Here is a 56,562-nt window from a genome sequence, read left to right as displayed (position 1 = left end):
CAGCAGTGGGTCCACCAGATAGTCCCAATAGTTTTCCGACGCCTTGAGCCGCAGCGCGAACGCCAGCGTGCCCAGCGCCAACATCCATACCGCCAGCGCATTGCGCAGCCACAGCATCACCAGCGCCGCAATCGCCACCAGCACAATCATCGGACGAGGGTTGAACCCCCAGCGATACGGATCGAAGTACGTCAGCCCCAACGTGGCCGGGTACAGCACCAGGCTCAGCAGCCCGAACACCACCAGCATCTGCACCTGATGGCGGCGATTGAGTGCCTGCACCAAGCCCAGTCGGCACAACCCCACCCACGCCAAAAACACCAAGGTGCTGATCGCCAGGTCATCGGTAAAGCTGCGCACATACGCCGCCAGCGGCAGTTGGTTGATCGGGATGAAACTCACGGCCACCAGCACCGGCAGCAACCACGGCCGCCACGGAGCGGTAAAACGCAGCGCGCACAACGCCACAAACCCCAGCAATACAAAACTCAAATGGGCCTGCCACACCGAAACCATCACAGACGCTCCGCCAGCCAGGCTTCGTTGAAGCTGACATGTTTGATAAAGGTGTTATTCCACGAATAAACCAAGTGGTAGGTGCCGTCTGGGCTACGGCTGAAATACGGGTATTCGTATTCGAAATCGCAGCCGACGGGCTTGCACACGCGGTAGTCCAGGCTGCTGAGAAAGCGTTGTTCCAGGGGCAGGCGTTTCGCGCCGCTGGAGGCGCGGAAACCTTCACCGATGATTGCCTTGTAGGCCTCGGGGGAGAAGGGCTGGCCCAGCGGGTCCGGCGATTGGTCCAACTGCACCACGGTGCGCCACTGGCTGAGCTGGGCGTCTGTGCCGTAAAGGCTGAGTTTGAAGCGGCCGTCTTGCAGGTCGTTGAGTGCCACCAGCAATCCGTCATCTTGCGTGCCCACGGCGGCCAACGACGAATTGGGGTTGGCCGGCTCCAGTGGGTACGGTTCGCTCCAGGTTTTGCCGGCATCAACGGTGCGGCTGGCCAATACGCGGTGATGGGTGTCGCCCGCGTACCGCAACATCGCCACGGCGCGTTGGCCGTCCAGCGGCACGATGGTCGGTTGCAGGGAATGCTTGCCGCGGCTGATGCGGAATTTATCGATCACCGCCCCGTCGGCGCTCAAGTACAGGTACTCGGCAAACTTGCCCATGAATTCGTGATACACCGGCAGGCCGATGGAGCCGTCGGCATGAAACACCGGCGCGGCGCGTACCAGGGTGCTGATATTGAAGAACGGCGAGGTCACCAATTGCCTCGGTGCTGACCAGGTGACGCCAAGGTCATCCGACACCATCACATTGATCGCACTGGCCGCCCAGCCACCGACGGACACCGACACGTAAAACATCCACAGGCGTTTATCTGGCGCCAGCGCAATCACCGGGTTGCCGAGCTTGCGGATATAACGTCGGGTGCCGTCGCGAGTGCTTTCCCGCGTCGCCAGTACGTGCTCGGCGCCCCATTCGCCGCTGCTGGCATCGAAGCGTGCGGTGCGCACCTGCACATCGGCGGCGCCTTCGCGCGAACCGGCAAACCACACCGCCATCAAGTCGCCGCCGGGCAGGGCGGTGACGGACGAAGAGTGCACAAAATCGGTGAGCTGGGTGGACACAAACCGGCTGGTGTAATGCGGGGCCGCCGCCACTTTCGCGGTATTCGGGTTCGCCTGGGCAAATGGCGCCAACACATGGGGCGGATGGCTTTGCCAGGCGGCAAAAAACACCGCCAACAGGCTGCAAATCAATAAGGCGGAGCGCATAGGAGACCTGTGGATAAAGGATTACGGCGCACGTTCATCCGGCAGGCGCTTCCTGCGACCGGTGAGCATGGATAACGGCAGGTTGTCGCGCACCTGGACACTTTCAAACAGCGCGGCCAGCACGTGGAGACACACCAGGCCCAGCAGCGCATTGGCGGCGGTTTCATGGACGTGCAGCGGCCAGTCGGCGCCCCACAGGGCATCGACTTCCTGCATGAGGAAGCCGCTGAATCCGATGGTGAGCAGCGCGAGTAACATCAACAGCATCACCAGCGCGCCAATCGGCGAATGGCCCAGCCGATGTTGCGGCCGGCCATTGAGCAATGAGCGCACGTGGGCATTCAGGCGTTTGGGAGTCGGCCAGAAATCCGCCCAACGCGCACTGCGTGGTCCGACAAATCCCCACACCAAACGCACCAGCAGCCAGGCCATGGCGTAATAGCCCAGCCAGACGTGCCAGTCGTCGCCCGCTTCGTTAAAGAAGTAGTTGGCGACAAAGACCCCGGCGATAGACAGGTGAAACAGCCTCACCAACGGGTCCCACAGGCGCAGGGATTCGCCTGGCATCAGCCTTTGATCTCAGTCTTCACGGCTTTGCCGGTGACGGGGTCGTGGTAGATCTCGACCTTGCGTTTGTCCTTGTCGAAGCCGTAGATCTCGTAGCAGTTGCCGTCGGTGACCTTGAACTTGCTGATGGTATAGCCTTCGGCCTTGAGCTTGTCCTGGAAGGCTTTTTCGTCTTGCCATTGCGAGCGCTCGGCGGTGGTGCACTGCGGGCCGGCAATGGCCAGTGGGCTGGCGAGAATCAGGGACAACAGGAGAATTTTGCGCATGGAAAAGCTCTCAGCAGATGTGGGAGGTTTCACAGTGCAAAACCAACCTTAGTGCAACCTTAGTTGGCAACGAGCCGTAACATCTTTGTAGGAATTTTCCTGGCTATAACCCGGCATGATGCCGCCGTTTCCCACAGAGATTTCGTGATGCGCCTACTCCTTGTCGAAGATGACCGCGCCCTCGGCCAAGGGATTCGCGTGGCCTTGGCGGCCGAAGGCTATACCCTCGATTGGCTGCACGACGGCGTCGCTGCCTTGCATGCGTTGCGTACGGAAGCCTTCGATTTGCTGCTGCTTGATCTGGGCCTGCCACGTCTTGATGGTCTCGACCTGTTGCAGCAACTGCGCGCCGAGCAGCATGACCTGCCGGTGCTGATCCTCACCGCTCGCGACGGCACCGCGGAACGCATCGCTGGCCTGGATGCGGGCGCTGACGACTATCTGGTCAAGCCTTTCGACGTCGAGGAACTCAAGGCTCGCGTGCGTGCCCTGTTGCGCCGCAGCCAGGGCCGCGCGCAACCGATGCTGGAGCACGCCGGCATCAGCCTCGACCCGGCGACCCAGCAAGTGCGTTTTCAGGATGGGGAAATCATCGTGACGCCGATGGAGTACCAACTGTTGCATCAACTGATGGTGCGCCCCGGCAAAGTCGTGACCCGCGAGCGCTTGTCCCGTGCGCTGTACGGCTGGCAGGACCGGGTCGAGAGCAACACCTTGGAAGTGTTGATCCACAACCTGCGCAAAAAGTTATCCACCGAGCTGATCCGCACCGTGCGTGGTGTTGGCTATGTGCTGGTGCTCACGCCATGAACTCGGTGCGGGGGCGCATCCTCGTTCCGGTGCTGGTGCTGATCCTGTTGGGCGATGCCCTGATCAGTTGGCTGGTATTACGCGACAGCCACCACGAAATCGAAGAAGTCTACGACGCCCAACTCGCCCAAAGCGCCCGCCTGCTGCAAGGTGTACTGCGCCAACGCGACCCCGGCGACGCCGATTGGGACCGGTTGCATGAGGCGTTTGATCAGGCCATGAGTCGTGTGGGCGAGGAGGGCGTTGCCCATCCCTATGAAACACGCCTGACGTTCCAGATATGGCGCACGGACGGCCAACTGTTGGTGCGCTCCGCTGAAGCGCCAATCCTCAGTGTGCCGCCTGCGACGCTCGGCTCCCATGACCTGATGGACAATGGCCACGACTGGTGCGCTTTCCTCCTCGCCGACCCGCAGCAAGGCTTGCTCATTTGGGTGGGCGAACGCGATGACATTCGCCAGGACGTGATCCAGCGCATCATGCGTCACACCCTCTGGCCCACGTTGATTGGCGTGCCGCTGCTGACGCTGTTGATCTGGCTGGTCATCGGCTGGGGCCTCAAGCCCTTGCGCGCCATGGCCCTGTCGATTCGCGGGCGTAACACCGACACTCTGCAGCCGCTGCACCTCAAGCCTTTGCCCAACGACCTGGAACCGATGCAGACCGCGTTGAACCGATTGCTGGTCCAGGTAGACGATTTACTCGAACGTGAACGCCGCTTCATCGCCGACGCCGCCCATGAGTTGCGCACGCCCTTGGCGATTTTGCGCATCCATGCACAGAACGCCCAAAGCGCCGAGACACCCGAGCAACGCCGCGAGGCCTTGGACTTTTTGGTCAACGGCGTCGACCGCGCCACGCGCATCGGCAGCCAGTTGCTGACCATGGCCCGTATCGAGCCGCAACTGCACAACCCCAAGTGCATCCCTGTGCAACTCACCGAGCTGGTGCGCGAAGAACTGGCGGAATTGACCCCGCTGGCCATGGAAAAAGGCGTGGAACTGGTGCTGGAAGGCAATGAGGAGTGCTGGGTTGAAACCGAACCGGTGGCCTTGGCCATTGCGCTGCAAAACCTGGTGACCAATGCCCTCAACTTCTCCCCTGCCGGCAGCGAAGTGAAGGTGGTGATTGGCGCCAACGGCCTCAGTGTGGAAGACCAGGGGCCGGGCATTGACGAGGCAGAAATGGGGCGCCTGTTCGAACGCTTCTACAGTCGAGGCAATGCCAATGGCGCGGGGCTGGGCTTGGCGATTGTCGAAATGATCGTGGGTAAGATCGGCTGTCGGTTGGCGCTTTATAACCGGGAGCAAGGTGGGTTGCGCGCGCAGTTGGTGTTTAACGAATCGGCATAGGTGGAGGAACATTCTGTTTAAACGCGGGTCCAGTCAATACTCACTCTCACCCCGATAAGGACATCCCCCGTGAAGCGAATCGCGCTGCTCTCCATCGCCCTGGCCCTGGGCGCCTGCCAATCCAACCAACGCGACTCGTCGCCCAGCCTGTTCAAGGACGGCATCCAACTGCGCCAGAAAACCGTGGCCGTGGATGCGGAGCACGCCAAGGTCATCATGAAGGCCACCGGCGGCACCAACCCCGTCGAATTCGCCATCCGCCGCGAAGGCGACCCCGACCAACGCCTGGAAACCCTCGGCACTGTGATGGATACCGGTGAAGGGAAAGTCTTCAACTGGATTGCCAAGGTCAACCAGACGGTGGCGAGTGCGGGGTTCAAGCGGTTTCCACAATTGGAGATTCAGGCGGACCCTGGCAAGAAACTCACCGTGTCCAGCTCGGCGAGAAGCCAAGGCAATGGGGTTTACTACAGCTGCGGGCCGGTGATGAGCACGTTCAGCCCGGAGAAGGCGAAGGTGTATTTGGTGGAGTTCCAGTTCCGGCTCAACCGTGCGGCGTGTGCGCTGCAGGTGTTTGATATTACGGATCCGGAGAATCGGGTGTTGGTTGGGGGAGAGGGGAGTGAGGTGAAGGAGGGGTAAGGGGCGAGGGGGACGACCAACCCTCATTCGCAAGCTCTGAGATGAATCGCTCCGGGTTCTCTAGACACCTTATGTCGGCATAAATCGGTGATTGGTGTGCGAAAAGTGGACAAGGGCTTCGGTCGGTAGCTATGTTTCGAATATTGCGATTTTCGTTTGTTTCGTTTAGCTTTGGTCGTAACTGAGTTATGTGTCGCCGGAGTTGCATCATGATCACCAACCACCTTCCCAAAACGATCCTTCCGCTGGAAAAGGAAGTCGAAGCGGCCGTACAAGGTCAGCGCGAATTGGCGTCTCTGTTGTCGACCAAATTCGAAACCCAGCGAATCGATATCTTCGACAAAGAAGACAAGCCCCACACCCTCGTACTCCCAACCTCAGCACTGCGCTTGTTGGTGGATATCCTGGGCGAGTTGGCTATCGGCAATGCCGTCAAGGTAGTCCCTGTGCATGCCGAACTCACCTCGCAGGAGGCCGCCGACCTACTTAACGTTTCACGGCCGCACTTGGTCAAGATGCTGGAAGAAGGTGCCATTCCCTTTACAAAAACCGGTCGGCATCGGCGAATCCGGTTTTCGGATTTGATGGCGTTCAAGCAGAGGCGAACTGAGGAAAGCCAGAGAGCAATGGAGGCGCTTGCTCAACAGGCCCAGGAGTTGGGAATGGGGTATGACGGATGAGGTGTTCGCCTTTTACCGCTGTATATGATGCTTGTGTTCTCTACCCGGCGGCGCTTAGGGATTTGCTGATGTGGCTTGGCTTGTCAGGGTTGTACCGAGCGAGATGGACTAGCCAGATCCATGAGGAGTGGAAGCGCAACGTACTCAAAAACCGGCCCGACCTCACGGCTGAGCAAGTGAATTGCACGTCTGAGTTGATGGACAAGGCCATACCTGACGCTTTGGTTACGGCGTACGAGGACTTGTGTTCGAGTTTGGATTTGCCTGACCCTGACGATCGTCACGTGCTGGCCGCTGCGATACGAAGCAAGGCTGAGGTGATCGTAACCTTCAACTTGAAAGACTTTCCACCGCACATCCTGGCAGCTTATGACATTGAGCCGATGCATCCGGATGACTTTATTTCGGATCTTTGGGATCTGGATCAGGCGGCGGTGTTGGGTGCGGCGCAGAAACAAAGGCGGGCGTTGAGGCGACCTCCGATGGAGGCGGGGAATTATCTTGAGATGTTGATGCGGCAGGGGTTGGTGCAGACGAGTAAGGTACTGGGGCCTTATGAAATGATGTTGTAGTTCTGGAAATATTCATAGTCTTTTTTTCACCGATCAGCCCAACAGGTGCTTGGAAATCAACCGTGAAATTTTGACGATCGAGGTCTTCCCCGTAAACTCGAATTTCACCTTACCCAGCGACGAAAAGTAAATCTCCAACTCCGAATCCAGATCAAACGTCCCGGACGTCTCCACCGAATACGCGACGATGTTCTTGTACGGCAGCGACGTGAAATCCTTCTTGCTACCGGTAATCCCCTGCACATTCACCGCAATAATCCGCTTGGTGGTAAACACCACCCCATCACGCATGGCTTTATACGCATCCACCACTTCTTCGCCCTCCAGCAGCAGGTCGGCGACGCGCTCGGCGTATTCGTTGTTTTGCTTGAGTTTGAAGAAACCTTTGTTGTTGAAGTCGATCATGGGCCTGCCTCTTGGGTGTATGCCGTTTTGCTCGCGGATCTGTATCTAACGCGGGGATTTTGAACGCCCTACCATGGCGGCCAACCTTACAACCTTGGCCAGATGTTTCAAAAAGCGGAGCCCCATCATGCCTGAACTGTCCAACTGGCTGGCCTATGCGCTGATCTCACTCGGCATGGTGCTCACGCCCGGCCCGAATATGATCTACCTCATTTCCCGCTCGATCTGCCAGGGGCGCACGGCCGGATTGATTTCACTGGGCGGCGTGGCGTTGGGTTTTCTGGTTTATATGTTGTGCGCGGCATTGGGGATCACCGCTTTGGTGATGGCGGTGCCCTTCGCCTACGACGCGTTGCGCTTCGGCGGGGCGATGTACCTGGCGTATATGGCTTGGCAGGCGATCCGTCCGGGGGGACGCTCACCGTTCCAGGTGCGGGACCTGCCCAAGGACAGCCCGCGCAAGCTGTTCACCATGGGTCTGGTGACCAATCTGCTAAACCCCAAGGTGGCGGTGATGTACTTGTCGTTGCTGCCCCAATTTATCGACCTGAACGGTCACGGCAGTGTGCTGGTGCAATCGCTGGTGCTGGGTTTCACGCAGATTTTTATCAGTGTGAGCGTCAATGCGGTGATTGCCACGATGGCGGGCTCCATCGCGGTGTTTTTTGTCACCCGGCCGGGGTGGCAGGTGGTGCAGCGTTGGTTGATGGGGTCGGTGTTGATGGGGTTGGCGGTGCGGATGGCGGTGGAAGGGCGGCGGTGAGTTGTGCTTTATAGGACGGCTTTCAGATAGTCCTTGAGTGCGCCGAGCGGGGCGTTGAGTTCATCCAATGTCGACGCTTGGTGTGCATCCACCGCCAGCCGTTGCAGTTCGCGGCCCATCACGGTCTCGGGGCCACCCAGGGAATCGAGCGCCAGCGTCAGGCATTCATTGAGCTTCATCTGAATCCCAACCCAATCCCCCTGCCGCACCAACAACCCAAACACCTCGCGGTCATATCCCTCCATCACCGGATCATCCCGTAAAACCGGGCTGCCGCCGTCCGTCTCGTGCACCAGCTTCAGTGCAAAGAGCGCAACCGCTTCCAGCGTCAATTCCATGGTTTCGGTTCCTCGGCGTCTTTGGGGATAGTAGGGGAGCGCGATGATCCCTGTTCTGTGGCGGAAAAAAAAGACCTGGGGTTACTTGCCTGCTGCAGCAGTGGGGTCGCTTTTGCTCGTTGTAGTGGCCAGTTTTTCTCATTACCATTGGGAACAATTCTTATTCGTAGGGCTTTGTATGCCCCCGCTTCCCGAGCCCGTCGCCGCACCTTTCAGCGTCGGCCGCCTGTATTCGGCCCATCACGGTTGGATTCAACGCTGGCTGGCCCGAAAACTCGGCAATGTCAGTGATGCCGCCGAGCTGGCTCACGATGTCTTCGTCAGGCTGTTGAGCCATCCGCGTGAATTCGGCAGCGAAGGGCATGCGCGTGCGTATCTCAGCACTTTGTCGCGCAATGTGTGCGTGGATTTTTTCCGACGCAAGCAGGTGGAGCAGGCCTGGCTTGAGGTGTTGGCGAGCCGGCCTGAAGACTGTGCGCCTTCGGAGGAGCATCGCGCATTGGTGCTGGAGGCCCTGGTGCATTTGCAGGCGATGCTTGATCGCTTGCCGGTCAAGGTGTCCGAGGCATTCTGCCTGGCTCAGATCGAGGGCTTAAGCTATCGCGAGATCGCGCTGCGTATTGGTGTGAGCGAGCGCACTGTCACCAAATATATTGGCCAGGCCATGTTCCAGTGCATGGTGCTGGAGGCTGAGTTGGACGGTGCCTTGTTATGAGCACTAACCCCGGTGGTCTCGATCACGCCACCTTGCAGCAAGCCGCCGACTGGTTTGCCCGCCTGAGTGCCGAGCCCAATGCCCTGCCGTTGCAGGAGGCCTGGCGCCAATGGCATGCCTACAGTGAGGTCAACCGGCTGGCCTGGAGCTATGTCGCACGTGTAGGACAACGCTTTGCGCCGTTGCAGGACGATGCCGTGGGAGCCACCAAGACGCTGGAGAGTCTGCGACATTCTCAGCGTTCGCGGCGCCAGGTGTTGCGCGGGTTGTCGGTGGTCATGGGCGGTACGCTGTTGGGGTGGGCCGGTTGGCAACAGCGCTGGTTATCGGGGGGCTGGAACACGGATTTCCATACGAGCACCACTGTGTCGGGCGAGCAACTGTTGGCCGACGGGACGCGCATCTGGCTTAACAGCGGTACGGCGTTGGATGTGAATTTCAGCGCCAGCCAGCGCGAGTTGAAACTCTACAGCGGCGAAATCCTGATCAACACCGGCAAGGACGGGCGACCGTTCGTGGTGCAAACACCCCAAGGCCGTTTGCGTCCGTTGGGGACGCGCTTCAGTGTGCGTGAACAGGACGGGCACACGTTGCTCAATGTGTTCGAGGGCAGTGTGGAGGCTGCCTGTGGGGACACTGATCAACGCCGCATCCTATCGGCGGGGCAGGGCGTCCTATTTGATCGACAGCGTCTGGCCGCAACGCAACGTGCTCTACCTGGGCGCGAGGCTTGGTCAAAAGGCGTGCTGATGGCGAACGATATGCGGCTGGGGGACTTCATTGGTGAACTCGCCAGCTACCGACATGGCCATCTGGGCGTCGACCCCCAGGTCGCGAATCTTCGGGTGATGGGCACTTATCCACTGCAAGACACCGATCAGGTACTGGCAATGCTTGAGCAGGTCTTGCCCGTGCGCATCGAGCGGCGCTTCGCCTGGTGGACCACGGTGGTTGCGCGCTGAAATTTTTTTGCATCTTGTGCTTCCGGTTTTAATTGCTCATACGAATTAGAGAAGGACAACGGCTTGACGCCTCCTTCGACCGGAACTGTTTTATGTCCTCATTCCTGCGTAACTCACCACAACCTTTGGCGCTGGCTATCGCGTTTGCCTTGGTCATCCCCGCCAGCCTGGGCATGGCGCCATTCGTGGCAGCCGCTGAGCAGTCGAGCGTACAGACCTACGATCTGCCCGGCGGTGCCTTGGCCGACCAACTCAACCAGCTCGCCGCCCAAGCCGGCATCTACCTGGCGGGCAATGCCGCGCTCACCGCCGGCAAGACCGGTCCGACGCTGCGCGGCAGTTACACGATTGACCAGGCGCTGCAAACGCTATTGGTGGGGAGTGACCTCACGGTAGTGCAGACCGGCGAGGGGCGCTATCAACTACAGCCGGGTGCAGGCGGCGCGTTGCAACTGGGTACGGTGTCGATCTCCGGCATGGCACCGGGTTCGACGACCGAAGGCACCGGTTTGTACACCACGTACTCGTCCAGCAGTTCGACGCGGTTGAACCTCACGCAGAAAGAAACCCCGCAATCGCTCACGGTGATCACCCGCCAGCGCCTTGATGACCAGAAACTCACCAACCTTACCGAAGTGCTGGAAGCCACGCCGGGCATCACTGTGCTGCGCGTCGGCGTGGGCGCGGAGAACGATACTTACTGGTCCCGTGGTTTTCAGATCAACAACTTCGAAATCGATGGCGTCCCCACCTCGGCGCGGTTGGACAACACCACGCAGAACACTGCGATGTACGATCGTGTTGAAGTGGTGCGCGGCGCCACCGGGTTGATCAGCGGTTCGGGTACGCCCTCAGCGACTATTAACCTGATCCGCAAGCGCCCGACCGCCGAAACCCAGGCCAGCATCACTGGCGAGGCGGGCAGTTGGGACCGGTATGGCACCGGTTTTGATGTATCCGGGCCCTTGAACGACAGCGGCAATCTTCGCGGGCGCCTGGTGGTGGACTATAAGAAGCAGAACTCCTGGGTCGACCGCGTCAACACCGACTCGCAACTGGTGTACGGCATTTCCGAGTTTGACCTGAGCGACGCCACCATGCTCACGTTGGGTTTCAGCTATATCAACAATCAGGTCAACGACCCGCTGCGCACCGGCTTCCAGATGTTCTACAGCAATGGCAATCGCACAAACTTCAGCCGCTCCGCCAACAGTGCACCGGACTGGGCTTACAACGATCGCAAGCAGACCAACGTCTTCACTTCTATAGAGCACCAGTTCGATAACGGCTGGAGTGGCAAGGTGGAAGTCAGTCACACCCAGAATGAATTCGACGAACTGATCAACTATATGAATGGTGATATCGACCAGGTCACGGGACAGGGCGCCTATCTATATCCCAACCGCTGGTCCGGCACGCCGCGCCAGAACAACCTTGATGCTTACCTTACCGGCCCTTTCAGCCTGTTTGGGCGCGAGCATGAGTTGATCGCTGGCGTCACGATGTCGCGCTATAACGAAAATACCCCGAGCCACGGCGGTTGGTTTGGTTCCTGGACCGGCTACGACGGTACTGTGCCTAACATTTTCAACTGGAACGGCAGCGGCGCCAACCGCCCGGATACCACGCCCGTTGGTAAGACGCATATTGAAGAAAACCAATACGCCGCCTACCTGACCTCGCGCTTTCATGTCACCGACAGTACTGCCGTCATCCTCGGCAGTCGCGTCACCGACTGGAAGCGCAATAACGAAGTCAGCGTGTACGCTGATCCGACCCAGAACACCGAAAGCAAGGAAACCCGCAACGGGGTCTTCCTGCCGTACGCCGGTATTGTCTATGACCTGAGCGACACTTGGGCGGTGTACGCCAGCTACACCAAAATATTCAACCCGCAGGCCTATGGCGTTCACGACGAAAACAACAAAGCCCTCGACCCGCAGGAAGGCACCGGCTACGAGGTCGGGATAAAAGGCAGTTTCAACGACGACAAACTCAATGCCAGCCTGGCGCTGTTCAAGATCGACCAGGACAACCTGGCGGTATACGTGCGTGCGCCGGATATCTACCGCCTGGAACAGGGCACTACCACCAAAGGCGTCGAGTTGGAGCTTAACGGTGAGTTGAACGAAGGCTGGCAGGCGTCGGCGGGGTATGCGTACAGCGTGAGCACCAATCAGGACGATCAGCGCATTGTCACGACCAGCCCGCGGCATAGTCTCAAGACGTTCACCACTTACCGGCTGCCGGGAGTGTTCGACAAGCTCACTGTGGGCGGCGGCGTGAACTGGCAGAGCAAGACGGGGATGGACCTGCACACGTTTGAGCAGGGGAGTTATGCGCTGACCAATGTGATGGCGCGGTACGACATCAGCAAGAACCTGAGTGCCACGCTGAATGTGAATAACGTATTTGATCGCAGCTACTATGCGTATGCGGACAGCTGGAGTGTTTATGGCGCGCCGCGCAATTTCATGACGAGTTTCAAGTACACCTTCTGACGGTGCCGCCTGGACGGGCTCTTCGGTTAGGAAAAGAATTTCTATGCAGGGGTTGACCACGAATTTTAAAGCTGTATTATTCGCCTCCCGCTGACGAGAGATCTGAAGCGCAAGTGGTTGAAGTTGTTGAAGAAATCTTCGAAAGCTTCTAAAAATAATCACTTGACAGCAAATGAGGCTGCTGTAGAATGCGCGCCTCGGTTGAGACGAAAGATCTTAACCACCCGCTCTTTAACAACTGAATCAAGCAATTCGTGTGGGTGCTTGTGGAGTCAGACTGATAGTCAGCAAGATTATCAGCATCACAAGTTACTCCGCGAGAAATCAAAGATGTAACCAACGATTGCTGAGCCAAGTTTAGGGTTTCTTAAAAACCCAAAGATGTTTGAACTGAAGAGTTTGATCATGGCTCAGATTGAACGCTGGCGGCAGGCCTAACACATGCAAGTCGAGCGGTAGAGAGAAGCTTGCTTCTCTTGAGAGCGGCGGACGGGTGAGTAATGCCTAGGAATCTGCCTGGTAGTGGGGGATAACGTTCGGAAACGGACGCTAATACCGCATACGTCCTACGGGAGAAAGCAGGGGACCTTCGGGCCTTGCGCTATCAGATGAGCCTAGGTCGGATTAGCTAGTTGGTGAGGTAATGGCTCACCAAGGCGACGATCCGTAACTGGTCTGAGAGGATGATCAGTCACACTGGAACTGAGACACGGTCCAGACTCCTACGGGAGGCAGCAGTGGGGAATATTGGACAATGGGCGAAAGCCTGATCCAGCCATGCCGCGTGTGTGAAGAAGGTCTTCGGATTGTAAAGCACTTTAAGTTGGGAGGAAGGGTTGTAGATTAATACTCTGCAATTTTGACGTTACCGACAGAATAAGCACCGGCTAACTCTGTGCCAGCAGCCGCGGTAATACAGAGGGTGCAAGCGTTAATCGGAATTACTGGGCGTAAAGCGCGCGTAGGTGGTTTGTTAAGTTGGATGTGAAATCCCCGGGCTCAACCTGGGAACTGCATTCAAAACTGACTGACTAGAGTATGGTAGAGGGTGGTGGAATTTCCTGTGTAGCGGTGAAATGCGTAGATATAGGAAGGAACACCAGTGGCGAAGGCGACCACCTGGACTAATACTGACACTGAGGTGCGAAAGCGTGGGGAGCAAACAGGATTAGATACCCTGGTAGTCCACGCCGTAAACGATGTCAACTAGCCGTTGGAAGCCTTGAGCTTTTAGTGGCGCAGCTAACGCATTAAGTTGACCGCCTGGGGAGTACCGCACAAGGTTAAAACTCAAATGAATTGACGGGGGCCCGCACAAGCGGTGGAGCATGTGGTTTAATTCGAAGCAACGCGAAGAACCTTACCAGGCCTTGACATCCAATGAACTTTCTAGAGATAGATTGGTGCCTTCGGGAACATTGAGACAGGTGCTGCATGGCTGTCGTCAGCTCGTGTCGTGAGATGTTGGGTTAAGTCCCGTAACGAGCGCAACCCTTGTCCTTAGTTACCAGCACGTTATGGTGGGCACTCTAAGGAGACTGCCGGTGACAAACCGGAGGAAGGTGGGGATGACGTCAAGTCATCATGGCCCTTACGGCCTGGGCTACACACGTGCTACAATGGTCGGTACAGAGGGTTGCCAAGCCGCGAGGTGGAGCTAATCCCATAAAACCGATCGTAGTCCGGATCGCAGTCTGCAACTCGACTGCGTGAAGTCGGAATCGCTAGTAATCGCGAATCAGAATGTCGCGGTGAATACGTTCCCGGGCCTTGTACACACCGCCCGTCACACCATGGGAGTGGGTTGCACCAGAAGTAGCTAGTCTAACCTTCGGGAGGACGGTTACCACGGTGTGATTCATGACTGGGGTGAAGTCGTAACAAGGTAGCCGTAGGGGAACCTGCGGCTGGATCACCTCCTTAATCGACGACATCAGCTGCTCCATAAGCTCCCACACGAATTGCTTGATTCATTGAAGAAGACGATAAGAAGCAGCCCGAAATTGGGTCTGTAGCTCAGTTGGTTAGAGCGCACCCCTGATAAGGGTGAGGTCGGCAGTTCGAATCTGCCCAGACCCACCAATTTTGTGTGGGAAACGCCTGTAGAAATACGGGGCCATAGCTCAGCTGGGAGAGCGCCTGCCTTGCACGCAGGAGGTCAACGGTTCGATCCCGTTTGGCTCCACCACTACTGCTTCTGAAGTTTGAAAGCTTAGAAATGAGCATTCCATCCAGGTGATGGTGAATGTTGATTTCTAGTCTTTGATTAGATCGTTCTTTAAAAATTTGGGTATGTGATAGAAAGATAGACTGAACGTTACTTTCACTGGTAACGGATCAGGCTAAGGTAAAATTTGTGAGTTACTCAGTTTTGAGTATTATCGAATTTTCGGCGAATGTTGTCTTCACAGTATAACCAGATTGCTTGGGGTTATATGGTCAAGTGAAGAAGCGCATACGGTGGATGCCTTGGCAGTCAGAGGCGATGAAAGACGTGGTAGCCTGCGAAAAGCTTCGGGGAGTCGGCAAACAGACTTTGATCCGGAGATGTCTGAATGGGGGAACCCAGCCATCATAAGATGGTTATCTTACACTGAATACATAGGTGTAAGAGGCGAACCAGGGGAACTGAAACATCTAAGTACCCTGAGGAAAAGAAATCAACCGAGATTCCCTTAGTAGTGGCGAGCGAACGGGGACTAGCCCTTAAGTGGCTTTGAGATTAGCGGAACGCTCTGGAAAGTGCGGCCATAGTGGGTGATAGCCCTGTACGCGAAAATCTCTTAGTCATGAAATCGAGTAGGACGGAGCACGAGAAACTTTGTCTGAATATGGGGGGACCATCCTCCAAGGCTAAATACTACTGACTGACCGATAGTGAACTAGTACCGTGAGGGAAAGGCGAAAAGAACCCCGGAGAGGGGAGTGAAATAGATCCTGAAACCGTATGCGTACAAGCAGTGGGAGCCCACTTTGTTGGGTGACTGCGTACCTTTTGTATAATGGGTCAGCGACTTATTTTCAGTGGCGAGCTTAACCGAATAGGGGAGGCGTAGCGAAAGCGAGTCTTAATAGGGCGTCTAGTCGCTGGGAATAGACCCGAAACCGGGCGATCTATCCATGGGCAGGTTGAAGGTTGGGTAACACTAACTGGAGGACCGAACCGACTACCGTTGAAAAGTTAGCGGATGACCTGTGGATCGGAGTGAAAGGCTAATCAAGCTCGGAGATAGCTGGTTCTCCTCGAAAGCTATTTAGGTAGCGCCTCATGTATCACTGTAGGGGGTAGAGCACTGTTTCGGCTAGGGGGTCATCCCGACTTACCAAACCGATGCAAACTCCGAATACCTACAAGTGCCGAGCATGGGAGACACACGGCGGGTGCTAACGTCCGTCGTGAAAAGGGAAACAACCCAGACCGTCAGCTAAGGTCCCAAAGTTATGGTTAAGTGGGAAACGATGTGGGAAGGCTTAGACAGCTAGGAGGTTGGCTTAGAAGCAGCCACCCTTTAAAGAAAGCGTAATAGCTCACTAGTCGAGTCGGCCTGCGCGGAAGATGTAACGGGGCTCAAACCATACACCGAAGCTACGGGTATCACGTAAGTGATGCGGTAGAGGAGCGTTCTGTAAGCCTGTGAAGGTGAGTTGAGAAGCTTGCTGGAGGTATCAGAAGTGCGAATGCTGACATGAGTAACGACAATGGGTGTGAAAAACACCCACGCCGAAAGACCAAGGTTTCCTGCGCAACGTTAATCGACGCAGGGTTAGTCGGTCCCTAAGGCGAGGCTGAAAAGCGTAGTCGATGGAAAACAGGTTAATATTCCTGTACTTCTGGTTATTGCGATGGAGGGACGGAGAAGGCTAGGCCAGCTTGGCGTTGGTTGTCCAAGTTTAAGGTGGTAGGCTGGAATCTTAGGTAAATCCGGGATTCTAAGGCCGAGAGCTGATGACGAGTTAACTTTTAGTTAACGAAGTGGTTGATGCCATGCTTCCAAGAAAAGCTTCTAAGCTTCAGGTAACCAGGAACCGTACCCCAAACCGACACAGGTGGTTGGGTAGAGAATACCAAGGCGCTTGAGAGAACTCGGGTGAAGGAACTAGGCAAAATGGCACCGTAACTTCGGGAGAAGGTGCGCCGGTGAGGGTGAAGGACTTGCTCCGTAAGCTCATGCCGGTCGAAGATACCAGGCCGCTGCGACTGTTTATTAAAAACACAGCACTCTGCAAACACGAAAGTGGACGTATAGGGTGTGACGCCTGCCCGGTGCCGGAAGGTTAATTGATGGGGTTAGCTAACGCGAAGCTCTTGATCGAAGCCCCGGTAAACGGCGGCCGTAACTATAACGGTCCTAAGGTAGCGAAATTCCTTGTCGGGTAAGTTCCGACCTGCACGAATGGCGTAACGATGGCGGCGCTGTCTCCACCCGAGACTCAGTGAAATTGAAATCGCTGTGAAGATGCAGTGTATCCGCGGCTAGACGGAAAGACCCCGTGAACCTTTACTATAGCTTTGCACTGGACTTTGAATTTGCTTGTGTAGGATAGGTGGGAGGCTTTGAAGCGTGGACGCCAGTCTGCGTGGAGCCAACCTTGAAATACCACCCTGGCAACTTTGAGGTTCTAACTCAGGTCCGTTATCCGGATCGAGGACAGTGTATGGTGGGTAGTTTGACTGGGGCGGTCTCCTCCTAAAGAGTAACGGAGGAGTACGAAGGTGCGCTCAGACCGGTCGGAAATCGGTCGTAGAGTATAAAGGCAAAAGCGCGCTTGACTGCGAGACAGACACGTCGAGCAGGTACGAAAGTAGGTCTTAGTGATCCGGTGGTTCTGTATGGAAGGGCCATCGCTCAACGGATAAAAGGTACTCCGGGGATAACAGGCTGATACCGCCCAAGAGTTCATATCGACGGCGGTGTTTGGCACCTCGATGTCGGCTCATCACATCCTGGGGCTGAAGCCGGTCCCAAGGGTATGGCTGTTCGCCATTTAAAGTGGTACGCGAGCTGGGTTTAGAACGTCGTGAGACAGTTCGGTCCCTATCTGCCGTGGACGTTTGAGATTTGAGAGGGGCTGCTCCTAGTACGAGAGGACCGGAGTGGACGAACCTCTGGTGTTCCGGTTGTCACGCCAGTGGCATTGCCGGGTAGCTATGTTCGGAATAGATAACCGCTGAAAGCATCTAAGCGGGAAACTAGCCTCAAGATGAGATCTCACTGGAACCTTGAGTTCCCTGAAGGGCCGTCGAAGACTACGACGTTGATAGGTTGGGTGTGTAAGCGCTGTGAGGCGTTGAGCTAACCAATACTAATTGCCCGTGAGGCTTGACCATATAACACCCAAGCAATTTGACTACTCTAACGAGCATCAGATTGCGGTGTGTGAAGACGATAGAACCGAAAGTTCGATCTCACAAAACACCGAAAGCTGTCACATACCCAATTTGCTGAAGCGAGGCATCTGCCACGACTCAGTACCCGAATTTCTTGACGACCATAGAGCATTGGAACCACCTGATCCCATCCCGAACTCAGCAGTGAAACGATGCATCGCCGATGGTAGTGTGGGGTTTCCCCATGTGAGAGTAGGTCATCGTCAAGATTAAATTCCGAAACCCCATTTGCGAAAGCAGATGGGGTTTTGTTTTGGGCGGTCGAAAAGTCCCGAAGAGCCCGGAGTGACCGCTTCTATAGGTTTTTTCAGCTCTGCATTAGTAAGGGTTTTTTATAAGGGGCCGCAGCGCTGGCACCCAAATACACTGAGCACTCTCCAGTAGCTGCTAGAGGCACATGGGCGCGCGATGAATGGTAGGTGCGCGTTGCGCTGACAGGACGTGTCAGAGCGCGCCTGGAGAGGGGCTTGGAATGGTGCACCGCTCACAAAAGAACAACTTTGCAAGTGATGCACTTTTCTACAGACGAAAAAAAAGACCTTGAATTTCAAGGTCTTTTTTTAAGATGGTGCCCCGAGGGAGACTCGAACTCCCACTCCTTTCGAAAACGGATTTTGAATCCGCCGCGTCTACCAATTCCGCCATCAGGGCTCAATGGCGGCGAAGTATAGAGATGAGATTACCGTTGGTCAATCACCTTTCATGGTCTATTTTCACTATTTCCGCTAGACTTCCCGGCCCTGCTAGACGAACTCCATCATGCGCGTTGCTGACTTTACTTTTGAACTCCCTGATTCGCTGATCGCTCGCCATCCTTTGGCCGAGCGTCGCGCCAGTCGACTGCTGACCCTGGACGGGGTGAGTGGCGCCCTCGCACACCGTCAATTCACTGATTTGCTTGAGCATTTGCGCCCAGGCGATCTGATGGTGTTCAACAATACCCGGGTGATTCCGGCGCGGCTGTTTGGCCAGAAAGCTTCCGGTGGCAAGCTGGAAATTCTGGTGGAACGGGTGCTGGACAGTCATCGCGTACTGGCTCACGTGCGCTCCAGCAAGTCGCCGAAACCAGGTTCAAGCATCCTGATCGATGGCGGTGGCGAAGCCGAGATGGTGGCGCGTCATGATGCGCTGTTCGAACTCAAGTTTGCCGAAGAAGTACTGCCGCTGCTGGAGCGCGTCGGCCATATGCCGCTGCCGCCCTATATAGACCGCCCCGACGAAGACTCGGACCGCGAACGCTATCAGACGGTGTACTCCCAGCGCCTCGGCGCCGTTGCCGCGCCGACTGCGGGCCTGCACTTCGATCAGCCGCTGCTGGATGCGATTGCCGCCAAGGGCGTCGAGACCGCCTATGTGACCCTGCACGTGGGGGCCGGCACCTTTCAGCCGGTACGTGTGGATAACATCGAAGACCACCATATGCACAGCGAGTGGTTGGAGGTCAGCCAGGACGTCGTGGACGCTGTCGCGGCGTGCAAGGCGCGTGGCGGGCGAGTCGTCGCCGTGGGAACCACCAGCGTGCGTTCGTTGGAAAGCGCGGCCCGTGATGGCGTGCTCAAACCGTTCAGCGGCGACACCGATATCTTTATCTTCCCAGGCCGGCCTTTCCATGTGGTCGACTGCCTGGTGACCAACTTCCATTTGCCCGAATCCACGCTGTTGATGCTGGTGTCGGCATTTGCCGGTTATCCGGAAACGATGGCCGCTTATCAAGCCGCCATCGCCAACGAGTACCGTTTTTTCAGCTACGGTGATGCGATGTTTATCACCCGTAACCCGGCGCCACGCGGCCCAGAGGGAACCTTATGAGTCGTATGTCGTTTGAACTGCTTGCCACTGACGGCAAGGCCCGACGCGGTCGCCTGACCTTTCCGCGCGGCACCGTCGAGACCCCGGCTTTCATGCCGGTCGGCACCTACGGCACCGTCAAGGGCATGCTGCCGCGTGACATCGTTGCCACCGGTGCAGAGATCATCCTCGGCAACACCTTCCACCTGTGGCTGCGCCCGGGCACGGAAGTGATCAAGAAGCACGGCGACCTGCATGACTTCATGAAGTGGCAAGGCCCGATCCTGACCGATTCGGGTGGTTTCCAGGTGTTCAGCCTGGGCGCCATGCGCAAGATCAAGGAGGAGGGCGTGACCTTCGCCTCGCCGGTGGACGGTTCCAAGGTGTTCATGGGCCCGGAAGAGTCGATGCAGGTGCAGCGCGACCTGGGTTCCGACATCGTGATGATTTTCGACGAGTGCACGCCGTACCCGGCTGACGAAGACGTCGCGCGGATTTCGATGGAGTTGTCCCTGCGTTGGGCCCAGCGTTCGAAGAATGCCCACGGCGACAACACCGCTGCGCTGTTCGGTATTGTCCAGGGCGGCATGCACGAAAGCCTGCGCAAACGCTCGCTGGAAGGCCTCGACAAGATCGGCTTTGACGGCCTGGCCATCGGCGGTTTGTCGGTGGGTGAGCCCAAGCACGAGATGATCAAGGTACTGGATTACCTGCCGGGCCTGATGCCAGCTGACAAACCTCGTTACCTTATGGGCGTTGGCAAACCGGAAGATCTCGTAGAGGGTGTGCGCCGCGGTGTGGACATGTTCGATTGCGTGATGCCAACCCGTAATGCCCGCAATGGGCATCTGTTCATCGATACAGGCGTGCTGAAGATCCGTAACGCGTTCCATCGCCATGATGATTCGCCGCTGGATCCCACCTGTGATTGCTACACCTGCCAGAACTTCTCCCGTGCTTATCTGCACCATCTGGACAAGTGTGGGGAAATGCTGGGTAGCATGTTGAATACCATCCACAATTTGCGTCACTACCAAGTCCTGATGGCTGGTTTGCGCGAGGCTATTCAACAGGGTACATTGGCCGCCTTCGTCGATGCCTTCTATGCCAAGCGCGGGCTTCCTGTGCCGCCCTTGGACTGAGTTTTCCGACCCTAAGATTCACTATTTGCAACTGGAGTGCTAAATGAGCTTTTTTATCTCTAACGCCATGGCTGATGCCGCTGCGCCTGCTGCTGCCGGCCCTATGGGCGGTGGTTTCGAGTGGATTTTCCTGGTCGGCTTCCTGGTCATCTTCTACCTGATGATCTGGCGCCCACAGGCCAAGCGCGCCAAAGAGCAGAAAAACCTGCTGGGCAGCCTGCAGAAAGGTGACGAAGTTGTGACCACCGGCGGCATCGCTGGCAAGATCACCAAGGTTTCCGACGCTTTCGTGGTTCTGGAAGTTTCCGACACCGTAGAAATGAAGTTCCAGAAGGGCGCCATCGCCGCCACGCTGCCAAAAGGCACGCTCAAAGCGATCTGAGTAACAACCTTTACCAATCGACGGGGCGCGCAAGGCGCCCCGCGTTATAAGCGGGCGGCGTGATGCTGAACAAATACCCTCTGTGGAAATACGTACTGATCCTGGCGGTGCTGGCGATCGGTTTTATTTATTCCGCTCCCAATCTCTATCCTGATGACCCGGCGATCCAGATCACTGGCGCCAGCACTTCGCTGCAGGTCAATCAGGCCGATCTGGAACGCGCGAGCAAAGCGCTCGTTGACGCGGGTATCCAGGTCAAGGCGGCAACCTTGGCGGCTGATGCGAAGGGCGGTTTGCTGCGCCTGACCAAGGCAGAAGACCAATTGCCGGCCAAAGATGTCGTGCGCAAGGCCATGGGTGACGACTATGTGGTCGCGCTCAACCTGGCACAGACCACGCCAACCTGGCTGCGCAAGATCGGCGCGCACCCAATGAAGCTGGGTCTGGACTTGTCCGGTGGTGTGCACTTCCTGCTGGAAGTCGACATGGACAAGGCCCTCGACGCGCGCCTGAAGGTCTACGAAGGCGACGTGAAGAGCCTGCTGCGTAAAGAGCGCCTGCGTTATCGCAGCCTGCCGCAGCTCAACGGTGCCATCCAGCTGGGCTTCTCTGACGAAGCATCCCGCGAACAGGCTCGTGCGCTGATCCGCAAGAACTTCAACGATTTCGACATCGTACCGGCCGACCTCAACGGTCAACCTGTACTGCGTCTGGCGATGACCCCGGCCAAGCTGGCGGAAATCCGCGAATACTCCATCAAGCAGAACTTGACCACGGTCCGTAACCGCGTCAACGAACTGGGCGTGGCCGAGCCGATTGTTCAACGCCAGGGTGCCAACCGCATCGTGGTTGAGCTGCCGGGCGTACAGGACACCGCTGAAGCCAAGCGTATCCTGGGTAAAACCGCCAACCTGGAATTCCGTCTGGCGGCTGAGCCGGGTGCTACCCGCGCCACTGCCGAAGAGTTCGAGTTCCGCGAAGGTAACCGTCCGCCTGCGTTGATTGAGCGTGGCCTGATCATCACCGGTGACCAGGTGACTGACGCCAAGGCTGGTTTCGGCGAGCACGGTACCCCTGAAGTGAACATCCGCCTGGATGGCCATGGTGGCGAACTGATGAGCCGCGCCACGCGCAGCAACGTCGGTCGCAGCATGGCGGTGATCTTCATCGAGCAACGCCCGGTGACCACCTACACCAAGCAGATGGTCAACGGCGTCGAGAAAGACGTGCCGGTACAGACCTTCAAGGAAGAGAAGAAGATCATCAGCCTGGCGACCATCCAGTCGCCGCTGGGTGCTCAATTCCGTATCACCGGCCTGAACGGCCAGGGCGAATCCTCGGAACTGGCGCTGCTGCTGCGTGCCGGTGGCCTGGCTGCCCCGATGTACTTCGCTGAAGAACGTACCATCGGTCCGAGCCTGGGTGCCGACAACATCACCAAGGGTATCGACGCGGCCTTGTGGGGCATGCTGTTCGTGTCCCTGTTCATCATCGCCATCTACCGCTTCTTCGGCATCATCGCCACCGTGGCCCTGGCGGGCAACATGGTGATGCTGCTGGCACTGATGTCGCTGCTGGGCGCTACACTGACCCTGCCAGGTATCGCTGGTATCGTACTCACCATGGGTATGGCGGTAGACGCCAACGTACTGATTTTCTCGCGGATCCGTGAAGAGATCGCTGCGGGCATGACCGTACAGCGTGCAATCAACGAAGGCTTCGGCCGGGCATTTACCGCGATTCTCGACTCCAACCTGACCACACTGTTGGTCGGCGGGATTCTCTTTGCCATGGGCACCGGCCCGGTCAAAGGTTTTGCGGTGACCATGTCCCTCGGTATCTTTACCTCGATGTTCACGGCCATCATGGTGACCCGCGCAATGGTCAACCTGATCTTTGGCGGGCGTGACTTCAAGAAGTTGTGGATTTAAGGGGCTGCCATGTTACGTACAATCAACTTCATGGGCGTTCGCAACGTTGCGTTCGGCGTCACCGTGCTCCTTACCGTTCTGGCGTTGTTCAGCTGGTTCCATAAGGGCCTGAACTACGGTCTGGACTTCACCGGCGGTACGCTCATCGAGCTGACCTACGAGAAGCCGGCCGATGTGACCCTGGTGCGCAACGAGCTGGTCAAGGCCGGCTATCACGAAGCCATCGTGCAGAGTTTTGGTGCGACCACCGACCTGCTGGTGCGTATGCCTGGCGAAGACCCGCAACTGGGTCACCAGGTAGCCGAGGCCTTGCAGAAGGTCGGCGGCGACAACCCGGCGTCGGTTAAGCGTGTTGAATTCGTGGGTCCGCAGGTCGGTGAAGAGCTGCGCGACCAGGGCGGCCTCGGCATGCTGATGGCGCTGGTCGGCATCATGATCTACCTGGCCTTCCGCTTTCAGTGGAAGTTCGGTGTCGGCGCCATTGTGTCGCTGATTCACGACGTGATCGTGACCGTGGGTATCCTGGCGTACTTCCAGATCACGTTCGACCTGACAGTACTGGCGGCCGTGCTGGCGATCATTGGTTACTCCCTCAACGACACCATCGTGGTATTTGACCGGGTTCGTGAGAACTTCCGTGTACTGCGCAAGGCGTCGCTGATCGAGAACATCAACGTCTCGACCACCCAGACCCTGCTGCGGACCATGGCGACGTCGATCTCCACCTTGCTGGCGATCGCTGCGTTGATGATCTTCGGTGGCGACAACCTGTGGGGCTTCTCCCTCGCCCTGTTCATCGGCGTTCTGGCGGGCACCTACTCGTCGATCTACATCGCCAACGTGGTGCTGATCTGGCTGAACCTCAACAGTGAAGACCTGATCCCTCCGGCCAGCACTGGCAAGGAGGTTGACGACCGTCCTTGATGGGCGCTTGTTGATCGGCTGTGACAAGAAAGGCGTGAGTATTGAACTCGCGCCTTTTTTTTTGCTCCAAGGCTGGGTATAGCGCGGACGTTTTGTCCGCTTGTGATGGTCAGGAGGTTCAACGTGAACAAGTCGTTACTGGTTGGTGCGGTATTGGGTGCTGTCGGTGTGACTGCCGGGGGTGCTGTTGCCACCTACAGCCTGGTAAAAAGCGGCCCTGAGTATGCGCAAGTGCTGGCGGTGCAGCCGGTTAAAACCCAGATTAAAACTCCCCGTGAGGTCTGCAAGGACGTCACCGTGACCCGGCAGCGTCCGGTGCAGGATCAGCATCAAATCGCCGGTACGGTCGTAGGTGCCCTGGCGGGTGGCTTGCTGGGCAACCAGATCGGTGGTGGTAATGGCAAGAAGCTGGCGACTGTAGCCGGCGCGGTGGGTGGCGGTTACGCCGGTAATAAGGTTCAGGAAGGCATGCAGAACCGTGATACCTACACCACCACGCAAACCCGTTGTAACACTGTTAACGACATCAGTGACAAGGTGGTCGGGTATGACGTGCGTTACAACCTGGATGGCAAGGAAGGTTCGGTGCGTATGGAGCGCGACCCAGGCAGCCAGATTCCAGTCGACAAAGAAGGTCGTCTGATCCTGGGTCAGAACCAGCAGTAACCGGTTCTACAGGCATAAAAAAAGCACCCCTTGGGGTGCTTTTTTGTGCTCGCTCGCTTAGCGCTTCAGCGAAGCCGGCAGGTGCGGCTGGATCGCCGTCAGGACTGCCTTGAAGCATTTGGTGTTGCCGGCAACCACGTGGCCTTTCTCAAGGAAATCGTGACCACCGGTGAAGTCGCTCACCAAGCCGCCCGCTTCCTGGATCAGCAGGGCGCCCGCAGCCATGTCCCACTCGGACAGACCCGACTCCCAGAACGCATCGAAGCGACCAGCGGCAACGTAAGCCAGGTCCAGGCTCGCTGCGCCCGCGCGACGGATGCCAGCAGTCTGGCCAACCAGGGCGCGGAACATGCCCAGGTAGTTTTCCAGGTTGTCCATCTGGTCATCGCGGAACGGGAAGCCGGTGCCCAGCAGGGCGCCGTCCAGGCTGGTGCGACCGCTGACGCGCAGGCGGCGACCATTCAGCTGGGCGCCACGGCCACGGCTGGCGGTGAATTCTTCCTGGCGAACTGGGTCCAGAACCACGGCGTGTTCCAGGCGACCACGGTATTTGCACGCAATACTCACGGCAAAGTGCGGGATGCCGCGCAGGAAGTTGGTGGTGCCATCCAGTGGGTCGATGATCCACAGGTAGTCTTCGCCTTCACCGCTGCCTTTGTGCAGGCCGGTTTCTTCGCCGAGGATGCCGTGGGTCGGGTAGGCCTTGCGCAGCGCGTCGATGATTTTCTGTTCGGCGGCGCGATCCACCTCGGATACATAATCCTTGGCGTCTTTTTCGTCGACCTTGATGGTATCCAGGCGCTCGATGGAGCGGAAGATCAATTCACTGGCGCTGCGGGCGGCGCGCAGCGCGATATTCAGCATGGGCTGCATGGATGTGTCACCTAAGGTTGTTAAAGAAAGCCGAGCATTCTAGCAGAAACTTTCTTCAGGTGAAGGACGACGTGAGCTTTCATGGCATAACCTTAGGCTGTTCTGTAAGATTTGCTCCCCTTTCCCGTGTCCGAGAGCGCCTCCCTTGCTGCAAAACATTCGTGTCGTATTGGTCAATACCAGTCATCCCGGCAACATCGGCGGGGTGGCGCGAGCCATGAAAAATATGGGGCTGACGCGTCTGGTGCTGGTTGACCCGCGCGTGTTCCCGCACCACGAGGCCGATGCCCGCGCATCCGGCGCCAATGACCTCCTTGAAAAAGCCCAGGTCGTCGCCACCCTGGAAGATGCCTTGGTCGGCTGCAACCTGGTGCTCGGCACCAGTGCCCGCGACCGTCGTATCCCCTGGCCCTTGCTGGATCCGCGTGAGTGCGGCACCAAAGTGGTCGAGGAGGCTGCCGGCGGCGCTGAAATCGCCTTGGTATTTGGCCGTGAAGACTCCGGCCTGACCAATGAAGAGCTGCAGCGATGTCATTACCACGTGCATATCCCGTCAGACCCTGAATTCAGCTCGCTGAACCTCGGGGCGGCGGTGCAGGTGTTGACTTACGAAGTGCGCATGGCTTGGCTGGCCGCTGCTGGTCAGCCGAGCAAGGTAGAGAAGGACGAGGTCGCGTCGACCAAAAGTGGCGAGTTGGCCACCATGGACGAGCTGGAGCGGTTTTATGAGCACCTGGAGCAAACCCTGGTGGCCATTGAGTTCCTCGATCCGGAAAAACCACGGCACTTGATGGCACGCCTGCGTCGTCTTTACGGGCGTAGCTCGGTCAGCCGGGCGGAAATGAATATATTGCGGGGCATCCTCACGGAAACCCAGAAAGCGGCCCGTGGCGAGCTTCTTAAGCGGAAGGATTAAAAATGTTCGAGCGTTTGCGAGAAGATATCCAGAGTGTTTTCCACCGCGACCCGGCGGCGCGCAATGCCTTTGAAGTGCTGACCTGCTACCCAGGCATGCACGCCATCTGGATCCATCGCCTGTCCGGTGCCTTGTGGGGCATGGGCTGGAAATGGCTGGCGCGGTTGGTGTCGAACTTCGGGCGCTGGCTGACCGGGATCGAGATTCATCCGGGCGCCAAGGTCGGCCGTCGCTTCTTCATCGATCATGGCATGGGCATCGTGATTGGCGAGACTGCCGAGATCGGCGATGACGTGACCCTTTACCAGGGCGTGACGCTTGGCGGCACCAGTTGGAACAAGGGCAAGCGCCACCCAACCTTGGGTGATGGCGTGGTGGTAGGGGCGGGTGCCAAGGTGCTTGGCCCGTTCACCGTGGGCGCGGGCGCCAAGGTCGGCTCCAATGCGGTGGTGACCAAAGCTGTGCCGCCGGGTGCAACCGTTGTGGGTATTCCTGGGCGGATCATCGTCAAGCCGGAAGTTGGCGACGAGCAGGAAGCCAAGCGCAAGGCCATGGCTGAGAAGATTGGCTTCGATGCCTATGGCGTCAGCGAAGACATGCCCGACCCGGTGGCGCGCGCCATTGGCCAGTTGCTGGATCACCTTCAGGCGGTAGATGGCAAGCTGGACGGCATGTGCGGCGCGTTGAAGGACTTGGGCAGCCCCTACTGTGCGAAAGATCTGCCGGAGCTTCGCGAAGAAGACTTCGCCGAAATCAAGGACGAAGCCTCCACCAAGGCAGGCTAAGTGTTTGCTGTTGATCGGCGCAGCCCCGGTTGCGCTGGTCGATCCCGCCCCATCCTGCTATGATTCGCGCGCCCTTTTTACGGGTAATCCTGACTAAAGTACTAGGTCTTATAGTTGACTTAAATACTCGGGAATCGCATACTTGCCCCCATTCTGAAACACCTTGGTACTTGTCCATGAGACTGACTACAAAAGGCCGATACGCGGTGACTGCCATGCTCGACCTGGCTTTGCATGCGCAAACTGGGCCGGTGTCCCTGGCCGATATCTCCGAGCGCCAAGGCATTTCCCTGTCCTATCTCGAGCAACTGTTCGCCAAATTGCGCCGTAGCAACCTGGTTTCCAGTGTTCGCGGCCCAGGCGGCGGCTATCAGTTGTCCCGCGACATGCAGGGTATCCAAGTGGCTCAGGTGATCGACGCGGTCAACGAATCCGTCGACGCTACCAAATGCCAGGGCCTGGGTGACTGCCACGCCGGCGACACCTGCCTCACACACCACCTGTGGTGTGACTTGAGCCTGCAGATCCATGAGTTTTTGAGTGGTATCAGCTTGGCTGATCTTGTGACTCGCCGTGAGGTGCAAGAAGTGGCCCAGCGTCAGGACCAGCGCCGTTGCAACACCAAGGCGCCGCGTCTGGACAAGATCGAAGCGTCCGCCGTCGAGTGACAGCCGAAGAGCTAACGGCACGCCAGCCAGCCTGATTTAGGAGAAAGTCCATGAAATTGCCGATTTACCTTGATTACTCAGCGACCACCCCGGTTGATCCGCGTGTCGCGCAAAAGATGAGCGAATGCCTGCTGGTTGACGGAAACTTCGGTAACCCGGCCTCCCGTTCCCACGTATTCGGCTGGAAAGCCGAGGAAGCGGTCGAGAACGCTCGTCGCCAGGTTGCTGACCTGGTTGGCGCAGACCCGCGTGAAATCGTCTGGACCTCCGGTGCTACCGAGTCTGACAACCTGGCTATCAAGGGCGCGGCGCATTTCTACGCGACCAAGGGCAAGCACCTGATCACCACCAAGATTGAGCACAAGGCTGTCCTCGACACCATGCGCCAACTGGAACGTGAAGGTTTCGAGGTCACCTACCTCGAGCCAACCACCGACGGTATCGTCACCCCGGCCATGATCGAAGCGGCCCTGCGTGAAGACACCATCCTGGTTTCCGTGATCCACGTGAACAACGAAATCGGCACCATCAACGACATCTCGGCCATCGGCGAGCTGACTCGCTCGAAGGGCATCCTGCTGCACGTCGACGCTGCTCAGTCCACCGGCAAGGTCGACATTGACCTGTCGAAGCTGAAAGTCGACCTGATGTCGTTCTCTGCCCACAAGACCTACGGCCCTAAAGGCATCGGCGCCCTGTACGTGAGCCGCAAGCCTCGCGTGCGCATCGAAGCCACCATGCACGGCGGCGGTCACGAGCGCGGCATGCGTTCGGGCACCCTGGCGACCCACCAGATCGTCGGCATGGGCGAAGCCTTCCGCGTAGCCAAGGAAGACATGGCTGCCGAAAACATCCGCATCAAAGCCCTGAGCGACCGCTTCTACAAGCAGGTCGAAGGTCTTGAAGAGCTGTACATCAACGGCAGCATGACCGCCCGTGTACCGCACAACCTGAATTTGAGCTTCAACTACGTTGAAGGCGAGTCGCTGATCATGGCGCTCAAGGACCTGGCGGTTTCGTCCGGTTCGGCCTGCACCTCGGCGTCCCTTGAGCCTTCGTACGTACTGCGCGCCCTGGGCCGCAACGACGAACTGGCACACAGCTCGATCCGCTTTACGTTCGGCCGCTTCACCACCGAAGAACAAGTCGACTACGCCGCGCAGAAAGTCTGCGAAGCCGTCAACAAGCTGCGCGTTCTGTCGCCGCTGTGGGACATGTACAAAGACGGCGTCGATATTTCCAAGATCGAGTGGGCGGCACACTAACTATAGAAGCCGCCACCCCAGCTCTGTAGCAACGTGGCGGAAAACGCAGGCGTTTCTACAGGGTTCCAGAGCGGCCCTGATGAGTGAGGATTCAGTACCATGGCTTACAGCGAAAAGGTCATCGACCACTACGAAAACCCGCGTAACGTCGGCAAGATGGACGCGGAAGACCCAGATGTCGGCACCGGCATGGTCGGCGCCCCGGCGTGCGGCGATGTGATGCGCCTGCAGATCAAGGTCAACGACGCTGGCGTTATCGAAGACGCCAAATTCAAGACCTATGGCTGCGGTTCGGCCATCGCCTCCAGCTCCCTGGCGACCGAATGGATGAAAGGCAAGACCCTGGATGAGGCTGTCACCATCAGCAACACCCAGCTGGCCGAAGAACTGGCCCTGCCGCCAGTGAAAATCCACTGTTCGGTACTCGCAGAAGACGCCATCAAGGCGGCCGTTCGCGACTACAAGCAGAAGAAAGGCTTGATCTAAGCATTTGGCGACGAGTAAGGGGTCAACGATGGCTATCAGCATGACAGAAGCGGCTGCACAGCACATTCGCCGCTCCCTGAATGGGCGCGGTAAAGGTGAGGGGATTCGTCTGGGTGTTCGCACCACAGGCTGCTCCGGCCTTGCCTACGTGCTGGAGTTTGTCGACGAGGTGGTTGCGGAAGACCAGGTGTTCGAAAGTCACGGCGAGAAAGTGATCATCGACCCTAAAAGCCTGACCTATCTGGACGGCACCGAACTCGATTTCGTCAAGGAAGGGTTGAACGAAGGCTTCAAGTTCAACAACCCCAACGTGCGCGGTGAATGTGGCTGCGGCGAAAGCTTCAACATCTGAGGCTATTCGTGGGTACTCCTTGTCATTTCGCTTTATTCGAGCTGCAGCCGAGTTTTCGCCTGGACCTTGAGCAGCTTGCCACGCGCTACCGAGAATTGGCGCGTGGGGTGCATCCAGACCGTTTTGCTGACGCTTCCGAGCGTGAGCAACGCGTTGCTCTGGAGAAGTCGGCCAGCCTCAACGAGGCCTATCAGACCCTGAAAAATCCGCCCAAGCGCGCGCGTTATCTGCTCGCGATGAACGGTGGAGAGTTGCCGCTGGAAGTCACGGTTCACGATCCCGACTTCCTGATGCAACAGATGCAGTGGCGCGAAGAACTTGAAGACTTGCAGGACGAAGCCGATCTTGCTGGCGTCGCGGTCTTCAAGCGTCGTCTGAAAACGGCCCAGGATGAGCTCAACGAAAGCTTCGCAGCCTGTTGGGATGATGCAGCGCAACGTGAACAGGCCGAACGCCTGATGCGGCGCATGCAGTTTCTCGACAAGCTCACCTACGAAGTGCGCCAGCTAGAAGAGCGCCTCGACGATTAACCCAGTGTGCTGCCCGTGATGCACGCCTGATAGACAGATAAGACCTGATTACCATGGCCCTACTGCAAATCGCCGAACCCGGCCAAAGCCCTCAACCGCACCAGCGTCGCCTGGCGGTCGGGATTGACCTGGGCACCACCAATTCTCTGGTTGCTGCCTTGCGCAGCGGCCTGTCCGAGCCGTTGCCCGACGCTGACGGGCAGGTGATCCTGCCGTCTGCCGTGCGCTACCACGCTGATCGCACTGAAGTCGGTGAATCGGCCAAGTTGGCGGCGTCTACCGATCCTCTGAATACCGTGTTGTCGGTCAAGCGCTTGATGGGTCGTGGTCTGTCCGACGTCAAGCAATTGGGCGACCAGCTGCCGTATCGCTTTGTCGGCGGTGAATCCCACATGCCGTTCATCGACACCATTCAGGGCCCGAAAAGCCCGGTGGAAGTGTCGGCCGATATCCTCAAGGTACTGCGCCAGCGCGCGGAAAAAACCCTGGGTGGCGAACTGGTTGGTGCGGTGATCACCGTTCCGGCTTATTTCGATGATGCACAGCGCCAAGCCACCAAGGACGCGGCAAAACTCGCCGGCCTCAACGTACTGCGCCTGCTCAACGAACCGACTGCGGCGGCTGTGGCCTATGGCCTCGACCAGCACGCAGAAGGTCTGGTCGCTATTTACGACCTCGGCGGCGGCACCTTTGATATTTCGATCCTGCGCCTGACCGGCGGCGTCTTCGAAGTGCTGGCCACCGGTGGTGACAGCGCCCTGGGCGGCGATGACTTCGACCACGCCATTGCGGGCTGGATCATCAGCAGCGCCGGCTTGTCGGCCGATCTGGATCCGGGCGCGCAGCGTAACCTGCTGCAAACCGCCTGCGCCGCCAAAGAAGCGCTGACTGACGCCGCATCCGTTGAAGTTTCCTACGGCACCTGGTCGGCCCAACTGACGCGCGAAGCCTTCGATGCGTTGATCGAGCCGATGGTTGCCCGCAGCCTGAAAGCTTGCCGCCGTGCCGTGCGTGACTCCGGTATCGAGCTGGAAGATGTCGGCGCCGTGGTCATGGTCGGTGGTTCCACCCGTGTGCCGCGCGTGCGTGAAGCCGTCGCCGAAGCCTTCGGTCGTCAGCCGCTGACGGAAATCGACCCGGATCAAGTGGTCGCCATTGGCGCTGCGATCCAGGCCGATACCCTGGCCGGCAACAAGCGCGATGGCGGCGAATTGCTGCTGCTCGACGTGATTCCGCTGTCCCTAGGGCTGGAAACCATGGGTGGCTTGATGGAGAAGGTGATTCCACGCAACACCACGATCCCCGTCGCCCGCGCCCAGGACTTCACTACGTACAAAGATGGCCAGACGGCCATGATGATCCACGTGCTGCAAGGTGAGCGCGAGCTGATCAGCGACTGCCGCTCCCTGGCGCGTTTTGAACTGCGCGGTATCCCGGCGATGGTCGCGGGTGCGGCGAAGATCCGCGTGACCTTCCAGGTCGACGCCGACGGCCTATTGAATGTGGCTGCGCGTGAGCTGGGTTCAGGCGTTGAGGCGAGCATCCAGGTCAAGCCGTCCTACGGTCTCACAGACGGTGAAATCGCCAAGATGCTCAAAGACTCGTTCCAATATGCCGGTGACGACAAGGTCGCCCGTGTATTGCGTGAGCAGCAAGTCGACGCCCAGCGCCTGCTCGAAGCGGTGCAGGGCGCCCTGGATGCAGACGGCGAGCGCCTGTTGGATGCCGAAGAGCGCATGGTCATCGACCTGCAGATGCAGGAACTGGCCGAACTGATGAAAGGCGACGATGGTTATGCCATCGAGCAACAGACCAAGCGTCTGTCGCAAGTGACCGATGCTTTTGCCGCCCGTCGTATGGATCAGACGGTCAAAGCCGCCCTGGCGGGACGCAACCTGAATGAAATCGAGGAATAATTAATGCCGCAGGTCATTTTTCTGCCACACGCCGAGCATTGCCCGGACGGTATGGTCGTGGAGGCTGAGACCGGCAAGTCCATCCTCGAAGTTGCCCATGACAACCACATCGAGATCGAAAGCGCCTGCGGCGGTGTGTGCGCTTGCACCACGTGCCACTGCGTCATCCGCGAGGGGTTCAATAGCCTTGAAGAGGCTGATGAGCTGGAAGAGGACTTTCTCGACCGCGCATGGGGCCTGGAGGCGACTTCGCGTCTAAGCTGTCAGGCAAAGGTCGGCACGGAAGACATCACTGTCGAAATTCCGAAATATTCCCTCAACCACGCCGCCGAAGCGCCGCATTGATTCAAGGAAGTGTCATGAGTCTTAAATGGGTTGATGTGCAAGAGATCGCTATCCTGTTGGCGGATGCCAACCCGGATCTGGATCCTTACTCCCTGAACTTTGTAGCTTTGCGTGACATGGTCATGGCGTTGCCGGGGTTCGACGATGAGCGTGATCGCGGCGGTGAGAAGGTTCTGGAAGCTATCCAGACTGCCTGGAAAGAAGAACAGGACTGACGCCTCCCTTTACGCAGTTAGGCAATACCCAATAACCCGCGTATAATTCGCGGGTTTAATTTTTCGTAAATTACCGTTTCTGGAGTTACACCATGGCTGTTCAACGTACTTTCTCCATCATCAAGCCTGACGCTGTTGCAAAAAACGTCATCGGCGAGATCACCACTCGTTTCGAAAAAGCCGGCCTGAAGGTTGTAGCTTCGAAACTCAAGCAACTGTCCAAGGCTGAAGCTGAAGGCTTCTACGCTGAGCACAGCGCTCGTGGTTTCTTCGGCGACCTGGTTGCCTTCATGATCTCCGGTCCTGTTGTTGTTCAGGTTCTGGAAGGCGAAAACGCTATCGCTCTGAACCGTGAGCTGATGGGCGCTACCAACCCTAAAGAAGCGGCTGCTGGCACCATCCGTGCTGACTTCGCTGAATCCATCGACGCCAACGCTGTACACGGCTCGGACTCCGAAGCTGCCGCTGCTCGCGAAATCTCGTACTTTTTCGCTGCTACTGAAGTAACCGCTCGCTAAGCATTGGCTTAAAGAGTGAGGGTGAATCCATGACTACATCGACTGTTAAAACCAACCTGCTGGGTCTGACTCAGCCGGAAATGGAGAAATTCTTCGACTCAATCGGGGAGAAGCGTTTCCGTGCCGGTCAGGTAATGAAATGGATTCACCACTTTGGCGTCGATGATTTCGACGCCATGACGAACGTCAGCAAGGCCCTGCGCGACAAGCTCAAGGCCATTGCTGAAGTGCGTGGTCCCGAAGTCGTCAGCGAGGACATCTCCACCGATGGCACCCGTAAATGGGTGGTGCGCGTGGCGTCCGGCAGCTGCGTCGAGACCGTGTACATTCCCCAGGGCAAGCGCGGCACCTTGTGCGTTTCGTCCCAGGCAGGCTGTGCCCTGGACTGCAGTTTCTGCTCCACCGGCAAGCAAGGCTTCAATAGCAACCTCACCGCCGCCGAAGTGATCGGCCAGGTGTGGATTGCCAACAAATCCTTTGGCAGCGTCCCGGCGACCGTCGACCGTGCCATCACCAACGTGGTGATGATGGGCATGGGTGAGCCGCTGCTGAACTTCGACAACGTCATTGCGGCCATGCACCTGATGATGGACGACCTGGGCTACGGCATCTCCAAGCGCCGTGTAACCCTGTCGACCTCCGGCGTGGTGCCGATGATCGATGAGCTGGCCAAGCACATTGACGTCTCCCTGGCGTTGTCGCTGCATGCACCGAATGACGCATTGCGTAACCAATTGGTGCCAATCAACAAGAAGTATCCGCTTAAGATGCTGCTCGAATCTTGCCAGCGTTACATGGCGACCTTGGGCGAAAAACGCGTGTTGACCATTGAGTACACCATGCTCAAGGACATCAACGACAAGGTCGAGCACGCGGTCGAGATGATCGAGTTGCTCAAGAACACCCCGTGCAAGATCAACCTGATTCCGTTTAACCCGTTTCCACATTCTGGCTACGAGCGGCCGAGCAACAACGCTATCCGCCGTTTCCAGGATCAACTGCACCAGGCCGGCTACAACGTCACCGTCCGCACCACCCGTGGTGAAGACATCGATGCCGCCTGTGGCCAATTGGTCGGGCAGGTGATGGACCGTACCCGCCGCAGCGAACGGTATATCGCCGGGCGTGAATTGAACGCCGCCGACGATCTGCCGCTGATTGCTGTGAATCGAATCTGAGAGAGGATCTCTATGCCCTTGCGCCTTGCGCTGCTTTTGCTTGTTACCGGTCTTGCGGCCGGTTGTGTTTCATCGGGCCATGAGAGCCCTTTGCAAACCGGTAAAGGCCGTGACGAGGCGCGGGTTGCCTATGTGCAACTGGGCTTGGGTTATCTGCAACAAGGCATGAGCGAGCAAGCCAAGGTGCCGTTGAAGAAGGCGCTGGAGCTGGACAGCGACGATGCCGACGCCAATGGCGCACTGGCCCTGGTGTTCCAGGCCCAGGCCGAGCCTGAACTGGCCGAACAGTATTTCCACAAGGCCCTGGCCTCCCGTCCTGCCGACCCGCGGCTGCTGAACAATTACGGCAGCTTTCTGTTCGAGCAGAAACGTTATGACCAGGCCGCCCTTTATTTCCAGCAAGCCAGCGCCGATACCCTCTATCCTGAGCGTTCGCGGGTGTTCGAGAACCTTGGGGTGACCTCGATGCGCCTCGGTCAGCGTGACAGCGCCCGCCAGCAACTGGAAAAAGCCCTGCATTTGAACGGTCGCCAGCCTCGGGCGTTGCTCGAAATGGCTGAGTTATCCTTTGATGACAGGCATTATGTGCCGGCACGTGACTATTACGAGCGTTTTAGCCTGCTCAGCGGGCAAAATGCACGTAGTCTATTGCTCGGTGTGCGCCTGGCGACCGTTCATGAAGAACGCGACACGGCCGCACGTTTTGGCCAGCAACTCGAACGACTCTATCCCGGTACGCCGGAATATCAGCAATACCTGTCGGAGCAATGATGAAAGCGGCGCACCCGGAAGTTGTAGCAGCTAATCGCGTAAACCCAGGCGACACCTTGCGTCAGGCCCGCGAAAGCAATGGTTGGTCGCTGGCGGAAGTGGCCCTCAAGCTCAATTTGACCACGACGTCCCTGGGCAACCTGGAAGCTGGCGCGTTCGATAAGCTGCCTGGGCACACCTTTGCCCGCGGCTATATCCGCGCCTACGCCAAATTGCTGGGGATCGACCAAGCCATACTGGTCCAGGAGTTCGACCAATTCACCGGCACCGACTCCCAGGGCAGCAATGTCCACGGCCTGGGGCGTATCGAAGAGCCAGTGCGGGTTTCCCACACGATTTTGCGCATTGTCAGCCTGTTGCTGCTGATCGCGGTCATTGGTGGCGGTTTCGTCTGGTGGCAAGACCAGACCTCCCAGCGCACCAAGGACCTGACCAGCAATGCCATGGAGCACGTCGAAGTCGAAAGCGCCGACGGCACCACTCAGATTCATCCGCTGGATGAGCCTGAAGACCAAGCTGTTGCCGAAAGCCAAGCCGCGCCTGAAGCACCGGCGGCCACCGAGCAGCCAGCGCCGGAAACTGCGCCAGCCGCGACCGCTGCCGTACCGGCCCCTGCGACACCCGCTACGCCGGCCCACACTCCGGCTGCCCCGGTTGCTCAGGCGCATACCCCGGCCGCACCCGTGCAGGCGCCGACAACTACGCCGACAGCCCCTGCGATTTCCCCGCCCACCACCCCTTCGTTGATCGCCGGTGATGGGCGTGTACAGATTACCTTCGTCGCTGACTGCTGGACGCAAGTCACCGATGGCAACGGCAAAGTGCTGTTCAGCGGTCTGAAGCGTAAGGGAGATACGCTCGACCAGGGCGGCAAGCCTCCTTTGACGCTGCGTCTGGGCTTTGCCCGTGGCGCGCAAGTGGCCTACAACGGCCAGCCTGTGGACGTGGCGCCGTTCACCAGTGGCGAGACCGCTCGCCTGAAGTTGGGACAATAGTCATGCACGGCGAATCTCCAATCAAACGTCGCGTATCGCGCAAGATCTGGGTCGGCTCGGTGCCGGTGGGTGGCGACGCCCCCATCGCGGTACAAAGCATGACCAACAGCGACACCAATGACGTGGCCGCCACCGTTGCCCAGATCAATCGTCTGGAAGCTGCGGGCGTGGACATCGTGCGCGTCTCCGTGCCAGACATGGACGCTGCCGAAGCTTTTGGCCGCATCAAGCAACTGGTCAAGGTGCCATTGGTTGCCGACATTCACTTCGACTACAAGATCGCTTTGCGCGTGGCCGAACTGGGTGTGGACTGCCTGCGTATCAACCCGGGCAATATCGGTCGTGAAGACCGTGTGCGTGCGGTGGTTGATGCTGCCCGCGACCGTGGCATTCCAATCCGTATCGGCGTCAACGCCGGTTCCCTGGAAAAAGACCTGCAAAAGAAATACGGCGAACCGACTCCGGGGGCGCTGGTTGAATCGGCGCTGCGCCATGTTGAACACCTTGAACGCCTGAATTTCCAGGACTTCAAGGTCAGCGTAAAGGCCTCCGACGTGTTCATGGCAGTAGAAGCCTACCGCCTGTTGGCCAAGGAAATCGTGCAGCCGCTGCACCTGGGTATCACTGAAGCAGGCGGTTTACGCTCAGGCACAGTGAAATCTGCGGTGGGTCTCGGTATGCTGCTCGCCGAAGGGATTGGCGATACCATCCGCATCTCGCTGGCAGCAGACCCTGTAGAGGAAGTGAAAGTCGGTTACGACATTCTCAAATCCCTGCGTTTGCGTTCCCGTGGCATCAATTTCATTGCCTGCCCGAGCTGCTCGCGGCAGAACTTCGACGTGGTGAAAACCATGAACGATCTGGAATTGCGCCTTGAAGACCTGCTGGTGCCGCTGGATGTTGCGGTGATCGGCTGTGTGGTCAACGGGCCGGGTGAGGCCAAAGAGGCCCATGTGGGCCTGACCGGTGGTACGCCGAACCTGATCTACATCGACGGCAAGCCGTCGCAGAAGTTGACGAATGACAATCTGGTGGATGAGCTGGAAAAGCTGATCCGCGAGAAAGCGGCCGAAAAGGTCGCGGCTGACGCAGCGCTGATCGCGCGCGGCTGATTGAACGAATTTAAGGATTTGATGTGAGCAAGTCTCTGCAAGCCATTCGTGGCATGAACGACATCCTGCCGGAACAGACGCCTCTGTGGCGCTATTTCGAGGGCACTGTCGCGCGTCTGCTGGATAACTACGGTTACAAGCAGATCCGCATGCCGATCGTCGAGTTCACCGAGCTGTTCAAACGCTCCATCGGTGAAGTGACAGACATCGTCGAAAAAGAGATGTACACCTTTGAAGACCGCAACGGCGACTCCCTGACCCTGCGTCCGGAAGGCACCGCTGCGTGCGTGCGTGCCGTGCTTGAGCATGGCCTCACCGGTGCAGGCCAGCCGCAGAAATTGTGGTACATCGGCCCGATGTTCCGTCACGAACGCCCACAGAAAGGCCGTTATCGCCAGTTTCACCAGATCGGCCTGGAAGTGTTCAACATCGACGGCCCGGACATCGACGCCGAGCTGATCGTGTTGACCTGGCGCCTGTGGGGCCTGTTGGGCATCCGCGACGCGGTCAAGCTTGAACTCAACAGCCTGGGAACCAGCGAATCCCGTGGTCGCTACAAAGTGGCCCTGGTCGAGTACCTGTCCGCCCACCTGGACAAGTTGGACGAAGACAGCCAGCGCCGTCTGAAGACCAACCCGTTGCGCGTCCTCGATACCAAGAACGCCGACACCCAGGCCGTGCTGGTCAACGCGCCGAAAATGGCTGATTACCTGGACGACGAGTCCCGTATCCACTTCGAGGGCCTCAAGGCTCGTCTGGAAGCGGCCGGTATTCCGTTCGTGATCAACACCAAGCTGGTACGCGGCCTCGACTACTACAGCAAGACCGTATTCGAATGGGTCACCGATAAACTCGGCGCCCAAGGCACCGTGTGTGCCGGTGGCCGTTACGACGGCCTGGTCGAGCAGATGGGCGGCAAGCCGACCACCGGCGTGGGCTTTGCCATGGGCATCGAGCGGCTGATCCTGCTGCTGGAAACCCTGGAGCAGGTCCCGGAAGAGATTGCCCGTCAGGTGGACGTGTACCTCTGCGCCTTTGGCGAGGCCGCCGAACTGGCTGCCCTGGCCCTGAGCGAAAAGGTCCGCGACCAACTGCCAAACCTGCGCCTGCAGGTCAATGCCGGTGCCGGCAGCTTCAAGAGCCAATTCAAGAAGGCCGACAAGAGCGGTGCGCTGTATGCGCTGATCCTCGGCGAAGACGAACTGGCCCAGCAAGTGATAGGTTTCAAACCCCTGCGTGGCCAGGGCGAGCAACAGAACATTGCCTTTGATGCGCTCGCTGCGCACTTGGCCACCTGCGTCGTGCAGGGTTGAAGCTGTCGAACAGCCGAATTTAGCGATTAAGGAGTATTGGGGTGTCGAGTTCTGATGATGATCAACTGGCCGAGTTCAAGGACTGGTGGCAGCGTAACGGCAAGCCCCTGGTTACTGGCGGTCTGCTGGCTTTAGTGGTGGTGTTCGGCTGGCAAGCCTGGACCAAGTATCAGGCTAACCAGTCCCAAGGCGCCTCGATCCTCTATCAGCAATTGCTGGAAACCACCCTGACGCCGGACGGCAAGCCTGATCCTGCGCAGGTTGCAGACCTGGCCGGCAAGCTGAAGAATGAATTCGGTGGTAGCACCTACGCCCAATACGGCAGCCTGTTCGTCGCGAAAGTCGCGGTCGACACCGGCAAGCTGGACGACGCCGCTGCAGAGCTGAAGGCTATCGCCGACAAGCCGACCAACCCGACCCTGGGTGAAATCGCACGTCAGCGCCTGGCTCAGGTACTGGCGGCGCAGAACAAGGCTGACGAAGCACTCAAACTGCTCGACGGCGATGCTGACAAGGCATTTGTAGCCACTCGCGAAGAGCTCAAGGGCGACCTGTTGGTCCAATTGGGTCGTACCGACGAAGCCAATGCTGCGTACCAAAAAGCCAAGGCGGCGCTGTCTGATGAAGCAGCGGTCGGTGGCTTACAAATCAAGCTGGACGACTTGGCCAAAGGGGATGCGTGACGTGATCCGTTGGAAACATGCAGCATTGCTGGCTCTGGCCGTTCTGGCCGCGGGTTGCAGCAGCAACAGTAAAAAAGAACTGCCTCCGGCCGAGCTGACCAGCTTCAAGGAAGAAGTGATCCTGCAAAAGCAGTGGAGCCGCTCCATCGGTGACGGTCAGGGCGACACCTACAACATGTTGGTACCGGCAATCGACGGTGACAACATTGTGGCCGCTGACGTGACCGGCGTGGTGATCTCCATGGATCGCATGAACGGTGACGTGAAGTGGAAGAAAGACCTCGAATTGCCAGTCTCCGGCGCCGTCGGCGTGGGTTACGGCATGGTGATGCTCGGCACGCTGAAAGGCGAAGTTGTGGCCCTGGACTCCAGCACCGGTGAAGAGAAATGGCGCGCTCGCGTGACCAGTGAAGTCCTCGCACCGCCTGCTACCAACGGCGATATCGTCGTGGTGCAAACCCAGGACGATCGTGTAATCGGCCTCGACGCCAGCACCGGCGAACAGCGTTGGTTGTATGACAGCACTCCAGCGGTGCTGACCTTGCGCGGTACCAGTGGTCCGATTGTGACCAACAATCTGGCCGTTGCAGGTCTGTCGACCGGTAAAGTGGTCGCCCTGGATACCCAGAACGGCGTGCCGGCCTGGGAAACCCGTGTGGCCATCCCGCAAGGTCGTTCCGAGCTGGACCGTGTAGTGGACATCGACGGCGGCCTGCTGCTGTCCGGTGAAACCCTCTACGTCGCTACCTACCAGGGCCGTGTTGCGGCACTGGACCTGCAGAGCGGCCGTGTGAACTGGCAGCGTGATGCTTCCAGCTACGCCGGTGTCGCCCAAGGGTTTGGCAGCGTCTATGTAAGCCTGGCGTCCGGCACCGTTGAAAGTGTCGACGAACGCTCTACTACCGCGCTGTGGAGCAACGACTCCCTGGCTCGCCGTCAACTGTCGGCACCGGAAGTGTTCTCCAGCTACGTCGCAGTCGGTGACTTCGAAGGCTACCTGCACCTGCTGAGCCAAGTGGACGGTCGCTTCGTAGGTCGCGAGCGTATCGACAGCGACGGCCTGCGTGCGCGTCCGCTGGTCGTGGGTAACATGCTTTATGTGTTTGGCAACAGCGGCAAGCTGGAAGCCCTGACCATCAAGTAAGAACTATGCTTGGGGTAACACCCAGGCGGCCCCGCTTCGGCGGGGCATGTGGCATTTGATTATGCTGCCCCGAGCACCAGCCGCTGCCCTGCAGCGGCTTTTGTATTTTCTGAAATAACGAAGTGGAGAGCCGCATGGTTCCCGTAATCGCCCTGGTGGGCCGACCTAACGTCGGCAAGTCCACCTTGTTCAACCGCCTGACCAGGACTCGCGACGCCATCGTCGGCGACTTGTCCGGTCTGACCCGTGATCGCCAATACGGTGAGGCAAAGTGGCAAGGGCGCTCCTACATTATTGTCGACACCGGTGGTATCTCCGGTGACGAGCATGGCATGGACGAAAAGATGGCCGAGCAGTCGCTGCTGGCCATTGAAGAAGCCGATGTCGTGTTGTTCCTGGTGGACGCCCGTGCGGGCTACACCGCTGCTGACCAAATGATTGGCGAGCACCTGCGCAAGCGCAACAAGCGTTCCTATCTGGTCGCGAACAAGATCGACAACATCGATCCTGAAGCGGCCCGTGCGGAATTCAGCCCGATGGGCCTGGGCGATGCGATTCCGGTCGCCGGTGCCCACGGTCGCGGTATCACCCAGATGCTGGAAATTGCCCTGCGCGATTTCCCTAAGGATGATGTCGAGGAAGAAGAGGGCGAAGAGGAAATCGTTGCCGAAGGTGAGGAAGCCAAGCGCATTCCTGGCCCGAGCGAAAAAGACGGTATCAAGATCGCCATCATCGGCCGCCCTAACGTCGGCAAGTCGACGCTGGTCAACCGTATGCTCGGTGAAGACCGGGTTATCGTGTACGACCAACCCGGCACCACCCGCGACAGCATCTACATCCCGTTCGAACGCAACGAGGAAAAGTACACGCTGATCGACACCGCTGGTGTGCGCAAGCGCGGCAAGATCCACGAGGAAGTTGAAAAGTTCTCGGTGGTGAAAACCCTGCAGGCGATCAAAGACGCCAACGTGGTGATCTTCGTGATGGACGCCCGCGAAGGCGTGGTGGACCACGACCTCAACCTGCTGGGCTTTGCCCTGGAGGCCGGTCGGGCACTGGTGATCGCGATCAACAAGTGGGATGGCATGACGCCAAGCGAGCGCGATTTCGTCAAGATCGAGCTGCAACGTCGCCTGTTCTTCGTCGAGTTCGCCGATATCCACTTTATCTCGGCACTGCACGGCACCGGCGTGGGCAACCTCTACGCGTCCGTCCAGAACTCGTTCAAGTCCGCGGTCACCCGCTGGCCGACCAACCGTCTGACCCAGATCCTGGAAGACGCGGTTGGCGAGCACGCGCCGCCGATGGTCAACAACCGCCGGATCAAACTGCGTTACGCCCACTTGGGTGGTGCCAACCCGCCGATTATCGTGATCCACGGTAACCAGATCGAGAAGGTGCCGAAGTCCTATGTGCGCTACCTGGAAAACACCTACCGCCGCGTCTTGAAACTGGTCGGTACGCCGATCCGTATCGAGTTCAAGGGTGGCGAGAACCCATACGAAGGCAACAAGAACACACTGACTGACCGTCAGGTGAACAAGAAGCGTCGTTTGATGACTCACCACAAGAAGGCCGACAAGAAGCGCCGCGATAAGAAGTAACGGCAGCTTCAAGTTGTTAGCTACAAGCTGCAAGAGAGGGCTCCTTTGGAGCCCTTTTTTGTGCCTGGTGGTTTGCCCCTTGACCTGCTTGCAGCTTGCAGCTTAAAACTTGTAGCTCACCCGAAGGGGGCTCCCATGATCACCAGTAAGCTGCCGAATGTCGGCACGACCATTTTCACCACCATGTCGCAACTCGCTGCCGAAACCGGCGCGCTCAACCTGTCCCAGGGTTTTCCGGATTTCAATGGCCCCCAGGCTTTGCTCGACGCGGTGGGCAAGCATATCGCCCTCGGGCATAACCAATATGCGCCAATGACCGGCCTGCCGGTGCTGCGTCAGCAAGTGGCCGCCAAGATCGCCCGCAGTTACGGCGCAACGGTCAATGCCGACAGCGAGGTGACCATCACCCCTGGCGCCACCGAAGCGATCTTCTGCGCAATCCAGGCGGTGATTCGCACGGGCGATGAAGTCATCGTGTTCGACCCCAGCTACGATAGCTATGAGCCTTCGGTGGAGCTGGCGGGCGGTCGCTGTGTGCATGTGCAACTGACCCTGGACGGCTTTGCCCTCGACTTCGAGAGGATCAAGGCGGCGCTGTCACCGCGCACGCGCATGATCATTCTTAATACCCCGCACAACCCGACAGGTGCCTTGATCAGCCGCGCCGAGCTGGACCAACTGGCCGAACTGATCCGTGATCGCGATATCTACCTGGTCAGCGATGAAGTCTACGAACATCTGGTCTTTGACGGCGTGGCCCATGTCAGCGTGTTGGCCCATGAAGAGCTCTACCAGCGTGCGTTTGTGGTCAGCTCTTTCGGCAAGACTTATCACGTCACCGGCTGGAAAACCGGCTATGTCGTTGCACCGCCAGCCCTCACCGCCGAACTGCGCAAGGTGCACCAATACGTCAATTTCTGTGGCGTGACCCCGCTGCAATACGCGCTGGCCGACTTCATGGCCGAACACCCGGAGCATGTCGACGAGTTGCCAGCTTTTTACCAGGCCAAGCGTGACCTGTTCTGTGATCTCCTGACGCCATCCCGTTTCAGCTTTACCCGAGTGACCGGTACCTACTTCCAACTGGTGGATTACTCACAGATCCGCCCGGACCTGGATGACGTCGCCATGTCCCTGTGGATGACCCGCGAACACGGCGTGGCCACCATCCCGGTCTCGGTGTTCTACCAGACTCCACCCCAAGGCCAGCGCCTGGTGCGCCTGTGCTTTGCCAAACGCGAGGAAACGCTGCGCCAAGCGGCGGAAAAACTATGCGTGATCTGAGTGCACTGCCGAATCTGAACATCGCCCTGGTCCAGACCAGCCTGGCCTGGCATGACCGCCAGGCCAACCTCGAACATTTCGAACTGCTGTTGGAGCAAGCCAAAGGCGCCGATTTGATTGTGCTGCCGGAGATGTTCACCACCGGCTTCTCGATGGAGTCGCAAGCCCTTGCAGAGCCTGAAAACGGCCCGACCCATCATTGGCTCCAGGCCCAGGCGGCGAAGTACAACGCGGTGATCACCGGTAGTGTGATCATCCAGGCCGCCGACGGCAGTCACCGCAACCGCCTGCTGTGGGCGCGGCCGGATGGCGAGGTGTTGCATTACGACAAGCGCCATCTGTTCCGCATGGCCGGTGAACACAATCACTACACGCCGGGCGAACGCCAGGTGGAGTTCGAATTGAAGGGCTGGCGTATTCGCCCGTTGATTTGCTACGACCTGCGTTTCCCGGTGTGGAGCCGCGACGCCCAGGACACTGACCTGCTGCTGTACACCGCCAACTGGCCGGGTGCGCGGCGTTCACACTGGAACCGGTTGCTGCCGGCGCGGGCTATTGAAAACCTGTGCTATGTGGCGGCAGTGAATCGGGTGGGAACGGATGGGAAGGGCTTTGCCTACACCGGGGATAGCCAGGTGCTGGACTTCCAGGGTGAGACCCTGCTGAGTGCGGGGGAGGCGGATGGGGTGTTTCAGGTGAGCCTGGAGGCCAGGGAATTGGCGGATTACCGCATGCGGTTTCCAGCCAATTTGGATGCCGACACGTTTCACTTGGATTGATGGGGGCCATCCTGGCTACTGATACCTCGACCTTCCAGACGAGGTATCAGGAGAGTTAGCTTTTAAAGGGCAAGTTCGCTGCCTCGAATCGCCGCGTAGTAATTCTTGCTTTGCTGGGCGATGTCCTTGGCTTCTGAGCTGCTGGGATCAAGTGTTCGGTATTGCTCATAAAATTTGTGTCCCAAACCGCCTTTTTGCCCGGACGTCTCTTCCAGCCGCCTGCAATAGTCCTCCCCAAGCATGGATTTGGCGGTACTTGCATTCATCTTTCCGAAGATCATCGCAGGCGTGATGACTTGCATTTCACAATTGCCGCCAACCGTTGATTTATAGGTGGCGTTGATGCCGCTGTAACCGAGTGGGTCCACATTTCCATCAATCTTTTTTATATTGATACCGCCTTTTTTCTCCAAATCGGAAACGACATTGTCTACTTTATCGCTGTTGATAATAACGGTCGTACGGGTGAGGTCTTTGATTTTGCCCATGTCGCCACCATAGTCATTACTTATTTTGGTCAGTGCGCGATCAATCGTCTTCATTGGGGCAGTAATTACCTTGCCACCATACTCTTTAGCTATTGTTTTTGAAAAATCATCGTTTTCCGATTTCGAGGTGTACATCTTTTCGTAGATGAATGTCGCCAGCTTAGTGTGCCCTTTTTTTATACCCAGGCCTTCAGCCGCGCTATTGCTTGCAGGTGCGAGGTTTTCTTTATTTTCCGTTGACCATTCGCTTTGCCTTAGTTGTTGAGCGCTTGGTGGCGGTGCAGGTGCGCGTGCGGAAAAAGGATTATTGACTGAATGAGAAGGAACGATCGTAATCATGAGCGAGCGCCCTCAGTATGGTCATCTTTTTGTGGGTCAATCAAAAAGATTTCTAGCAGGGTGTTTACGCAGTGATGGCTATGTTTCATGTGATTCCCCAATGCTTATTGCAAGTACAATCCCTTGGAGATTAGTGCAGGGTACTCCTCACCTTGCGAGCGCTTATTGGGTGGTTGTGGCTAAGTTCAACGTTCCACCCATACCGTGAGAATTTATGTCCAGAGTAGGTAAGCAGGTAGGCGTTAAGTCCGTTGAAAAATAGTTCGCATGATTTTTAATGGTTAATAAAAAAGCCCCTGAGTTTTAACTCAGGGGCTTTTTAAATTGCAGCGATCAGGTTTACGCCGCTTTCGCTTCCAACTGGCTCAACGACCGGTTCAATGCACTGAACAGCGCCTTGAAGCTGGCCGTGGTGATGTTTTCATCAATCCCCACACCATGCACCGGACGCTCACCGTTCACACGCAGCTCAATGTAGGCCGCTGCCTTGGCGTTGGTGCCTGCACCAATCGCATGTTCGTTGTAGTCCATGATCTCCACACCAATCGGCAGGCCTGCCACCAGCGCTTCCAGCGCGCCGTTGCCTTTGCCTTTCCAGTGCAGGTTGGTTTCGCCCTGGCCCTTGCCCGAGACTTCCACCTCGACAAAGCTGTTGCCGTTTTCTTCCTGCAGGCGATGGCTGACCAGCGCATACGGGGTGTTGGCTTGCAGGTATTCACGCTGCAGCAAGGCGTAGATCTGCGGCGCGGTCATTTCCAGGCCCACGCGGTCGGTTTCGGCCTGTACTACCTGGCTGAACTCGATCTGCATGCGACGCGGCAAGCTGATGTCGTATTCCTGCTCCAGCAGGTAGGCGATGCCGCCTTTGCCCGACTGGCTGTTCACGCGAATCACCGCCTCGTAGCTGCGGCCGATGTCGGCTGGGTCGATCGGCAAGTACGGCACTTCCCACAGCGCATCGTCTTTCTGCTGGGAGAAACCTTTGCGGATCGCATCCTGGTGAGAGCCGGAGAACGCGGTGTGCACCAGGTCGCCAACGTACGGGTGGCGTGGGTGCACCTGGATCTGGTTGCATTCTTCGACGACCTTGCGCACGCCATCGATGTCGGAGAAGTCCAACTGCGGGTCGAGGCCCTGGGTGTACATGTTCAGGGCCACGGTGACGAGGTCGACGTTACCGGTACGCTCGCCGTTGCCGAACAGGCAGCCTTCGACACGGTCGGCACCGGCCATCAGGCCCAGCTCGGTGGCGGCTACGCCAGTGCCACGGTCGTTGTGGGTGTGCAGGCTGATGATCACGCTGTCACGACGGTTGATATGGCGACCGAACCACTCGATCTGGTCGGCATAGATGTTCGGCGTGGCGCATTCCACGGTGGCCGGCAGGTTGAGGATCATCTTGTGCTCAGGCGTCGGGTTCCACACCTCGATCACCGCGTCACACACTTCCTTGGCGAACTCCAGCTCAGTGGCACTGAAGGTCTCCGGAGAGTATTCGAAGGTCCACTGGGTCTCCGGCTGCTGGGCGGCGTATTTGACGAACAGCTTGGCCGCGTTGACCGCGATGGCCTTGATGCCGTCCTTGTCCTGGTTGAACACGATGCGGCGGAAGGACGGCGAGGTGGCGTTGTACAAGTGCACGATGGCCTTCTTGGCGCCGCGCAGGGATTCGAAGGTACGTGCGATCAAGTCTTCACGGCCCTGGGTCAGCACCTGGATGGTGGTGTCCTCGGGGATGTGGTTGTCTTCGATCAGGGTACGTACGAAGTCGAAGTCGGTTTGCGAGGCGGCAGGGAACGACGCTTCGATTTCCTTCACGCCAACGGCAACCAGTGTCTTCCAGAAACGCAGCTTTTTCACCGCGTCCATCGGCTCGATCAGCGACTGGTTGCCATCACGCAGGTCGGAGCTGCACCAGATCGGCGCTTCGGTGATGGTCTTCGACGGCCAGGTGCGGTCCGGGATGTCGATGGTCGGGAACGCGCGGTACTTCGAAGACGGGTCTTTGAGCATGCTCATCGGGAAATCCTTTGTTGTAGGGGCCGAGAAAAGGCGGCCTGCCGTAGAACTGTTTTTGGGGATAAAACGTAAAGACGAGGCAGATCGATTCAGCCTGGCAGTCGTGCGCTGACAAGGCACAGGCTGCGGTGCTGGCGGAGCTGAATGAGGGTGTGAGAGGTTTTCATAAGCCCAACCCTAACCGTCGGGGTGAAAGATGGCAAGCAGTCGCTAAAAATTGAGAGAAGTTCTGCTATCTACGTAGGAAACGAGATTTTGTGCCTAAAGATGTGTCGAGGGCTTGTTTTAATTGCGCGCTCATTATCAGGCGCGCAATCGAGCGTTTCAGGGTTGGAATGCGCCGATAAAGATCGCCGGGTCGACCCGTGCGTCGTTCAGGCTGACGTTCCAGTGCATGTGCGGCCCGGTCGCGCGGCCCGTGGCACCGACTTTGCCCACCACCGCGCCACGCGTGAGCTGGTCACCGACTTTCACATCGATCTTCGACATGTGGCAGAACATGCTGATAAAGCCCTGGCCGTGGTCGACGAACACGGTATTGCCGTTGAAGAAGTAGTTGCCCACCAGAATCACTTTGCCGTTGGCCGGCGTCTTGATCGGCGTACCGGCCGGCACGGCAAAGTCCAGGCCCGAATGGGGATTGCGCTCTTCACCGTTGAAGAACCGTCGCACGCCGAACTTGCTCGACAGCGGCCCGTTTACCGGTTTGTCCAACACCAGGTTGCTCGGCAGGTTAGGGCTGAAACTGCGATAAGCCTTGATCTGCACCGCCAGCTCCGCCTCGATGCGTTTCAGCTGTGCCGGGTCGGGGTTGACCTGGCTTTTGTTTTTCAGGGTGATGCGCTGTTCCGGGTACTTCTTGTAGCCGACGATAAACGGCAGGTTGCGCCCGCCGCTGCTGATGCGTTCGTTGCCGGGCTTGACCGTCAGCGGGATGCCAACAATCGCCAGCCAGGTGTCCGCTTCCTTCACCACCAGCACTGGCTTGCCGAGGTACGTGGCCTTGGGCGCGGCGGCGGAAGGGCCCAGCTCGACCACGGCAACGCCGCCCGGCACCGGCTTGTTCAAGGTGCGGGTGATGTAGCTATCGGCATGGGCATTAAAGGCAAGGCACAGCAGCATCAACACACTAAAGAGACGTGGCATCAATCAATCCAATAACGAAAGGGTGACGGGTGTCAGGTGGTTGTCTTCCACCCGCACTTGCAATTGTCCCTCACCGAGACGCGCGGTGAGGCGCTGGCCGGTGTGGGTCTGCGCGGCGTTGCGAATGGCCTGGCCACGCTCGTCGAGCAAGATGCTGTAGCCACGGCCCAGGGTCGCCAATGGGCTGACCACGTGCAGCGTCTGCATCTGGCTTTGCAGTTGCAGGCGCCGCGCCTTGAGGCCTTCCCGCATGGCGCGGGGCAGGCGTTCAGCGAGGCTATCCAGGCGTTGGCGCAAGAGGGCCAGTTGGCGACCGGGGTGTTGGCCGGCGAGGCGGGTTTCCAGGCGGATCAGGCGCTCGCGTCGGGTATTGAGGCTGCGCTCGAACGCACGACGCAGACGCATGTCCAGGTCGTCCAGGCGCTGGGCTTGCTGGCGCAGACGTTCGCCAGGATGACGCAGGCGTCGCGCCATGCCTTCCAGGCGCAGGCGGTCGTGGCTCAGTCGATTGCGCATCAGCATCACCAGGCGGCGGTGCAGGTTCTCGACCTGACGCACCAAATGGCCGGCGTCCGGCGCGAGCAATTCGGCTGCGGCGGAGGGCGTAGGGGCGCGCACGTCGGCCACGAAGTCGCTGATGGACACATCGGTTTCATGCCCGACCGCGCTGACGATTGGCGTGACGCAGGCATCCACCGCACGGGCCACGGCTTCTTCGTTGAAGCACCAGAGGTCTTCCAGCGAACCGCCGCCACGGGCCAGGATCAGCGCATCGAAGCCGCGTGCATCCGCCAGTTTCAGTGCGCGCACAATCTGTGGGATGGCTTCGCGGCCTTGCACGGCGGTGGGGATGAGGGTCAGTTCAATGTTTGGCGCGCGGCGACGGAACACGCTGATGATGTCGCGGATCACCGCGCCGGTCGGCGAACTGATGATGCCGATGCGCCGAGGGTGCGCTGGCAGTGGCACTTTGCGTTCAGCGCTGAACAGGCCTTCGGCGCTGAGCTTTTCCTTCAGCGCGTCGAACGCCAGGCGCAATGCCCCATCACCGGCCGGCTCCACGGTATCGAGGATCAGCTGGTAATCACCCCGGCCCTCAAACAAAGAGACTTTGCCGCGCACCTTCACCGCTAGGCCATCTTTCAGCGCCTGCCGCACCCGCGCGGCGTTGTTGCGAAACAGCGCGCAACGCACCTGGGCGCCGCTGTCCTTGAGGGTGAAATACACATGGCCGGAAGCCGGGCGGGCGAGGTTGGAGATCTCGCCTTCGACCCAGATATTGGTGAACACGTCTTCCAGCAACACCCGCGCACGGCCGTTGAGCTGGCTGACAGTCAGGACTTCGCGGTCCAGGCCCAGACGGGCAAAAGGATCTTTAATCATGGGCGGCAGTTTATAGGCATTCGTGCAAGGTTTGGCAGAATTGCTCCACCAGCGCGCTCGGCCTCTGCGCGCAGGCCAGGGCCACGGTGCTGAGGCAGTTCGGGTCGGCCAGGGGCAAAAAGTGCACAGTGGCAGGGGCGATGTCCTGCATGGATTTTGGTAACAAGGCAATACCGAAGCCGGCCTGGATCAACTGCAACTGGGTGGTCTTGCGCGACATCACCCGCGCGGCCTTGGGGAAAAATCCGGCACGCATGCACAGCTCGGCTGACAGATAACTCAAGCCGCCCCGCTGGGGATGGGGGATCGAGATAAACGCTTCGTCCTTCAATTGCTCCAGTTCGATGGGCGCAGTGCTGCGTGCCAGCCGATGATTCGGCGGCACTGCCAGCAACAGTTGCTCGCGATATAAAGGTACGACTCGCACGCCCTCGCGCTGGCGCAAGACGGGCAGGCGCAACAGCCCGACTTCCAGGCGACCGTCGGCGATTTCTTCCAACTGCGCTTCGGAGGACAGTTTGGCGATGTCCATCGACACCCCTGGGCAGCGTTCCAGCCAGGTGCTGATGCCCTGCAGCAATGGGCCGCTCATCGGCACGGTGCTTGAATGGCTCAGGCGCAGCGTGCCCAGTTCGTCGTTACCCACTTGCGTTGCCATTTCACTGGCCTTGATCAGCTCACTCAGCAGGTTGCGCGCTCGCGGGTAGAAGGCTTCACCCGCGGCGGTGAGTCGGGGCTGGCGTGCAGTCCGTTCGAACAGCGGCGTTTGCAGCTGGGTTTCCAGCTCCTTGATCTGCCGGCTCAAGGCGGACTGCGCCACAAACAGGCGCTCGGCGGCGGCGCTGAAGCTGCCGCTGTCGGCGATTTCGACGAAGTAACGCAGTTGGCGAGTGGAAATCACACGTCATGCCTTTTCGAGATGGGTGGAGGGCTTTGAAGATATTAGTCGCATCCCTCGCCGCTGGCTAAAGTGATGGCTATCTCTAATAAGGAATAACCCATGAACCCGGTTGAGCTGATGAGCCAATGGTCGTTTGGCGGTATGGATTGGCTGGTGATCGGCTTGGGCATCGTCGTGGCCTATATCGTGTTCGGAGTCGCGGGCTTTGGCACCGCATTGGTGGCGGGGCCGCTGCTGATCCTGTTCATGCCGCTGTCGAAGATCATCCCGTTGCTGGTGTTGCTGGATTTTGTCGCGGCGTTTGGCAACCTGCTGCAATCGCGGCGGGATGTGAACAAACCGGAGCTGCTGCGCTTGCTGCCGTGCATGGCGATTGGTTGCACATTGGGCGTGGTGTTTTTGCTCAACCTGCATTCGGATTTGTTGCTGCTGCTGATGGGCTTGTTTATCAGCGCTTATGCGGTTTACAGCTTGGCGGTGAAGGCACGGCCAGCCCAACTAGCGGCGGGTTGGTCGGTTCCCATGGGCACCGTCGGTGGTTTGTTCGGCGCATTGTTTGGCAGTGGCGGCTTTCTCTACGCGATCTATCTGAATAGCCGCCTGCCCAAGGACGCGGCGCGCGCCACCCAGAGTGCGTTGATCAGCTGCAGCACGATGGTGCGCCTGAGCCTGTTCCTGATCGCGGGGGTGTATGCGGATTTGCCGTTGTTGATGTTGGCTGTATGCCTGTTGCCGGCGATGGCCCTGGGACTCTGGTTTGCTCGTAGATTGACCCTGCGCATGTCGCGGGAGGCGTTTGTGAGATTGGTGACCTGGCTGGTGTTGGCCAGTGGTATTGCGTTGATTGGGCGATACCTGAGCACTTGACCTGCGGGTGCCAAAGATTAAGCTGCCTGCCGCAGAAATCTATTTGGCACCTTGAACCATGAATTCCCAAAGCATCCTTGTCCCGAAAATCTCCACCTTGCCCGTCCACGAGCCCCGCGCCCGGGCAATCGTGCGTTGGCTGGTGCGCAAGAACATCATCAAGGAAGAACTCACCACCTGCGGCCGCACCGGCAACCGCATGGGCTATGCCCTGGCCGATGGCGCCCGCGCCGTGGTGTTGTACCCCGAGGCGCTGCCGTTCAACGAGCCGATCAACGGCCTGGAGATCATCTACAAACGCTGCATCTATACACCGGCCAAGGGCTTTCTCGAAGAAGCCGGTTGCCCGGAATGCCGCAAGGAAGTCGGCGAAGCCCTGTTCGAAAGCCTCGAAGACTGGATGCCCGGCCACACCGACAACTTTACCTGCCCGCTGTGTGGGCATGAAGACGACATCAACGGGTTCCTGTTCCTACAGGAATGTGGGTTTTCCAACCTGGGATTCATCTTCAACAACTGGGCTGAGGCCGGGTTCAAGCAGAGTTTTATCGACGAATTCGCCGATTGGCTGGACCAGAAGATGAGTTGGGTCAAAGTCGAGTTGTAACCCATCTATCAGTATTCCCAAGTTTGTCAGAGTTTTACATTGAGCCCGGCAGGGTGCATGTATATAATGGCGCGCTTCCATTTTCCCGCTCGGGAGCCCCCGCGATGCTGCGTATCAGCCAAGAAGCTCTGACATTCGACGACATTCTCCTAGTGCCCGGTTATTCCGAGGTGCTTCCTAACGAAGTCAGTCTCAAGACCCGCCTAACCCGTGGCATCGAGCTGAATATTCCCCTTGTTTCCGCTGCCATGGACACCGTTACTGAAGCCCGTCTGGCCATCGCCATGGCTCAGGAAGGCGGCATCGGCATCATCCACAAGAACATGACCATCGAGCAGCAGGCTGCCGAAGTGCGCAAGGTCAAGCGTTACGAAGCCGGTGTGGTGAAAGATCCGATCACCATCGAAGCCGACGCCACCGTGCGTGACCTGTTCGACCTGACCCGCCTGCACAACATCTCCGGCGTTCCGGTGCTGCACGATGGCGACCTGGTCGGCATCGTCACTTCCCGTGACGTGCGTTTCGAGAACCGTCTTGAAGTTACCGTCCGTGAAGTGATGACGCCCAAAGAGCGTCTGGTCACTGTCAAGGAAGGCGCCGACAAGAACGATGTGCGCGAACTGCTGCACAAGCACCGCATCGAGCGCGTGCTGATCGTCGACGACAAATTCGCCCTCAAAGGCATGATGACCGTCAACGACATCGAAAAAGCCAAGGCTTACCCGCTGGCCAGCAAGGATGACCAAGGTCGTCTGCGCGTTGGCGCGGCGGTCGGCACCGGTAAAGACACCGGCGACCGCGTTTCGGCCCTGGTCGCTGCCGGTGTTGACGTGGTGGTGGTCGACACCGCCCACGGTCACTCCAAAGGCGTGATCGACCGCGTGCGTTGGGTCAAACAGAACTTCCCTGACGTGCAAGTGATCGGCGGCAACATCGCCACCGGCGCTGCGGCCAAGGCCCTGGCCGAAGCGGGCGCGGATGCGGTCAAGGTCGGTATCGGCCCGGGCTCGATCTGCACCACCCGTATCGTTGCCGGTGTGGGCGTGCCGCAAATCAGCGCCATCGCCAACGTCGCCGCTGCCCTTGAAGGCACGGGCGTTCCGTTGATCGCCGACGGTGGCATCCGTTTCTCCGGTGACCTGTCCAAGGCCATCGTAGCCGGTGCTTCCTGCGTGATGATGGGCTCGATGTTCGCCGGTACTGAAGAAGCGCCAGGCGAGATCGAACTGTTCCAGGGCCGTTCCTACAAGGCTTACCGCGGCATGGGTTCGCTGGGCGCCATGTCCCAGGCGCAAGGCTCTTCCGACCGTTACTTCCAGGACTCCTCGGCAGGCGCCGAAAAGCTCGTTCCGGAAGGCATCGAAGGCCGTGTGCCGTACAAAGGCACCCTGAGCGCGATCATCCATCAATTGATGGGCGGCCTGCGTTCCTCGATGGGCTACACCGGCAGCGCCGACATCGAAGAAATGCGCACCAAGCCAGAGTTCGTACGGATCACCGGCGCCGGCATGGCTGAATCCCATGTCCACGACGTGCAGATCACCAAGGAAGCGCCAAACTACCGCGTAGGTTGATGCTTCCAGCAAACTGTTAAGTAACCGGGGCTGTTCTTCAGCCCCGAGTTGTTTCTGATTCATTAGACGAGACTGACTTCATGGCCCTCGACATTCACGCCCACCGTATCCTGATCCTCGATTTCGGTTCCCAGTACACCCAACTGATTGCCCGCCGCGTGCGTGAAATCGGCGTGTACTGCGAACTGCATCCGTTCGACATGGACGACGAAGCGATCCGCGAATTCGCACCGAAAGGCGTCATCCTCGCCGGTGGCCCAGAGTCCGTGCACGAAGCCAACAGCCCGCGCTGCCCACAAGCCGTATTCGACCTGGGCGTCCCGGTCTTCGGCATCTGCTACGGCATGCAGACCATGGCCGAGCAACTGGGCGGCAAAGTTGAAGGTTCCGAGCTGCGTGAATTCGGTTATGCCCGTGTGGATGTGGTCGGCAAGAGCCGCCTGCTGGACGGTATCGAAGACCACGTCGACGCCGACGGCCTGTTCGGCCTCGACGTGTGGATGAGCCACGGTGACAAGGTCACCAAGATGCCGGAAGACTTCCACATCCTGGCCAGCACCCCGAGCTGCCCGATCGCCGGCATGTTCAGCGACGAGCGTCGTTACTACGGTGTGCAGTTCCACCCGGAAGTGACCCACACCAAGCAAGGCGGCCGCATCCTGTCGCGCTTCATCCTCGACATCTGCGAGTGTGAAGCCCTGTGGACCCCGTCGAAAATCGCTGAAGACGCCATCGCCCAGGTTCGCGCCCAGGTCGGCACCGACAACGTACTGCTCGGCTTGTCCGGCGGCGTTGACTCTTCGGTAGTTGCTGCACTGCTGCACAAAGCCATCGGCGACCAACTGACTTGCGTCTTCGTCGACAACGGCCTGCTGCGCCTGCACGAAGGCGAGCAAGTGATGGCCATGTTCGCCGAGAACATGGGCGTCAAGGTGATCCGCGCCAACGCTGAAGATCAGTTCTTGAACAACCTGGCCGGCGAGTCCGACCCAGAGAAGAAGCGCAAGATCATCGGCCGCACCTTCATCGACGTGTTCGATGCCCAGTCCAACAAACTGGACAACATCAAGTACCTCGCCCAGGGCACCATCTACCCTGACGTGATCGAGTCGGCTGGCGCCAAGAGCGGCAAGGCCCACGTGATCAAGTCCCACCACAACGTGGGTGGCCTGCCTGAGGAAATGAACCTCAAGCTGGTAGAACCGCTGCGCGAACTGTTCAAGGACGAAGTCCGCCGTCTGGGCCTGGAACTCGGCCTGCCGTACGACATGGTCTACCGCCACCCATTCCCAGGCCCAGGCCTGGGCGTGCGGATCCTGGGTGAAGTGAAGAAGGAATACGCCGACCTGCTGCGTCGCGCCGACCACATCTTCATCGAAGAACTGCGCAAGGCCGACTGGTACCACAAAGTCAGCCAGGCATTCGTGGTGTTCCAGCCGGTGAAATCGGTTGGCGTGGTTGGCGATGGCCGCCGTTACGCCTGGGTCGTAGCCCTGCGTGCGGTAGAAACCATCGACTTCATGACTGCGCGTTGGGCACACCTGCCGTACGAACTGCTGGAAACTGTCAGCGGTCGTATCATCAATGAGATCGAAGGTATTTCGCGCGTGACGTATGACGTGTCGAGCAAGCCGCCTGCGACGATTGAGTGGGAGTGATTGGGCGTCCGGCATTGCCCGGCACGATCTAGCAAGAAATGCCCTGGAGCCCGCGTAATTGCGGGCTTTTTGCATTTTTCGTCTCGCATTTTATGGCAGGTTTTGACATCACCAAGCAGCCCCTTTGCGCGCTACGTAGGATGGTAGTATCTAGATGAAATGCAATGCACTGCTGTCAATGCAAGGAGGGTGATCGAGCTGGTTGCATAGCATCTATTTTCGATTGAGCATCGACTTCCGAATTCCTCTGAGCGCACAACGCAAGAAAGTCTTCCAGTTACGGCCTGACTGGATGATCACGCAGATATATAAAAGCTGGGTATTGGATACGAATGGAAAGGCTTGGATACTTGGTCGGAAAGCAAGAACTATAGCCTGAGCTAATCGGATGTCTACCAGTCGTTTACGCATGGCCACAAATACTAATGAGGGTAGTGAGGATTGGTGCTGATCTAACAGAGGTGCGCAGCATTTCAGGAGGCGCTACCAGTGTTTGGGTTTTCGTCGAAAATGAGGTTGCCGATGGTGCCGTTTGATCTAATAAAATGGCAAGTGCTTGGAGCAACGAATGGAAGAACGTTCGATTTGGGCTGTTCCGCACGCGCCTTTTTTCGCTACATGTTTTATTAGGTATAGATATTTAATATGGTTTGAGAAAAAACTTAGAAGCTCCAAGAAATCAGCGCGAGGCGCTAGCGGTGATGAATATGTCGTTATATTATTTGCCATATGAGTAAGGTCGGCTTAATCAGAAGTGAATACTCGTGTTGTTTGTTATTGGCGCGATCAACACTAAACCAGCTTTAAAGTAATCAAGGGGAATAGATGAGAGATAATGACTGTGGCTTACTATTGGTTGGACTCCATTCGTCGGGTAAGACCACTTTATCGCAGGCTTTTTCATCGACCGGAGATTATTTGATTTTTGAGCTTGGAGACGGTGTTCGCGAGATTGCGCGTAGACGATCTCAGACAAATTTAGTCCGAATAGCATCTGAAATTCTTGCTGGGAGTGACCCCGTTTTGCTGGCTAAAATGGCCGTAGCAAAAGCTAGAGTTTTCAACGATGTAGTACCGGTTTTTGTTGGAGCTAGAACAACAGAGGAGCGCGACTATCTTGTTAGGTGCTATCCGAAGCTTTTGGTTATAGGCCTAAATACTTCGTGTTCAATTAGGCTTGCTAGATGGAATAAAAGACAGATGATGGCCACTGATAAGTGGGAGGAACGCGAGCAATGGGAGAGGTCCTGGTGTACTGAGTTGCTCGTA

Annotated in this window: 53 protein-coding genes, 3 tRNA genes, 3 rRNA genes and 1 pseudogene (2 of these 60 only partly in view); 47 read left to right on the top strand and 13 right to left on the bottom strand. The window is 58.2% G+C overall.

Features of this window, described 5'->3' with window-relative positions; translation table 11 throughout:
* The 4 genes in view from OZ428_RS27970 to OZ428_RS27955 are tightly spaced (at most 21 nt apart) and all read right to left on the bottom strand, a layout consistent with a single transcriptional unit that may run on beyond the window.
* A protein-coding gene (locus tag OZ428_RS27970) for a hypothetical protein (protein ID WP_269131967.1) crosses the window boundary here: on the bottom strand, positions 1–516 show its 5' portion. It extends 78 nt beyond the left edge of the window; 516 of the gene's 594 nt are visible here — the first part of the coding sequence; the start codon lies at positions 514–516; its stop codon lies beyond the left edge, outside the window.
* A complete protein-coding gene (locus tag OZ428_RS27965; RefSeq protein ID WP_269131966.1) occupies positions 516–1,784 on the bottom strand; it encodes a sialidase family protein in 1,269 nt (422 codons plus the stop codon). Before OZ428_RS27965 ends, OZ428_RS27970 begins: the two co-directional genes overlap by 1 nt.
* A 21-nt stretch (positions 1,785–1,805) precedes the next feature.
* Positions 1,806–2,351, bottom strand: a complete 546-nt coding sequence (locus tag OZ428_RS27960) for a cytochrome b/b6 domain-containing protein (protein ID WP_269131965.1) — start codon at positions 2,349–2,351, stop codon at positions 1,806–1,808.
* Positions 2,351–2,617 (bottom strand): PepSY domain-containing protein, encoded by a 267-nt coding sequence (locus OZ428_RS27955; protein WP_033896240.1) that lies wholly within the window; start codon positions 2,615–2,617, stop codon positions 2,351–2,353. Before OZ428_RS27955 ends, OZ428_RS27960 begins: the two co-directional genes overlap by 1 nt.
* 147 nt (positions 2,618–2,764) lie before the next feature.
* On the opposite strand from OZ428_RS27955, the gene OZ428_RS27950 reads away from it, so the two are divergent.
* The 5 genes from OZ428_RS27950 to OZ428_RS27930 all read left to right on the top strand — a co-directional run bounded on the left by OZ428_RS27950 (position 2,765) and on the right by OZ428_RS27930 (position 6,673).
* A complete protein-coding gene (locus OZ428_RS27950; protein WP_033896241.1) occupies positions 2,765–3,427 on the top strand; it encodes a response regulator in 663 nt (220 codons plus the stop codon).
* Positions 3,424–4,779: a sensor histidine kinase gene (locus OZ428_RS27945; protein ID WP_269131964.1), complete on the top strand. Its 1,356-nt coding sequence runs from the start codon at positions 3,424–3,426 to the stop codon at positions 4,777–4,779. The genes OZ428_RS27950 and OZ428_RS27945 overlap by 4 nt, the downstream gene beginning before the upstream one ends.
* 69 nt (positions 4,780–4,848) lie before the next feature.
* The gene (locus tag OZ428_RS27940) at positions 4,849–5,421 is read left to right on the top strand and encodes a hypothetical protein (RefSeq protein ID WP_269131963.1); all 573 of its coding nucleotides are present in this window, start codon (positions 4,849–4,851) and stop codon (positions 5,419–5,421) included.
* Between the two features lie 209 nt (positions 5,422–5,630).
* A complete protein-coding gene (locus OZ428_RS27935; RefSeq protein WP_269131962.1) occupies positions 5,631–6,101 on the top strand; it encodes a helix-turn-helix domain-containing protein in 471 nt (156 codons plus the stop codon).
* Positions 6,098–6,673, top strand: a complete 576-nt coding sequence (locus tag OZ428_RS27930; RefSeq protein WP_269131961.1) for a PIN domain-containing protein — start codon at positions 6,098–6,100, stop codon at positions 6,671–6,673. Before OZ428_RS27935 ends, OZ428_RS27930 begins: the two co-directional genes overlap by 4 nt.
* Before the next feature lie 33 nt (positions 6,674–6,706).
* Here OZ428_RS27930 and OZ428_RS27925 read toward each other — a convergent pair whose 3' ends face one another.
* Positions 6,707–7,078, bottom strand: a complete 372-nt coding sequence (locus OZ428_RS27925; RefSeq protein WP_269131960.1) for a PH domain-containing protein — start codon at positions 7,076–7,078, stop codon at positions 6,707–6,709.
* Between the two features lie 127 nt (positions 7,079–7,205).
* Here OZ428_RS27925 and OZ428_RS27920 point away from each other — a divergent pair, with 127 nt between their 5' ends.
* Complete coding sequence (locus OZ428_RS27920; protein WP_269131959.1) at positions 7,206–7,841, top strand: LysE family translocator; 636 nt, start codon at positions 7,206–7,208, stop codon at positions 7,839–7,841.
* A gap of 8 nt (positions 7,842–7,849) precedes the next feature.
* On the opposite strand, the gene OZ428_RS27915 is transcribed toward OZ428_RS27920, so the two are convergent.
* Positions 7,850–8,179 carry a hypothetical protein gene (locus tag OZ428_RS27915; protein WP_269131958.1) on the bottom strand — a complete coding sequence of 110 codons (330 nt, stop codon included), beginning with the start codon at positions 8,177–8,179 and terminating at the stop codon, positions 7,850–7,852.
* 178 nt (positions 8,180–8,357) lie between these two features.
* Here OZ428_RS27915 and OZ428_RS27910 point away from each other — a divergent pair, with 178 nt between their 5' ends.
* The 8 genes from OZ428_RS27910 to rrf all read left to right on the top strand — a co-directional run bounded on the left by OZ428_RS27910 (position 8,358) and on the right by rrf (position 17,955).
* Positions 8,358–8,894: a sigma-70 family RNA polymerase sigma factor gene (locus tag OZ428_RS27910; RefSeq protein ID WP_269134230.1), complete on the top strand. Its 537-nt coding sequence runs from the start codon at positions 8,358–8,360 to the stop codon at positions 8,892–8,894.
* Positions 8,891–9,856 (top strand): FecR domain-containing protein, encoded by a 966-nt coding sequence (locus OZ428_RS27905; protein WP_269131957.1) that lies wholly within the window; start codon positions 8,891–8,893, stop codon positions 9,854–9,856. The genes OZ428_RS27910 and OZ428_RS27905 overlap by 4 nt, the downstream gene beginning before the upstream one ends.
* Before the next feature lie 92 nt (positions 9,857–9,948).
* Positions 9,949–12,357, top strand: a complete 2,409-nt coding sequence (locus OZ428_RS27900; RefSeq protein WP_269131956.1) for a TonB-dependent siderophore receptor — start codon at positions 9,949–9,951, stop codon at positions 12,355–12,357.
* A gap of 387 nt (positions 12,358–12,744) precedes the next feature.
* Positions 12,745–14,280, top strand: a 16S ribosomal RNA gene (locus OZ428_RS27895).
* 82 nt (positions 14,281–14,362) lie between these two features.
* Positions 14,363–14,439: transfer RNA gene (locus OZ428_RS27890), tRNA-Ile, on the top strand.
* 30 nt (positions 14,440–14,469) lie between these two features.
* Positions 14,470–14,545, top strand: a tRNA-Ala gene (locus OZ428_RS27885).
* 249 nt (positions 14,546–14,794) lie between these two features.
* A 23S ribosomal RNA gene (locus OZ428_RS27880) occupies positions 14,795–17,686 on the top strand.
* Between the two features lie 153 nt (positions 17,687–17,839).
* Positions 17,840–17,955, top strand: a 5S ribosomal RNA gene (gene rrf, locus OZ428_RS27875).
* Together the 16S, 23S and 5S rRNA genes with 2 tRNA genes alongside form the textbook arrangement of a ribosomal RNA operon.
* Before the next feature lie 357 nt (positions 17,956–18,312).
* On the opposite strand, the gene OZ428_RS27870 is transcribed toward rrf, so the two are convergent.
* Positions 18,313–18,397 (bottom strand) — tRNA-Leu (locus OZ428_RS27870).
* A gap of 108 nt (positions 18,398–18,505) precedes the next feature.
* Between OZ428_RS27870 and queA the strand changes: the two genes are divergently transcribed.
* The 6 genes from queA (at position 18,506) to OZ428_RS27840 (ending at position 24,579) form a co-directional block, all read left to right on the top strand.
* A complete protein-coding gene (queA, locus tag OZ428_RS27865) occupies positions 18,506–19,555 on the top strand; it encodes a tRNA preQ1(34) S-adenosylmethionine ribosyltransferase-isomerase QueA (protein WP_033898643.1) in 1,050 nt (349 codons plus the stop codon).
* 5 nt (positions 19,556–19,560) lie between these two features.
* Positions 19,561–20,676, top strand: a complete 1,116-nt coding sequence (gene tgt / locus OZ428_RS27860; RefSeq protein ID WP_003175976.1) for a tRNA guanosine(34) transglycosylase Tgt — start codon at positions 19,561–19,563, stop codon at positions 20,674–20,676.
* Between the two features lie 43 nt (positions 20,677–20,719).
* Positions 20,720–21,058, top strand: a complete 339-nt coding sequence (gene yajC / locus OZ428_RS27855) for a preprotein translocase subunit YajC (protein WP_003175975.1) — start codon at positions 20,720–20,722, stop codon at positions 21,056–21,058.
* A 62-nt stretch (positions 21,059–21,120) separates the two neighbouring features.
* Entirely contained in the window at positions 21,121–22,989 is a 1,869-nt protein-coding gene (gene secD, locus OZ428_RS27850; protein WP_033898641.1) for a protein translocase subunit SecD, read from the top strand.
* 9 nt (positions 22,990–22,998) lie between these two features.
* Complete coding sequence (gene secF, locus OZ428_RS27845) at positions 22,999–23,913, top strand: protein translocase subunit SecF (RefSeq protein ID WP_028617853.1); 915 nt, start codon at positions 22,999–23,001, stop codon at positions 23,911–23,913.
* Positions 23,914–24,036: 123 nt separating this feature from the next.
* The gene (locus OZ428_RS27840; RefSeq protein WP_010207894.1) at positions 24,037–24,579 is read left to right on the top strand and encodes a glycine zipper 2TM domain-containing protein; all 543 of its coding nucleotides are present in this window, start codon (positions 24,037–24,039) and stop codon (positions 24,577–24,579) included.
* A 57-nt stretch (positions 24,580–24,636) separates the two neighbouring features.
* Here OZ428_RS27840 and suhB read toward each other — a convergent pair whose 3' ends face one another.
* On the bottom strand, positions 24,637–25,452 hold the full coding sequence (suhB, locus tag OZ428_RS27835) for a type III secretion system regulator SuhB (RefSeq protein ID WP_003175971.1): 816 nt from the start codon (positions 25,450–25,452) through the stop codon (positions 24,637–24,639).
* Between the two features lie 145 nt (positions 25,453–25,597).
* Here suhB and trmJ point away from each other — a divergent pair, with 145 nt between their 5' ends.
* From trmJ to OZ428_RS27730, 21 genes are all read left to right on the top strand, one after another.
* Positions 25,598–26,368, top strand: coding sequence for a tRNA (cytosine(32)/uridine(32)-2'-O)-methyltransferase TrmJ (trmJ, locus tag OZ428_RS27830; protein ID WP_092249224.1), 771 nt, complete (start codon positions 25,598–25,600; stop codon positions 26,366–26,368).
* A gap of 2 nt (positions 26,369–26,370) precedes the next feature.
* Positions 26,371–27,153: a serine O-acetyltransferase gene (gene cysE / locus OZ428_RS27825; RefSeq protein WP_033898636.1), complete on the top strand. Its 783-nt coding sequence runs from the start codon at positions 26,371–26,373 to the stop codon at positions 27,151–27,153.
* Positions 27,154–27,329: 176 nt separating this feature from the next.
* Complete coding sequence (gene iscR / locus OZ428_RS27820; protein ID WP_003194020.1) at positions 27,330–27,821, top strand: Fe-S cluster assembly transcriptional regulator IscR; 492 nt, start codon at positions 27,330–27,332, stop codon at positions 27,819–27,821.
* Between the two features lie 50 nt (positions 27,822–27,871).
* On the top strand, positions 27,872–29,086 hold the full coding sequence (locus tag OZ428_RS27815; RefSeq protein ID WP_269131955.1) for an IscS subfamily cysteine desulfurase: 1,215 nt from the start codon (positions 27,872–27,874) through the stop codon (positions 29,084–29,086).
* Between the two features lie 99 nt (positions 29,087–29,185).
* Positions 29,186–29,572 carry a Fe-S cluster assembly scaffold IscU gene (iscU, locus tag OZ428_RS27810; protein ID WP_028617851.1) on the top strand — a complete coding sequence of 129 codons (387 nt, stop codon included), beginning with the start codon at positions 29,186–29,188 and terminating at the stop codon, positions 29,570–29,572.
* A 28-nt stretch (positions 29,573–29,600) separates the two neighbouring features.
* Positions 29,601–29,924 (top strand): iron-sulfur cluster assembly protein IscA, encoded by a 324-nt coding sequence (gene iscA, locus OZ428_RS27805; protein WP_003175963.1) that lies wholly within the window; start codon positions 29,601–29,603, stop codon positions 29,922–29,924.
* A gap of 8 nt (positions 29,925–29,932) precedes the next feature.
* A complete protein-coding gene (gene hscB / locus OZ428_RS27800) occupies positions 29,933–30,454 on the top strand; it encodes a co-chaperone HscB (RefSeq protein WP_038848811.1) in 522 nt (173 codons plus the stop codon).
* Between the two features lie 53 nt (positions 30,455–30,507).
* Entirely contained in the window at positions 30,508–32,370 is a 1,863-nt protein-coding gene (gene hscA / locus OZ428_RS27795; RefSeq protein ID WP_177112498.1) for a Fe-S protein assembly chaperone HscA, read from the top strand.
* Positions 32,371–32,373: 3 nt separating this feature from the next.
* Complete coding sequence (fdx, locus tag OZ428_RS27790) at positions 32,374–32,715, top strand: ISC system 2Fe-2S type ferredoxin (RefSeq protein WP_015885743.1); 342 nt, start codon at positions 32,374–32,376, stop codon at positions 32,713–32,715.
* Positions 32,716–32,729: 14 nt separating this feature from the next.
* Complete coding sequence (iscX, locus tag OZ428_RS27785) at positions 32,730–32,930, top strand: Fe-S cluster assembly protein IscX (RefSeq protein ID WP_269131954.1); 201 nt, start codon at positions 32,730–32,732, stop codon at positions 32,928–32,930.
* 92 nt (positions 32,931–33,022) lie between these two features.
* Positions 33,023–33,448, top strand: coding sequence for a nucleoside-diphosphate kinase (gene ndk / locus OZ428_RS27780; RefSeq protein ID WP_003175956.1), 426 nt, complete (start codon positions 33,023–33,025; stop codon positions 33,446–33,448).
* 29 nt (positions 33,449–33,477) lie between these two features.
* The gene (rlmN, locus tag OZ428_RS27775) at positions 33,478–34,626 is read left to right on the top strand and encodes a 23S rRNA (adenine(2503)-C(2))-methyltransferase RlmN (RefSeq protein WP_049711635.1); all 1,149 of its coding nucleotides are present in this window, start codon (positions 33,478–33,480) and stop codon (positions 34,624–34,626) included.
* Positions 34,627–34,638: 12 nt separating this feature from the next.
* The gene (gene pilW, locus OZ428_RS27770) at positions 34,639–35,397 is read left to right on the top strand and encodes a type IV pilus biogenesis/stability protein PilW (protein WP_033898625.1); all 759 of its coding nucleotides are present in this window, start codon (positions 34,639–34,641) and stop codon (positions 35,395–35,397) included.
* Positions 35,397–36,392, top strand: a complete 996-nt coding sequence (locus OZ428_RS27765) for a RodZ domain-containing protein (RefSeq protein WP_269131953.1) — start codon at positions 35,397–35,399, stop codon at positions 36,390–36,392. The genes pilW and OZ428_RS27765 overlap by 1 nt, the downstream gene beginning before the upstream one ends.
* Before the next feature lie 2 nt (positions 36,393–36,394).
* On the top strand, positions 36,395–37,504 hold the full coding sequence (gene ispG / locus OZ428_RS27760) for a flavodoxin-dependent (E)-4-hydroxy-3-methylbut-2-enyl-diphosphate synthase (protein WP_269131952.1): 1,110 nt from the start codon (positions 36,395–36,397) through the stop codon (positions 37,502–37,504).
* Between the two features lie 23 nt (positions 37,505–37,527).
* Positions 37,528–38,817, top strand: coding sequence for a histidine--tRNA ligase (hisS, locus tag OZ428_RS27755; RefSeq protein WP_038848797.1), 1,290 nt, complete (start codon positions 37,528–37,530; stop codon positions 38,815–38,817).
* 41 nt (positions 38,818–38,858) lie between these two features.
* Positions 38,859–39,500: a YfgM family protein gene (locus OZ428_RS27750; RefSeq protein WP_016977673.1), complete on the top strand. Its 642-nt coding sequence runs from the start codon at positions 38,859–38,861 to the stop codon at positions 39,498–39,500.
* Complete coding sequence (gene bamB, locus OZ428_RS27745; RefSeq protein ID WP_269131951.1) at positions 39,493–40,644, top strand: outer membrane protein assembly factor BamB; 1,152 nt, start codon at positions 39,493–39,495, stop codon at positions 40,642–40,644. The genes OZ428_RS27750 and bamB overlap by 8 nt, the downstream gene beginning before the upstream one ends.
* Positions 40,645–40,778: 134 nt before the next feature.
* Positions 40,779–42,248, top strand: coding sequence for a ribosome biogenesis GTPase Der (der, locus tag OZ428_RS27740; protein WP_016977675.1), 1,470 nt, complete (start codon positions 40,779–40,781; stop codon positions 42,246–42,248).
* A gap of 135 nt (positions 42,249–42,383) precedes the next feature.
* Positions 42,384–43,532 carry a pyridoxal phosphate-dependent aminotransferase gene (locus OZ428_RS27735; RefSeq protein ID WP_269131950.1) on the top strand — a complete coding sequence of 383 codons (1,149 nt, stop codon included), beginning with the start codon at positions 42,384–42,386 and terminating at the stop codon, positions 43,530–43,532.
* Positions 43,520–44,311 carry an amidohydrolase gene (locus OZ428_RS27730; protein ID WP_269131949.1) on the top strand — a complete coding sequence of 264 codons (792 nt, stop codon included), beginning with the start codon at positions 43,520–43,522 and terminating at the stop codon, positions 44,309–44,311. The genes OZ428_RS27735 and OZ428_RS27730 overlap by 13 nt, the downstream gene beginning before the upstream one ends.
* Before the next feature lie 62 nt (positions 44,312–44,373).
* On the opposite strand, the gene OZ428_RS27725 is transcribed toward OZ428_RS27730, so the two are convergent.
* The 5 genes from OZ428_RS27725 to OZ428_RS27705 form a co-directional block, all read right to left on the bottom strand.
* Positions 44,374–45,138 (bottom strand): hypothetical protein, encoded by a 765-nt coding sequence (locus OZ428_RS27725; RefSeq protein WP_269131948.1) that lies wholly within the window; start codon positions 45,136–45,138, stop codon positions 44,374–44,376.
* Positions 45,139–45,477: 339 nt separating this feature from the next.
* Positions 45,478–47,157 carry a 2-isopropylmalate synthase gene (gene leuA / locus OZ428_RS27720; RefSeq protein ID WP_269131947.1) on the bottom strand — a complete coding sequence of 560 codons (1,680 nt, stop codon included), beginning with the start codon at positions 47,155–47,157 and terminating at the stop codon, positions 45,478–45,480.
* Positions 47,158–47,481: 324 nt separating this feature from the next.
* Complete coding sequence (locus OZ428_RS27715; RefSeq protein WP_177112485.1) at positions 47,482–48,303, bottom strand: M23 family metallopeptidase; 822 nt, start codon at positions 48,301–48,303, stop codon at positions 47,482–47,484.
* 3 nt (positions 48,304–48,306) lie between these two features.
* A complete protein-coding gene (gene xseA, locus OZ428_RS27710; RefSeq protein ID WP_269131946.1) occupies positions 48,307–49,686 on the bottom strand; it encodes an exodeoxyribonuclease VII large subunit in 1,380 nt (459 codons plus the stop codon).
* A gap of 10 nt (positions 49,687–49,696) precedes the next feature.
* Entirely contained in the window at positions 49,697–50,587 is an 891-nt protein-coding gene (locus OZ428_RS27705; RefSeq protein ID WP_269131945.1) for a LysR family transcriptional regulator, read from the bottom strand.
* Between the two features lie 99 nt (positions 50,588–50,686).
* On the opposite strand from OZ428_RS27705, the gene OZ428_RS27700 reads away from it, so the two are divergent.
* The 6 genes and pseudogenes from OZ428_RS27700 to OZ428_RS27675 form a co-directional block, all read left to right on the top strand.
* Positions 50,687–51,454 carry a sulfite exporter TauE/SafE family protein gene (locus OZ428_RS27700; RefSeq protein ID WP_269131944.1) on the top strand — a complete coding sequence of 256 codons (768 nt, stop codon included), beginning with the start codon at positions 50,687–50,689 and terminating at the stop codon, positions 51,452–51,454.
* A gap of 58 nt (positions 51,455–51,512) precedes the next feature.
* Complete coding sequence (locus OZ428_RS27695) at positions 51,513–52,061, top strand: hypothetical protein (RefSeq protein WP_021492272.1); 549 nt, start codon at positions 51,513–51,515, stop codon at positions 52,059–52,061.
* Between the two features lie 104 nt (positions 52,062–52,165).
* Positions 52,166–53,635, top strand: coding sequence for an IMP dehydrogenase (gene guaB / locus OZ428_RS27690; protein ID WP_016977684.1), 1,470 nt, complete (start codon positions 52,166–52,168; stop codon positions 53,633–53,635).
* Positions 53,636–53,715: 80 nt separating this feature from the next.
* Positions 53,716–55,293 (top strand): glutamine-hydrolyzing GMP synthase, encoded by a 1,578-nt coding sequence (guaA, locus tag OZ428_RS27685; RefSeq protein WP_016977685.1) that lies wholly within the window; start codon positions 53,716–53,718, stop codon positions 55,291–55,293.
* A 256-nt stretch (positions 55,294–55,549) separates the two neighbouring features.
* Positions 55,550–55,923 (top strand): annotated as a pseudogene (locus OZ428_RS27680) (5-methylcytosine restriction system specificity protein McrC); the annotation flags it as partial.
* A 195-nt stretch (positions 55,924–56,118) separates the two neighbouring features.
* Positions 56,119–56,562, top strand: partial view of a hypothetical protein gene (locus OZ428_RS27675; protein ID WP_269131941.1) — the 5' portion only. 102 nt of this gene lie beyond the right edge of the window; the window shows 444 of its 546 coding nt (coding positions 1–444); its start codon is at positions 56,119–56,121; the stop codon falls past the right edge of the window.

Origin of the sequence: Pseudomonas sp. GXZC, assembly GCF_026967615.1 — a bacterium.
Taxonomy (GTDB): Bacteria; Pseudomonadota; Gammaproteobacteria; order Pseudomonadales; family Pseudomonadaceae; genus Aquipseudomonas; species Aquipseudomonas azotoformans_A.
The sequence above is the reverse complement of the archived record's forward strand: the minus strand, read 5'-3'. Positions and strand labels throughout refer to the sequence as shown.

Coding starts and splice junctions, on each gene's coding strand:
- OZ428_RS27965 (WP_269131966.1), bottom strand. CDS start 1,784: ATGCGCTCCGCCTTATTGATTTGCAGCCTGTTGGCGGTGTTTTTTGCC.
- OZ428_RS27960 (WP_269131965.1), bottom strand. CDS start 2,351: ATGCCAGGCGAATCCCTGCGCCTGTGGGACCCGTTGGTGAGGCTGTTT.
- OZ428_RS27955 (WP_033896240.1), bottom strand. CDS start 2,617: ATGCGCAAAATTCTCCTGTTGTCCCTGATTCTCGCCAGCCCACTGGCC.
- OZ428_RS27950 (WP_033896241.1), top strand. CDS start 2,765: ATGCGCCTACTCCTTGTCGAAGATGACCGCGCCCTCGGCCAAGGGATT.
- OZ428_RS27945 (WP_269131964.1), top strand. CDS start 3,424: ATGAACTCGGTGCGGGGGCGCATCCTCGTTCCGGTGCTGGTGCTGATC.
- OZ428_RS27935 (WP_269131962.1), top strand. CDS start 5,631: ATGATCACCAACCACCTTCCCAAAACGATCCTTCCGCTGGAAAAGGAA.
- OZ428_RS27930 (WP_269131961.1), top strand. CDS start 6,098: ATGAGGTGTTCGCCTTTTACCGCTGTATATGATGCTTGTGTTCTCTAC.
- OZ428_RS27925 (WP_269131960.1), bottom strand. CDS start 7,078: ATGATCGACTTCAACAACAAAGGTTTCTTCAAACTCAAGCAAAACAAC.
- OZ428_RS27920 (WP_269131959.1), top strand. CDS start 7,206: ATGCCTGAACTGTCCAACTGGCTGGCCTATGCGCTGATCTCACTCGGC.
- OZ428_RS27915 (WP_269131958.1), bottom strand. CDS start 8,179: ATGGAATTGACGCTGGAAGCGGTTGCGCTCTTTGCACTGAAGCTGGTG.
- OZ428_RS27910 (WP_269134230.1), top strand. CDS start 8,358: ATGCCCCCGCTTCCCGAGCCCGTCGCCGCACCTTTCAGCGTCGGCCGC.
- OZ428_RS27905 (WP_269131957.1), top strand. CDS start 8,891: ATGAGCACTAACCCCGGTGGTCTCGATCACGCCACCTTGCAGCAAGCC.
- OZ428_RS27900 (WP_269131956.1), top strand. CDS start 9,949: ATGTCCTCATTCCTGCGTAACTCACCACAACCTTTGGCGCTGGCTATC.
- queA (WP_033898643.1), top strand. CDS start 18,506: ATGCGCGTTGCTGACTTTACTTTTGAACTCCCTGATTCGCTGATCGCT.
- tgt (WP_003175976.1), top strand. CDS start 19,561: ATGTCGTTTGAACTGCTTGCCACTGACGGCAAGGCCCGACGCGGTCGC.
- yajC (WP_003175975.1), top strand. CDS start 20,720: ATGAGCTTTTTTATCTCTAACGCCATGGCTGATGCCGCTGCGCCTGCT.
- secD (WP_033898641.1), top strand. CDS start 21,121: ATGCTGAACAAATACCCTCTGTGGAAATACGTACTGATCCTGGCGGTG.
- secF (WP_028617853.1), top strand. CDS start 22,999: ATGTTACGTACAATCAACTTCATGGGCGTTCGCAACGTTGCGTTCGGC.
- suhB (WP_003175971.1), bottom strand. CDS start 25,452: ATGCAGCCCATGCTGAATATCGCGCTGCGCGCCGCCCGCAGCGCCAGT.
- cysE (WP_033898636.1), top strand. CDS start 26,371: ATGTTCGAGCGTTTGCGAGAAGATATCCAGAGTGTTTTCCACCGCGAC.
- iscR (WP_003194020.1), top strand. CDS start 27,330: ATGAGACTGACTACAAAAGGCCGATACGCGGTGACTGCCATGCTCGAC.
- OZ428_RS27815 (WP_269131955.1), top strand. CDS start 27,872: ATGAAATTGCCGATTTACCTTGATTACTCAGCGACCACCCCGGTTGAT.
- iscU (WP_028617851.1), top strand. CDS start 29,186: ATGGCTTACAGCGAAAAGGTCATCGACCACTACGAAAACCCGCGTAAC.
- iscA (WP_003175963.1), top strand. CDS start 29,601: ATGGCTATCAGCATGACAGAAGCGGCTGCACAGCACATTCGCCGCTCC.
- hscA (WP_177112498.1), top strand. CDS start 30,508: ATGGCCCTACTGCAAATCGCCGAACCCGGCCAAAGCCCTCAACCGCAC.
- fdx (WP_015885743.1), top strand. CDS start 32,374: ATGCCGCAGGTCATTTTTCTGCCACACGCCGAGCATTGCCCGGACGGT.
- iscX (WP_269131954.1), top strand. CDS start 32,730: ATGAGTCTTAAATGGGTTGATGTGCAAGAGATCGCTATCCTGTTGGCG.
- ndk (WP_003175956.1), top strand. CDS start 33,023: ATGGCTGTTCAACGTACTTTCTCCATCATCAAGCCTGACGCTGTTGCA.
- rlmN (WP_049711635.1), top strand. CDS start 33,478: ATGACTACATCGACTGTTAAAACCAACCTGCTGGGTCTGACTCAGCCG.
- pilW (WP_033898625.1), top strand. CDS start 34,639: ATGCCCTTGCGCCTTGCGCTGCTTTTGCTTGTTACCGGTCTTGCGGCC.
- OZ428_RS27765 (WP_269131953.1), top strand. CDS start 35,397: ATGAAAGCGGCGCACCCGGAAGTTGTAGCAGCTAATCGCGTAAACCCA.
- ispG (WP_269131952.1), top strand. CDS start 36,395: ATGCACGGCGAATCTCCAATCAAACGTCGCGTATCGCGCAAGATCTGG.
- bamB (WP_269131951.1), top strand. CDS start 39,493: ATGCGTGACGTGATCCGTTGGAAACATGCAGCATTGCTGGCTCTGGCC.
- der (WP_016977675.1), top strand. CDS start 40,779: ATGGTTCCCGTAATCGCCCTGGTGGGCCGACCTAACGTCGGCAAGTCC.
- OZ428_RS27735 (WP_269131950.1), top strand. CDS start 42,384: ATGATCACCAGTAAGCTGCCGAATGTCGGCACGACCATTTTCACCACC.
- OZ428_RS27730 (WP_269131949.1), top strand. CDS start 43,520: ATGCGTGATCTGAGTGCACTGCCGAATCTGAACATCGCCCTGGTCCAG.
- OZ428_RS27725 (WP_269131948.1), bottom strand. CDS start 45,138: ATGATTACGATCGTTCCTTCTCATTCAGTCAATAATCCTTTTTCCGCA.
- leuA (WP_269131947.1), bottom strand. CDS start 47,157: ATGAGCATGCTCAAAGACCCGTCTTCGAAGTACCGCGCGTTCCCGACC.
- OZ428_RS27715 (WP_177112485.1), bottom strand. CDS start 48,303: ATGCCACGTCTCTTTAGTGTGTTGATGCTGCTGTGCCTTGCCTTTAAT.
- xseA (WP_269131946.1), bottom strand. CDS start 49,686: ATGATTAAAGATCCTTTTGCCCGTCTGGGCCTGGACCGCGAAGTCCTG.
- OZ428_RS27700 (WP_269131944.1), top strand. CDS start 50,687: ATGAACCCGGTTGAGCTGATGAGCCAATGGTCGTTTGGCGGTATGGAT.
- OZ428_RS27695 (WP_021492272.1), top strand. CDS start 51,513: ATGAATTCCCAAAGCATCCTTGTCCCGAAAATCTCCACCTTGCCCGTC.
- guaB (WP_016977684.1), top strand. CDS start 52,166: ATGCTGCGTATCAGCCAAGAAGCTCTGACATTCGACGACATTCTCCTA.
- guaA (WP_016977685.1), top strand. CDS start 53,716: ATGGCCCTCGACATTCACGCCCACCGTATCCTGATCCTCGATTTCGGT.